The 57,671-nt window shown below is 68.7% G+C and carries 45 protein-coding genes, 1 tRNA gene and 6 pseudogenes (2 of these 52 only partly in view); 26 read left to right on the forward strand and 26 right to left on the reverse strand.

What is annotated here, in order from left to right:
* The 4 genes from QFZ82_RS06795 to QFZ82_RS06810 all read right to left on the reverse strand — a co-directional run.
* Nucleotides 1-67, reverse strand: partial view of a bifunctional transcriptional activator/DNA repair enzyme AdaA gene (locus QFZ82_RS06795; RefSeq protein WP_307717645.1) — the beginning only. 1,307 nt of this gene lie to the left of the window's left edge; only the first 67 of its 1,374 coding nucleotides appear in the window; its start codon is at nt 65-67; its stop codon lies off the left edge, out of view.
* Nucleotides 68-138: 71 nt separating this feature from the next.
* A complete protein-coding gene (locus QFZ82_RS06800) occupies nt 139-1,443 on the reverse strand; it encodes an NAD(P)/FAD-dependent oxidoreductase (protein WP_307712268.1) in 1,305 nt (434 codons plus the stop codon).
* 31 nt (nt 1,444-1,474) lie between these two features.
* On the reverse strand, nt 1,475-2,899 hold the full coding sequence (locus QFZ82_RS06805; protein ID WP_307712269.1) for an FAD-dependent oxidoreductase: 1,425 nt from the start codon (nt 2,897-2,899) through the stop codon (nt 1,475-1,477).
* On the reverse strand, nt 2,896-4,350 hold the full coding sequence (locus QFZ82_RS06810; RefSeq protein WP_307712270.1) for an FGGY family carbohydrate kinase: 1,455 nt from the start codon (nt 4,348-4,350) through the stop codon (nt 2,896-2,898). Before QFZ82_RS06810 ends, QFZ82_RS06805 begins: the two co-directional genes overlap by 4 nt.
* Before the next feature lie 503 nt (nt 4,351-4,853).
* On the opposite strand from QFZ82_RS06810, the gene QFZ82_RS06815 reads away from it, so the two are divergent.
* The 3 genes from QFZ82_RS06815 (at nt 4,854) to QFZ82_RS06825 (ending at nt 8,133) form a co-directional block, all read left to right on the forward strand.
* Nucleotides 4,854-5,855 carry a hypothetical protein gene (locus tag QFZ82_RS06815; RefSeq protein WP_307712271.1) on the forward strand — a complete coding sequence of 334 codons (1,002 nt, stop codon included), beginning with the start codon at nt 4,854-4,856 and terminating at the stop codon, nt 5,853-5,855.
* A gap of 263 nt (nt 5,856-6,118) precedes the next feature.
* Nucleotides 6,119-7,582, forward strand: coding sequence for an amino acid permease (locus tag QFZ82_RS06820; RefSeq protein WP_307717646.1), 1,464 nt, complete (start codon nt 6,119-6,121; stop codon nt 7,580-7,582).
* A 119-nt stretch (nt 7,583-7,701) separates the two neighbouring features.
* Complete coding sequence (locus QFZ82_RS06825) at nt 7,702-8,133, forward strand: pyridoxamine 5'-phosphate oxidase family protein (RefSeq protein WP_307712272.1); 432 nt, start codon at nt 7,702-7,704, stop codon at nt 8,131-8,133.
* 360 nt (nt 8,134-8,493) lie between these two features.
* On the opposite strand, the gene QFZ82_RS06830 is transcribed toward QFZ82_RS06825, so the two are convergent.
* On the reverse strand, nt 8,494-8,769 hold the full coding sequence (locus QFZ82_RS06830) for a hypothetical protein (protein ID WP_307712273.1): 276 nt from the start codon (nt 8,767-8,769) through the stop codon (nt 8,494-8,496).
* On the opposite strand from QFZ82_RS06830, the gene QFZ82_RS06835 reads away from it, so the two are divergent.
* On the forward strand, nt 8,732-10,426 hold the full coding sequence (locus QFZ82_RS06835) for a S8 family serine peptidase (protein WP_307712274.1): 1,695 nt from the start codon (nt 8,732-8,734) through the stop codon (nt 10,424-10,426). The two genes, QFZ82_RS06830 and QFZ82_RS06835, sit on opposite strands and share 38 nt — an antisense overlap.
* Before the next feature lie 190 nt (nt 10,427-10,616).
* A complete protein-coding gene (locus QFZ82_RS06840; protein ID WP_307712275.1) occupies nt 10,617-13,454 on the forward strand; it encodes a LuxR family transcriptional regulator in 2,838 nt (945 codons plus the stop codon).
* Between the two features lie 113 nt (nt 13,455-13,567).
* Here the strand turns inward: QFZ82_RS06840 and QFZ82_RS06845 are convergent.
* The 4 genes and pseudogenes from QFZ82_RS06845 to QFZ82_RS39695 all read right to left on the reverse strand — a co-directional run.
* Nucleotides 13,568-13,810: pseudogene (locus QFZ82_RS06845) on the reverse strand (cell wall anchor protein); the annotation flags it as partial.
* 15 nt (nt 13,811-13,825) lie between these two features.
* Nucleotides 13,826-14,304: pseudogene (locus QFZ82_RS06850) on the reverse strand (IS5 family transposase); the annotation flags it as partial.
* Nucleotides 14,305-14,440: 136 nt separating this feature from the next.
* A complete protein-coding gene (locus QFZ82_RS06855; protein ID WP_373429246.1) occupies nt 14,441-15,394 on the reverse strand; it encodes an IS701 family transposase in 954 nt (317 codons plus the stop codon).
* A gap of 3 nt (nt 15,395-15,397) precedes the next feature.
* On the reverse strand, nt 15,398-15,679 hold the full coding sequence (locus QFZ82_RS39695) for a transposase (protein ID WP_373429247.1): 282 nt from the start codon (nt 15,677-15,679) through the stop codon (nt 15,398-15,400).
* A 147-nt stretch (nt 15,680-15,826) separates the two neighbouring features.
* On the opposite strand from QFZ82_RS39695, the pseudogene QFZ82_RS06860 reads away from it, so the two are divergent.
* The 3 genes and pseudogenes from QFZ82_RS06860 to QFZ82_RS06870 form a co-directional block, all read left to right on the forward strand.
* A pseudogene (locus QFZ82_RS06860) lies at nt 15,827-16,162 on the forward strand (carbohydrate ABC transporter permease); the annotation flags it as partial.
* 96 nt (nt 16,163-16,258) lie between these two features.
* Nucleotides 16,259-16,804 (forward strand): annotated as a pseudogene (locus QFZ82_RS06865) (family 43 glycosylhydrolase); the annotation flags it as partial.
* Entirely contained in the window at nt 16,714-17,247 is a 534-nt protein-coding gene (locus QFZ82_RS06870) for a hypothetical protein (RefSeq protein WP_307712276.1), read from the forward strand. The pseudogene QFZ82_RS06865 and the gene QFZ82_RS06870, both read left to right, overlap by 91 nt.
* 1,011 nt (nt 17,248-18,258) lie before the next feature.
* Here QFZ82_RS06870 and QFZ82_RS06875 read toward each other — a convergent pair.
* Nucleotides 18,259-19,098, reverse strand: a complete 840-nt coding sequence (locus QFZ82_RS06875) for a glutaminyl-peptide cyclotransferase (protein ID WP_307712277.1) — start codon at nt 19,096-19,098, stop codon at nt 18,259-18,261.
* Between the two features lie 661 nt (nt 19,099-19,759).
* Here QFZ82_RS06875 and QFZ82_RS06880 point away from each other — a divergent pair.
* The gene (locus QFZ82_RS06880) at nt 19,760-20,524 is read left to right on the forward strand and encodes an IS5 family transposase (protein ID WP_307712278.1); all 765 of its coding nucleotides are present in this window, start codon (nt 19,760-19,762) and stop codon (nt 20,522-20,524) included.
* Between the two features lie 13 nt (nt 20,525-20,537).
* On the opposite strand, the gene QFZ82_RS06885 is transcribed toward QFZ82_RS06880, so the two are convergent.
* Entirely contained in the window at nt 20,538-20,984 is a 447-nt protein-coding gene (locus tag QFZ82_RS06885) for an IS30 family transposase (protein ID WP_307717647.1), read from the reverse strand.
* Between the two features lie 250 nt (nt 20,985-21,234).
* Here QFZ82_RS06885 and QFZ82_RS06890 point away from each other — a divergent pair.
* Together QFZ82_RS06890 and QFZ82_RS06895 are read left to right on the forward strand one after the other, a co-directional pair.
* Nucleotides 21,235-21,384 (forward strand): annotated as a pseudogene (locus QFZ82_RS06890) (IS6 family transposase); the annotation flags it as partial.
* An 11-nt stretch (nt 21,385-21,395) separates the two neighbouring features.
* A complete protein-coding gene (locus QFZ82_RS06895; RefSeq protein WP_307712279.1) occupies nt 21,396-22,091 on the forward strand; it encodes a S8 family serine peptidase in 696 nt (231 codons plus the stop codon).
* Here QFZ82_RS06895 and QFZ82_RS06900 read toward each other — a convergent pair.
* Nucleotides 22,045-23,496 carry a polysaccharide biosynthesis tyrosine autokinase gene (locus QFZ82_RS06900; protein ID WP_307712280.1) on the reverse strand — a complete coding sequence of 484 codons (1,452 nt, stop codon included), beginning with the start codon at nt 23,494-23,496 and terminating at the stop codon, nt 22,045-22,047. The two genes, QFZ82_RS06895 and QFZ82_RS06900, sit on opposite strands and share 47 nt — an antisense overlap.
* A gap of 286 nt (nt 23,497-23,782) precedes the next feature.
* On the opposite strand from QFZ82_RS06900, the gene QFZ82_RS06905 reads away from it, so the two are divergent.
* The 4 genes and pseudogenes from QFZ82_RS06905 to QFZ82_RS06920 all read left to right on the forward strand — a co-directional run bounded on the left by QFZ82_RS06905 (nt 23,783) and on the right by QFZ82_RS06920 (nt 29,502).
* The gene (locus tag QFZ82_RS06905) at nt 23,783-25,699 is read left to right on the forward strand and encodes a DUF4012 domain-containing protein (RefSeq protein ID WP_307712281.1); all 1,917 of its coding nucleotides are present in this window, start codon (nt 23,783-23,785) and stop codon (nt 25,697-25,699) included.
* Nucleotides 25,700-25,757: 58 nt separating this feature from the next.
* A pseudogene (locus QFZ82_RS06910) lies at nt 25,758-26,452 on the forward strand (glutaminyl-peptide cyclotransferase); the annotation flags it as partial.
* 255 nt (nt 26,453-26,707) lie between these two features.
* Nucleotides 26,708-28,195: a sugar transferase gene (locus tag QFZ82_RS06915; RefSeq protein ID WP_373429403.1), complete on the forward strand. Its 1,488-nt coding sequence runs from the start codon at nt 26,708-26,710 to the stop codon at nt 28,193-28,195.
* A 143-nt stretch (nt 28,196-28,338) separates the two neighbouring features.
* Nucleotides 28,339-29,502, forward strand: coding sequence for a hypothetical protein (locus QFZ82_RS06920; protein WP_307712282.1), 1,164 nt, complete (start codon nt 28,339-28,341; stop codon nt 29,500-29,502).
* Here QFZ82_RS06920 and asnB read toward each other — a convergent pair.
* Nucleotides 29,478-31,463 carry an asparagine synthase (glutamine-hydrolyzing) gene (asnB, locus tag QFZ82_RS06925; RefSeq protein ID WP_307712283.1) on the reverse strand — a complete coding sequence of 662 codons (1,986 nt, stop codon included), beginning with the start codon at nt 31,461-31,463 and terminating at the stop codon, nt 29,478-29,480. The two genes, QFZ82_RS06920 and asnB, sit on opposite strands and share 25 nt — an antisense overlap.
* Complete coding sequence (locus QFZ82_RS06930; protein WP_307712284.1) at nt 31,385-33,616, reverse strand: bi-domain-containing oxidoreductase; 2,232 nt, start codon at nt 33,614-33,616, stop codon at nt 31,385-31,387. Before QFZ82_RS06930 ends, asnB begins: the two co-directional genes overlap by 79 nt.
* A 259-nt stretch (nt 33,617-33,875) precedes the next feature.
* Between QFZ82_RS06930 and wecB the strand changes: the two genes are divergently transcribed.
* Nucleotides 33,876-35,111 (forward strand): non-hydrolyzing UDP-N-acetylglucosamine 2-epimerase, encoded by a 1,236-nt coding sequence (wecB, locus tag QFZ82_RS06935; protein WP_307712285.1) that lies wholly within the window; start codon nt 33,876-33,878, stop codon nt 35,109-35,111.
* Here wecB and wecC read toward each other — a convergent pair.
* Nucleotides 35,022-36,263 (reverse strand): UDP-N-acetyl-D-mannosamine dehydrogenase, encoded by a 1,242-nt coding sequence (gene wecC / locus QFZ82_RS06940; protein WP_307712286.1) that lies wholly within the window; start codon nt 36,261-36,263, stop codon nt 35,022-35,024. The two genes, wecB and wecC, sit on opposite strands and share 90 nt — an antisense overlap.
* A 382-nt stretch (nt 36,264-36,645) precedes the next feature.
* Between wecC and QFZ82_RS06945 the strand changes: the two genes are divergently transcribed.
* The 3 genes from QFZ82_RS06945 (at nt 36,646) to QFZ82_RS06955 (ending at nt 39,598) form a co-directional block, all read left to right on the forward strand.
* Complete coding sequence (locus tag QFZ82_RS06945; RefSeq protein WP_307712287.1) at nt 36,646-37,377, forward strand: hypothetical protein; 732 nt, start codon at nt 36,646-36,648, stop codon at nt 37,375-37,377.
* Between the two features lie 3 nt (nt 37,378-37,380).
* The gene (locus tag QFZ82_RS06950; protein ID WP_307712288.1) at nt 37,381-38,916 is read left to right on the forward strand and encodes an oligosaccharide flippase family protein; all 1,536 of its coding nucleotides are present in this window, start codon (nt 37,381-37,383) and stop codon (nt 38,914-38,916) included.
* 154 nt (nt 38,917-39,070) lie between these two features.
* Nucleotides 39,071-39,598: a winged helix-turn-helix domain-containing protein gene (locus QFZ82_RS06955; RefSeq protein WP_307712289.1), complete on the forward strand. Its 528-nt coding sequence runs from the start codon at nt 39,071-39,073 to the stop codon at nt 39,596-39,598.
* A gap of 18 nt (nt 39,599-39,616) precedes the next feature.
* Here QFZ82_RS06955 and QFZ82_RS06960 read toward each other — a convergent pair whose 3' ends face one another.
* The 5 genes from QFZ82_RS06960 to QFZ82_RS06980 all read right to left on the reverse strand — a co-directional run bounded on the left by QFZ82_RS06960 (nt 39,617) and on the right by QFZ82_RS06980 (nt 45,551).
* Complete coding sequence (locus QFZ82_RS06960; protein ID WP_307712290.1) at nt 39,617-40,969, reverse strand: glycoside hydrolase family 27 protein; 1,353 nt, start codon at nt 40,967-40,969, stop codon at nt 39,617-39,619.
* 122 nt (nt 40,970-41,091) lie between these two features.
* Nucleotides 41,092-42,270: a glycosyltransferase family 4 protein gene (locus tag QFZ82_RS06965; RefSeq protein ID WP_307712291.1), complete on the reverse strand. Its 1,179-nt coding sequence runs from the start codon at nt 42,268-42,270 to the stop codon at nt 41,092-41,094.
* A 63-nt stretch (nt 42,271-42,333) separates the two neighbouring features.
* Nucleotides 42,334-43,200, reverse strand: coding sequence for a class I SAM-dependent methyltransferase (locus QFZ82_RS06970; protein WP_307712292.1), 867 nt, complete (start codon nt 43,198-43,200; stop codon nt 42,334-42,336).
* 179 nt (nt 43,201-43,379) lie between these two features.
* Complete coding sequence (locus QFZ82_RS06975) at nt 43,380-44,192, reverse strand: bifunctional 2-polyprenyl-6-hydroxyphenol methylase/3-demethylubiquinol 3-O-methyltransferase UbiG (RefSeq protein WP_307712293.1); 813 nt, start codon at nt 44,190-44,192, stop codon at nt 43,380-43,382.
* 39 nt (nt 44,193-44,231) lie between these two features.
* Nucleotides 44,232-45,551, reverse strand: a complete 1,320-nt coding sequence (locus QFZ82_RS06980; RefSeq protein ID WP_307712294.1) for an O-antigen ligase — start codon at nt 45,549-45,551, stop codon at nt 44,232-44,234.
* A 205-nt stretch (nt 45,552-45,756) separates the two neighbouring features.
* Between QFZ82_RS06980 and QFZ82_RS06985 the strand changes: the two genes are divergently transcribed.
* From QFZ82_RS06985 to QFZ82_RS07000, 4 genes are all read left to right on the forward strand, one after another.
* Nucleotides 45,757-46,547 (forward strand): IS5 family transposase gene (locus QFZ82_RS06985; protein WP_373429404.1). Its coding sequence is split into 2 segments (ribosomal slippage): nt 45,757-46,056 and nt 46,059-46,547, totalling 789 coding nucleotides; the frame shifts between segments, so codons are not numbered across the junction.
* 215 nt (nt 46,548-46,762) lie between these two features.
* Entirely contained in the window at nt 46,763-47,863 is a 1,101-nt protein-coding gene (locus QFZ82_RS06990) for a glycosyltransferase family 4 protein (protein WP_307712296.1), read from the forward strand.
* Nucleotides 47,864-47,914: 51 nt separating this feature from the next.
* Complete coding sequence (locus QFZ82_RS06995) at nt 47,915-48,670, forward strand: WecB/TagA/CpsF family glycosyltransferase (protein ID WP_307712297.1); 756 nt, start codon at nt 47,915-47,917, stop codon at nt 48,668-48,670.
* Nucleotides 48,671-49,173: 503 nt separating this feature from the next.
* Nucleotides 49,174-49,305: a hypothetical protein gene (locus QFZ82_RS07000; RefSeq protein ID WP_307712298.1), complete on the forward strand. Its 132-nt coding sequence runs from the start codon at nt 49,174-49,176 to the stop codon at nt 49,303-49,305.
* A 111-nt stretch (nt 49,306-49,416) separates the two neighbouring features.
* On the opposite strand, the gene QFZ82_RS07005 is transcribed toward QFZ82_RS07000, so the two are convergent.
* The 4 genes from QFZ82_RS07005 to QFZ82_RS07015 all read right to left on the reverse strand — a co-directional run bounded on the left by QFZ82_RS07005 (nt 49,417) and on the right by QFZ82_RS07015 (nt 52,719).
* On the reverse strand, nt 49,417-50,028 hold the full coding sequence (locus QFZ82_RS07005; protein ID WP_307712299.1) for a low molecular weight phosphatase family protein: 612 nt from the start codon (nt 50,026-50,028) through the stop codon (nt 49,417-49,419).
* Between the two features lie 11 nt (nt 50,029-50,039).
* A complete protein-coding gene (locus QFZ82_RS39700; protein ID WP_373429248.1) occupies nt 50,040-50,651 on the reverse strand; it encodes a glycosyltransferase family 4 protein in 612 nt (203 codons plus the stop codon).
* Between the two features lie 550 nt (nt 50,652-51,201).
* The gene (locus tag QFZ82_RS07010) at nt 51,202-52,065 is read right to left on the reverse strand and encodes an LAETG motif-containing sortase-dependent surface protein (protein ID WP_307712300.1); all 864 of its coding nucleotides are present in this window, start codon (nt 52,063-52,065) and stop codon (nt 51,202-51,204) included.
* Between the two features lie 580 nt (nt 52,066-52,645).
* A tRNA-Pro gene (locus QFZ82_RS07015) sits at nt 52,646-52,719 on the reverse strand.
* A 483-nt stretch (nt 52,720-53,202) separates the two neighbouring features.
* On the opposite strand from QFZ82_RS07015, the gene QFZ82_RS07020 reads away from it, so the two are divergent.
* Genes QFZ82_RS07020 through QFZ82_RS07030 form a run of 3 tightly spaced genes read left to right on the forward strand, consistent with a single transcriptional unit; the run spans nt 53,203 to nt 55,949 of the window.
* Nucleotides 53,203-54,072 carry an ABC transporter permease gene (locus tag QFZ82_RS07020; RefSeq protein ID WP_373429249.1) on the forward strand — a complete coding sequence of 290 codons (870 nt, stop codon included), beginning with the start codon at nt 53,203-53,205 and terminating at the stop codon, nt 54,070-54,072.
* 24 nt (nt 54,073-54,096) lie between these two features.
* Nucleotides 54,097-55,119 (forward strand): ABC transporter substrate-binding protein, encoded by a 1,023-nt coding sequence (locus QFZ82_RS07025; protein WP_307712302.1) that lies wholly within the window; start codon nt 54,097-54,099, stop codon nt 55,117-55,119.
* Complete coding sequence (locus QFZ82_RS07030) at nt 55,116-55,949, forward strand: ABC transporter ATP-binding protein (RefSeq protein ID WP_307712303.1); 834 nt, start codon at nt 55,116-55,118, stop codon at nt 55,947-55,949. Before QFZ82_RS07025 ends, QFZ82_RS07030 begins: the two co-directional genes overlap by 4 nt.
* 86 nt (nt 55,950-56,035) lie before the next feature.
* Here the strand turns inward: QFZ82_RS07030 and QFZ82_RS07035 are convergent, their stop codons facing one another.
* Both QFZ82_RS07035 and QFZ82_RS07040 read right to left on the reverse strand, forming a co-directional pair.
* Nucleotides 56,036-56,923 carry a sugar phosphate isomerase/epimerase gene (locus QFZ82_RS07035; protein WP_307712304.1) on the reverse strand — a complete coding sequence of 296 codons (888 nt, stop codon included), beginning with the start codon at nt 56,921-56,923 and terminating at the stop codon, nt 56,036-56,038.
* A gap of 14 nt (nt 56,924-56,937) precedes the next feature.
* Nucleotides 56,938-57,671 carry the 3' end of a ThuA domain-containing protein gene (locus tag QFZ82_RS07040; protein WP_307712305.1) on the reverse strand. The gene runs 2,722 nt beyond the window's last position, so only the last 734 of its 3,456 coding nucleotides appear in the window; its start codon lies beyond the right edge, outside the window — the gene reads right to left on this strand; it ends in the stop codon at nt 56,938-56,940.

A 57,671-nucleotide genomic window follows, 5' to 3' on the forward strand; every position in this document is an offset into this window, starting at 1 on the left:
AGAAGAAGACGCCGTCGAAGCGGGCGTCGCGGCTGGTCACCGCCTGGTACCTGCTGTCCTCGGTCAGAGCCCCGGTGAGGACGTCCTCGGACCGGGTCCGCGCGGGGCGCCCGTCGGCCGTCCGGCTGCCGTCGATGGTCATAGGGCCAGTATCGGAGGCTCCACGGTCCCCGGCTGGCGGAAATCGGACATGATGCTGATGCGGACCGCGCCGCCGTCCCGGTCCACTCCGCCGAGCCAGCCCGGCCACAGGTGGACCGCCCGGTCGGGCACGGCGGTGCCGGGCAGCGGCTGCCGGTGCAGAAGCCGGCCGTCCTGTTCCACGACGAGGACCGCGTGCGGCAGCCGTTCCGCCGTGCGCAGCAGGAAGCGGCCGCGCGGAGGCGGAGGGCCGGCGGGGGTGACGACGTTCGGAGTGATCCGCAGCAGCGGCGGCTCGCACCGGACGGGCAGGCCCTCACCGGGCCAGGGTGAGCCGCCGAGATGGCGCAGGACGGCCGCTGCGGCGTGCCGTCCCTCGTCGGCGGCCGTGGCGGCGGGCTCGGTCCCGCGCAGCAGGCTGCCCGCGGCGAAGACCCCGGCCCGTGCCGTTCGCAGGGCGGTGTCGACGGCCGGGCCACGGGTGACGGGATCGAGCGGTACGCCGCCGTGCCTGGCCAGTTCGTGGTCGGGGATCCAGTCGCCGGTGAAGACCACCGTGTCACAGGCGATCAGGCGCAGGGCGCCGTCCGGGCCGAGCAGCCGTACGCCGGTGAGCCGGCCGCGTCCGGTCAGCTCGGCGACCGTGGTGCCGGTCAGCACCGGGACGCGATGGCGCGGCGACTGCAGCGGGCCGTGCGCCCGTTCGGTGACGAGCGCGACGACCTGGGTGCCGGTCCCGCGCAGGGTGCGGACGGCCGTGAGCGCGACGGGCTCGGAGCCGACGACGACGGCGCGGCCGCCGGCGCGGCGCCCGAACCGGTGCGCGGACCGCAGGAGTTCACCGGTGGTGAGCACGCCGTCCGGCCGGGTGCCGGGGACGAGGCGGGCGCTGCGGGGACGTTCGCGGGCGCCGGTGGCGAGGACGACGGCCCGCGCGGTGACCCGTTCCAGTCCCGCGGGGGTGGTGAGGTCGACGGTGAGCGGCCCGGCCCAGTCGGTGACGGTGGCCGAGGTTCGCAGGACGGCTCCGGCCGCTGTGGCGGCGTCGACGAGCCCGCGGGCGTAGGAGGGGCCGTCGAGGGGGCGGTGGCGGGGGCCGAAGCCCCGGTGGGGCGAGTGGCGGGGACTGCCGCCGGGCTCCTGTTCGCGTTCGACGGCTTCGACCCTGCCCGCGCCGTGGGCGGCGAGCCGGGCGGCCGCGGCGAGGCCCGCCGGACCGGTGCCGACGACGAGCACGTCGACGGCGCGTTCCCGGCGCGTCTGCGGGCCGGCCGCATCACCGGAGAGGTCACGGCGGCTCATCGGGCGCCCCCGCCCCGGGGGTCACGTCGGCTCATCGTGCGTCTCCGCCCGTCGGCTCCCCGGCGCGGTGGGCGTCGAAGAGGTCGCGGACGGCGGCGCCGCAGAAGAACCCCTGGCAGCGGCCGCCGCGGGCACGCGTGCGGCGCCGCAGGCCGTCGAGTGATGCCGGAGGAAGCGTGCCGGTGAGGGCGTCGCGGATCTCGCCGCGGGTGACGCGCTCGCAGTGGCAGACGATCGTGCCGTACTCGGGGTCGGCGGCGATCAGGTCGGCCCGCTGGTACGGGCGCGGGAACGCCTCTCCGATGTTGGGCATGCGCACGGGCTCCAGGGGCCCGGCGGGCCCGGGATCGAGTCCCGCGTCGCGGAGCAGCCCCACGACGTACGCGGCGATGGCCATCGAGGCGGTCAGCCCGGTGGAGCGGATGCCGCCGACGGTGACGTACCGCTGCGCGGGACGGGAGCGGATGCGGTAGTCCTCGTGCCCGGTGGCGGCGCGCAGTCCGGCGTAGACGGCGGTGACCTCCTCGTCGATCAGGTCGGGCAGGATGCGCCGGCCCTTCTCGCGGAGGAGTTCGATTCCCTGCGCCGTGGAACCGGTCGCCCGCTTGTCGTCGAGGTCTTCGGCGGTGGGGCCGAGCAGCACGTTGCCGTACACCGTCGGCGCGACGAGCACGCCCTTGCCGAGCGCCGTCGGCACGGGCAGCAGGATGTGGCGGACGAGGGGGCGGGCGAGCTTGTCGTAGACGATCAGCTGGCCGCGGCGCGGGGTGACGGTGAAGTCGTCGTGGCCGAGCAGGCGGTCGACCTCGTCCGCGTGGAGCCCGGCCGTGTTGACGAGGTAGCGGGTACGCAACGGGCCGCGGTCCGTGGACAGTTCGTGGACCGCTCCCCCGGTGACGGACTCGACCCGGCAGTTGAGGTGGAGAGCGACTCCGGCGCGTACGGCCTGCGTGGCGTAGGCGAGCGTCGTGGTCCAGGGGCAGATCACCGACTCTCCGGGGACCTCCAGGGCGCCGAGCGCGCCGGGACCGAGGCGCGGTTCACGGCGGTAGGTCTCGGCCGCGTCCAGCAGGCGGGTGTCGTGGCAGCCGTTGCGTACGGCCTTGTCGGCGAGCCGGGGCAGGGCGGTGAGCTGCTCCTCGTCCCAGGCCACGAGGAGCGCGCCGACGGGTTCGACGGGGATGCCGCTCTCGGCGGCGTAGGCGGCCAGGCGGCGCTGTCCCTCGCGTACGAGCCGGGCCTCCAGGGAGCCGGGGACGGCGTCGAAACCGGTGTGGAGGATGGCGGTGTTGGCCTTGGACGTGCCGTTGCCCACGTCGTCGCTCGCGTCGACGAGCGCGGTGCGCAGCCGGTACCGGGCCAGTTCACGGGCGATGGCGGCGCCGACGACACCGGCGCCCACGACGACGACGTCGTGCAGGCCGCCGGGCACCTCGCCGCTGGTCGTGACGGTCATACGGCGGGTGCCGTCGCGGGCGAGCGCTCCAACAGGGCGTCCACCTCGGCGCGGAAGCGCGCGAGCCGCTCGGCGGCCTGGTCGGCGCCGATCCGCGGCTCGTAGACGGCGGACGGCGCCCACTGCGGGACGGCCTGCTCCGGTGACAGTGCCGGGTCCGTGCCGAGCCGGGCCACGGCGCCGACGCCGAGCGCGGTCGCGTCGGGCAACGCCGACACCTCCACGGGCAGTTGGAGCAGGTCGGCCTGGGTCTGCATGAGCAGCGCGGAGCGGGTGAGCCCGCCGTCCACGCGCAGCGAGGTGAGAGGGGTGCCGAGGTCGGCGGCCACGGCGTCGGTGAGCCCCGCCACCTGGGCGGCGATGCCCTCGCACAGGGCGCGGACGAGGTGCCCGGGTCCGGTGTCCAGGCCCAGTCCGGTGACCGAGCCGCGCACATCGCCGCGCCACCAGGGGGCCGCGAGCCCGGCGAGCGCGGGGACGAAGGTGACGCCGCCGCTGTCGGGGACGGCGGAGCCGACGGGGTCGAGGTCGGCCGCTCCCGAGATGACGCCGAGGTCGGTGAGCCAGCGCACGGCGGACGCGGCCGTGTACACCTGGCCGTCGAGGCAGTAGCTGGTGTTCCCGCCGAGCCGCCAGGCGACGCAGCTGACGAGGCCGGTCGTGGCACGGCGGGGTGTCGGTCCGGTCTGCGCCAGCAGGAACGCGCCCGTGCCGTAGGTGCACTTGGCGGTGCCCGCCTCGGTGACGCTCTGGGCGAGCAGCGCGGCCTGCTGGTCGACGAGCAGGCCGGTGAGGGCGATGCCGGGGCCGAACGCGGTCGTGACGCCGACCGGCCCGTCGGCGTCGACGACGTCGGGGAGGCGCTCGCCCGTGAGACCGAAGAGGTCCAGGGCTCGCGGCGACCAGTCGGTGGTGTCGAGGTCGAGGAGCTGGGTCCGGCCCGCGGTGGCCGCGTCGGTGACGAACGCTCCGGTGAGCCGGTGCACGAGCCATGAGTCGCTGGTCGTGACGACACCGTCGCGGGTGAGCTCCCGGCGGATCCACGCCATTTTCGGGGCGGCGAAGTACGGGTCGAGCGGCAGTCCGGTCAGCTGTCTCAACTCGCCTGCGTGCGGCGCGAGTTCGTCGCACAGGGGTGCGGCGCGGCGGTCCTGCCAGACGATGGCGTCGGTGAGCGGCTCGCCGCTGGCGGGGTCCCAGGCAAGGACGGTCTCGCCCTGGTTCGCGAGGCCGACGGCCATGACCGGTTCGCCCGCGCGGGCGAGCGCCTGGCGCCCGGCGTCGACGACGGAGGAGAGCAGCGCGCGGGGGTCCACCTCGACACGGCCGCCGGGCCCGTAGCGAGGCGCGACGGGCGCGAAGCCGCTGCCGATGACGCCCCGCTCGGGGCAGACGACCAGCGCCTTCGTCCCGGACGTGCCCTGGTCGACGGCAAGTACAGGGCCTGTCACGGCCACCCCGTTCTCCGCTCGAAGAAACCTTGATCGAAGTCTTGATCGCTGCCGACGAGCGTGGTGCAGACCGCCGTCCGCGTCAAGGCCCGACCGGCCTTCCTTCCCACGGATACATCAAGCAACTCCTTGATCTGTTCGAGTGGTTGAGTAAGATCGGCGCGTCACGGCAAGCGGAAGGGGGGCCGGCGCAGCTCCCCGTCGGTGTGACATCGCCTGTCGGCGTCCGGCCGACCACCGGACGTCTGCCCCCGCACGACGGACGGCCGGTGCGCTGCCGGGCGTCCGGCTCCTCGCCCACGGCGGTCGGCCACCCCGGACGTCCCTGGTCCGGTGGACGCCGACGCCCGCCGGACAGACTCGCACGCCTCATCCTCCCCATCTCCCAAGAGGCCCCATGAGCTTAAGTTCACCGCCCGAGCGCTGCCACGGACCGAGGGGATCGGAGGGGTCCGGGCCGTGACCGCCGAGCCCCGCACGGCCCGGCACGGGAGGGCCTGCTGATGGCGCAGGAAGACTTCAGGCCGGTGTACCACCCGGCCGGTCACGACGGCGGACTCCGGGCCGCCCTCCAGGACCTGCGCACCGGCCGCTGGCTGGCGATGCGGAATCTGCTGGCGGACACGACGGACTGGGCGGTGTGGACGCAGCGGACCCAGGTGCTGGCCGCGGTCGCCGCCGGATCGGACACGGTCCAGGCATGGCGCGCGGAGGAGCCGGCGAGTCCCGCGGCGGCCGTCATGCACTGCCGTGTGGTCGTGGAGCGCGCTCTGCGGGCGCACCGCGAGGGGCATCACCGCACCGGCGAACTGTGGCAGGAGGGCTGGGAGGCGTGCCGTGCGGCGGCGCACGCGGCTCCCGAGGACCCGGTGCCCTGGGTGTGCCTGCTGGCCCTGGCGCAGCTCGACGAGGGGCAGCGGCTGGAGGAGCACCGCGCGGCCCCGCCGGGTCCGATGCTCTTCCCTGGGCCGTGGGGCCTGCTGGCCCAGGCGGACAAGCGCGATCCGTACAACCGCGAGGCCTACCACCGGATGCTGCAGTTCGTGTACGGCCGCCGGGCCGGCGGGCATCTGTCGGACGCGTTCAACTTCGTCCAGTGGGCGTCGTCCTCGGCTCCGCCCGGGTCGGCGGTGAAGGTGCTCCCGCTGTACGTGCGGGTGGAGCGCTACCGCCGTGAGCGCGGCCACGAGAAGGCGCTCGACCTGCACTGGGTGACCGACGACGCGGCGCGTGAGGCGCGGAGCGCGCTGGCCGGATGGTTCGACGCGGCGGATCCGGCCCGCCGTTCACTGCTGGACCTCGGCCATCTGGCGCACGCGCTGTGGGGTGCGCAGCAGTTCGCCGAGGCGGGCCGGGTGTTCGAGGCGCTCGGCCCGTACTACACGCCGCCGCCGTGGTCGTACCGCACTCGTGATCCCCAGGACGCCTCGCTGGCGAAGGAGGTGTTCCTGCGCGCCCGGTCCCGGTGTCTCACCGCGGCCCGGGAGGCGCGCTCCGGTCCCTAGCGCCGCGTCCGCAAGGCGTCGCCCGTCCCTGGCGAGGCCGTCCCCCGCTCCGGCCCCGTCCGCTTCCTGTCCCCGTCCGCTTCCGCCCGCTCGGTCCCGCCTCGTCCGCTCCCTGCATCGCCTTTTCTCCGGAGGTGTTTCCGTTGTCCCCGTCCCCGCCGTCCCCGCCGTCCCCGCCGTCCCCGCCGTCCCCGCCGTCGCCTCCGCCCGCGACGGACCAGCCCGGCTCCGGCCAGGTCCCGCCCAGGGACGAGGAGGAGCGGCTGCGAGAACTCGGCTACCAGCCGGTCCTCGCCCGCCGCATGGGCGGCTTCGGCAACTTCGCCATCAGCTTCTCGGTGATCTCCATCCTGTCGGGCTGCATGACGCTCTACGGCTTCGGCCTGGGCACCGGCGGCCCCGCGGTGATGCTCTGGGGCTGGGCCGGCGTCGGTCTCTTCGTGCTGTGCGTCGGCATGGCGCTGGCCGAGGTGACGAGCGCGTACCCGACCTCGGGCGCGCTGTACTACATGGCGGACCGGCTCGGCGGCCGCAAGTGGGGCTGGTACACGGGCTGGCTGAACCTGCTCGGCCTGCTGGGCGCGATAGCCGGCATCGACTACGGCTGCGCCCTGTTCACGGGCGCCTTCCTCAATCTGCAGTGGGGCTTCGAGCCGACACCCGGCTCCACGATGCTCATCTTCATGTGCATCCTGCTGCTGCACGCGACGCTGAACCTGTTCGGCGTGCGGCTGGTGAGCCTGCTCAACTCCATCAGCGTGTGGTGGCACCTGGCCGGTGTCGCCCTGATCGTCGGCGCACTGGCGATCGTCCCGTCCGACCACCAGTCGCCCGAGTTCGTCTTCGGCGAGTTCGTGAACGACACCGGCTGGGACAACCCGCTCTACGTGGCCGCGATCGGTCTGCTGCTGGCGCAGTACACGTTCTCCGGCTACGACGCCTCCGCGCATCTGTCGGAGGAGACGTCGAACGCCTCGGTCAGCGCGGCCAAGGGCATCGTCCGTTCCATCTGGGTGTCGTGGATCGCGGGTTTCGCGCTGCTGGCGGGCCTGACCTTCGCCATCCAGGACTACGCGGGCACGCAGGAGACCGCGACCGGCGTGCCGCCGGCGCAGATCCTGATCGACGCGCTCGGCAGCGGCGCCGCGTCCGCCCTGCTGCTCGTGGTGATCGTCGCGCAGCTGTTCTGCGGCAACGCGGAGGTGGCGGCGGCGAGCCGCATGGTGTTCGCGTTCAGCAGGGACAACGCCCTGCCGGGTTCCGCACTGTGGCGCAAGGTCAGCAGCCGTACGCAGACGCCGGTGCCAGCGGTGTGGCTGTCCGTGGGCTTCGCCTGCGTGCTGGCGCTGCCGTCGCTGTACTCGGCGACGGCGTACGGCGCCGTCACGGCGATCAACGTCATCGGCATCACCCCGGCGTACGCGATCCCGGTCTACCTGCGGCTGCGGGCGGGTGACCGCTTCCGTCCGGGGCCGTGGAGCCTGGGCCGCTGGAGCAGGCCGATCGGCTGGGTCGCCGTCGTGTGGGTGGCGTGTGTGACGGTCCTGTTCTGCCTGCCGCAGTCGAGCCCGGTGACGGTCGACTCGATGAACTACGCCTCGATCGCACTGGTGGCCGTGCTGGTCCTGGCCACCGTGTGGTGGTTCGTCGCGCGGCGCACGTACAGCACGCCCGCCGCGTACGGGAACGCCCGCGAGCAGGCGGAGATCGCGGAGAACATCGTCTGACGCTCAGCTGACCACGTGCGCCGGAATGACCGGCGTGGCAACGGTGTTGGGGCTCGAGGCGCTCCGTTGCCGGAGTCCGACGTCTTGCGTGTTGTGCCTACCGAAGGAGTGAGTGTGTCGTGGCCCTCTCCCGTGACGAGCGTGAGCAGTTCCTCGCCGAGCCTCATATCGCCGCGCTCGCGGTCGAGTCGGGCGACAACGGCGGGCGGGCGCCGCTCACGGTGCCCATCTGGTACCAGTACGCCCCGGGCGGCGACATATGGATCATGACGGGCCGCGACTCCCGCAAGGGGCAGCTGATCGCGGAGGCGGGGCGGTTCAGCCTCATGGTCGACCGTGTGGAGCCCACGATCCGGTACGTATCGGTCGAAGGCCCTGTCATCGACACCGTGCCGGCCACGCGGGAGCAGCTGGTGGAGATCTCCGCCCGCTACCTTCCGGCCGAGAAGGTCGAGGCTTACGTCGACTTCGCCTGGAAGAACCACGGTGATCAGGTGGTCGTCCACATGCGGCCGCAGCGCTGGCTGAGCTCGGACCTCGGCGAGGTCTGAGCCGGCCTCCCGACCGACGACGTCGCCGGGGTGGAGGTGAGGAGCCGACGCTCCTCGGCTCGGGCAGGGCAGGAAAGGGCGAGCCGCCCGTCGGCCACAGGCCGCGGGCGGCTCGCTGTTTCCCTGGGAGTTTCCCGCCCTTGACGCCGTGTCCCCCTCCCTCCCTCCCGTGAGCGGCGAGGGGGACAAGGGTTTTCCCCGTATCGCGTTCACCTCAGCTTTTCCTACTGTCTGCCGCACCGGCAGATCCCGCCCCCCTGACTCGCGAGCTCCACGTCTCGCCTGTCAGGTGCATGCAGATCGGGCTCTGCCGGTGCGGCCCCGAAGAGGGGGGCCGTCGTGCCGGCGGCGGCGCGCGGGCTACCCGGCCCGGGGAACCGCGGGGAGCAACCCCCACACTGCGACCGCGGTTCCCTGCGCCGCCTGCTCGGCGAAGAAACCGTCATTCGAGAGGAACACCTTGAACGGTTCCAGGCGGAGACTCATAGCCGTCGCGGCAGCGAGCGCCACGCTCGCCGGCGTTGCCGCGACGACTTCCGTGGCGTTTGCCGCAACGCCAGCGAATCCCGCGCCGAAGCCCGCCCCGGCGTCGCAGGCGATGTCCACCCCTCCGGCCGCGCCGGTGGAGAAGGTCATCGTCACCTACAAGTCCAAGGCCGCCGAGGCCACGTCCAACACGGCGGCCAGGAGCGACGCGGCCGAGAAGGCCGGGAAGACCGGCGAGAGCCTGTCCTTCGAGCGCCGGCTCGCCGGCGGCTCGGCCCTCGTCGACCTCGGGGGCGAGGCGTCCACGAAGGACCTGGCCGAGGTCATGGACGCCTTCCGCGCCGACCCGCAGGTCGCCTCCGTGGAGGCGGACATCCGCGCCTACGCGATGGCCGTCACCCCCGACGACACCGAGTACGCCAAGCAGTGGGACCTCTTCGAGGCCACCGGCGGCATGAACGTGCCCGGCGCCTGGGACAAGACCACCGGCAGCGGCGTGACCGTCGCCGTCATCGACACCGGGTACGCGGCGCACACCGACCTCGCCGCGAACACCGTCGCCGGCTACGACTTCATCTCCAGCTCCACCGACGCCCGTGACGGCGGCGGCCGTGACAGCAACCCGAAGGACGAGGGCGACTGGAACGCCACCGACGGCGAGTGCGGCGTCGGTTCGCGGGCCGGCAACTCCTCCTGGCACGGCACGCACGTCGCGGGCACCATCGCGGCCACGACGAACAACGCCAAGGGCGTCGCGGGTATCGCGTACGGCTCGAAGGTCCAGCACGTCCGCGTCCTCGGCAAGTGCGGCGGTTCCTCCTCGGACATCGCCGACGCCATCACCTGGGCCTCCGGCGGCTCCGTGCCGGGCATCCCGGCCAACGCGACCCCGGCGAAGGTCATCAACCTGAGCCTGGGCGGCGCCAGCAGCACCTGCCCGAGCGTCTACCAGAACGCCATCAACGGCGCCGTCTCCCGCGGCACCACCGTGGTTGTCGCGGCGGGCAACAGCAACACCAACGCCTCCGGTTTCACGCCCGCCAACTGCGCGAACATCATCAACGTGGCGTCCACCAGCCGCGAGGGCAACCGGTCGTACTACTCGAACTACGGCACCATCGTCGACGTCTCGGCACCCGGCGGCGAGACCCGCCGCGCCACGGACACCCCCGGCACGGTGACCACTCCGGAGAACGGCATCCTCTCGACGCTCAACTCGGGTACCACCACCCAGTCGACCGAGAACTACAAGCCCTACCAGGGCACGTCGATGGCCGCTCCGCACATCGCCGGCCTCGCCGCGCTGCTGGAGTCCGCCAAGCCCACGCTGACCCCGGCCGACATCGAGTCCGCCATCAAGGCGAACGCCAGGCCGCTGCCCGGCACTTGCACGGGCGGCTGCGGCGCCGGCATCGCGGACGCGACCAAGACGGTGAACGCCGTCTCCGGCGCCACCCCCGGCGGTTCGGTCTACAGCAACACGAACAACGTGACGATCTCGGACAATTCGACCGTCACCTCGTCGATCGCGGTCACGGACCGCACCGGCAACGCCCCCGCCGCCCTCAAGGTCGACGTGGACATCAAGCACACCTGGCGCGGCGACCTGGTGATCGACCTGGTCGCCCCGGACGGCACGGTGCGCAACCTCAAGGCGTCCTCCGGCTCGGACAGCGCCGACAACGTCCTCGCGACGTACACCGTCGACGCCTCCACCGAGGTCGCAGGCGGCACCTGGAAGCTTCAGGTCCGCGATGTGGCCTCGGGTGACACCGGCTACATCGACTCCTGGAGCCTCACCTTCTGATCCACCCGATCGGATGTATCACCGCAGGTCACGGCGCGTTCCCGGCTTCTGCCGGGGGTGCGCCGTCCGGCTGTATAAGTCCAGACCTGTCCGTATGCCGGACGACGGGCCTGGACTGAGGGGACAGGGTTCGTATCCTCTGCTCGAACGGGCAGGGGGCCCGCACACGCCGGAGGGTGGTGGTGGGCTCATGACATCGGCCGCATACCGCGCCGAGCCGGTCGGCCGCGCGGAACTGCTCGCCCGCCTGGACCGTGTGCTGAGCACCGGCGGCCGTGCGCTGCTCACCGGTCCCCCGGGAGTCGGCAAGACCGAGGTCGCGCTGTCCGCCGCCGCGCGCGCCGAGGCGCGGGGCGAGACCGTGCTCTGGCTGGCCGCGCTGCCCGCCGACCGCGCCATCCCGGGTGCGGCCGCGGCCGCGCTCATCGCCTCCGTCGCCGCGGCCGCCCAGCCCGCGCGGGGTCCGGGCGGCGAGGGGGACGTCCTCGCGGACCTGCCCGGCCCGCAACGCGCCGCCGTCGCCATGCTGTGCCGTGAGGCGCCGATGCCGGACGGCGGCTGGGACCCGGTCGCCCTGCGTCTGGCCCTCGCCCGCATCCTGCGCGCCCTGGCCGCGCGCGGGCCCGCACTCCTGGTGCTCGACGGCGTCCAGTGCATCGACCCGGCGAGCGCCGATCTGCTCCGGTTCGCGCTCCGGCTGGCGCCCTCCGAACTGCGGGCCGTCGCCGTCGACACCCCGGCCGCGTACGGCACGGGCGGCGACCCGTCCGACGGGCTGACCGCACCACGAGCGACGGCGGAGCCGCTCTGGGAGCCGTCCGAGGCCGACGTGCTGAACGTGCCGCCCCTGCAGGCCGACGAGATCGCCGAACTCCTCATCCACCACCGGCTGCCCGCCCGCATGGCGGGCCGCATCCACAAGGCCAGCGGCGGCAACCCGCGGCTCGCGCTGGCCGTCGGCCGCTCCCTCGCGGACGCACGCACGCCGGTGCACCACGCCGAGTCCCTGTCACTGTCGGGCCGCGCCCGGGATCTCGCCCGCACGCTGCTCGGCGCCGTCCCTCCGGACGTCCGCGCGACCCTCCTGCTCGCGGCGCTCGCCCTGCGGCCGTCGGCCTCGCTGATCCGCCGGGCCGGGCGGCCGACCGCCGAGGCGGATCTGGCCGCGGCGGAACGCGCGTCGCTGATCCGGCTCACGGAGGACGGCACGGTCGCCTTCTCGGCCGGCGTCCTGCCCTCGACCCTGGTGCACGACGCCTGCTGGACCGAGCGCAGCTCGGGCCACGCGGCGCTCGCCGGGGTCGTCGACGACCCGGTCGAGGCCGTACGGCACCGGGCGCTGGCCACCGACGTCCCCGACGAGGAGCTGGCCGCGGAGGTGTCGGCCGCCGCGGAGACGGCCCGGCGGCGCGGCAACAGCACGCTCGCCGCGGAACTCGCTCTGCTCGCCGCCGAGTCCACTCCGGGCCTGAACGGCCCGCAGCGCATCGCGCGGCTCGTCGACGCGGCGGAGGAGGCGGCCCGCGCGGCCCGCGCCGATCTGGCGATGCGCGCGGCGACGGACCTTCTGGCACGGGACGCGTCCCCGGCCGACCGGGTGCGGGCCCGGCTCGCGGTGCTGGACACCGCGGGTCAAGGGCTGACGGACCTCGACGAGATCTACGTCCACGCCATGGAGGACTCGGAGGGCGACACGGCGCTGCGGGCCGCCGTACAGCTGCGGCTGGCGGTCAAGTACGTGCTGGCGGACGGCGATCCGGTGCGTTCGCGCGCGGCGGCCGTGGAGTCGGCCGCGCTCGCGGCGTCGGTGGGCGACCGCGGCACGGCGGCCAAGGCACTGACGGTGCAGGCACGCATGGACCGGGTGCTCGGATCGCCGGACGCGGAGCGCGTGCTCGCCGAGGCGCGCGCCCTCGAAAGGGTGGAGCGCCCGCTCGGCATCCGCAACGCCGCCCAGATCCTCACGATCCGCCATGCGATGTTCGACGACCGCCTCACCGAGGCCCGCGACCAGTTGGGGGCGCTGCTGCCGCTCGTCGAACGCCGCGGTTCGGTGGAGGACGCCATCGAACTGTTCCGCACGCTCGCGGAGGTCGAGGCGCGGCAGGGCCAGTGCGCCGCCGCGCTCGCGCACGCCGGCCGGTCGCTCGCCCTGACGCTGGAGGCCGGGCTCTCGCCGGGACCCGCCTGGTACGCGCTGGCCCTCGCCGAGACGGCCGGCGGAAGTTTCGCGCGTGCCGCCAGTTACGCGCGGCGCAGCGCGCAGGCGTCGGAGGAGGAGGGCGACCACGTCTTCCTGTCCCGCAGCCTCTACGCGCTCGGCCGGGTCCAGTTGCTCTGCGGTGACGTCGCCACCGCCCTGGAGACCCTCCGTCGGGTGCAGGCCGGCGAGCGTGCCCAGGCGACCGTCGATCCATCGATGCTGCGCTGGCACGAGGAACTCGCCGAGGCCCTGGTCGCGGTCGACGCCCTGGAGGAGGCGGAGGCGCTGCTCGCGGACGTCCGCCCGGTGGCCGACCGGCTCGGCCGCACGACGGTGCTGCTCGGCTGTGACCGGGCGCGTGCCGTCCACCTCGCCGCGAGCGGCTGCCCGGACGAGGCGGCGTCGCTGCTGACGGAGGTCGCCGAACGGTACGGCGCGGCGGGCCTGCCGCTGGAGCGCGGCCGGGCGCTGATCACACTGGCCCGTGTCGAACGCCGCCGCCGCAGGCGGTCGGCGGCCGCGAGCGCGTTGCAGGCGGCGGCCGCGGTCTTCGAACGGGCGGGCGCCACACCGTGGCTGGCACTCGCGACGGAGAGCCCCACTCCCCCGGCGGAGCCGGTGCCCACCACGCGGGGCGGCGCCCTGTCTGCCCTCACGGACGCGGAGCTGCGACTGGCGCGGCTGGTGGGCCAGGGAGCGAGCAACCAGGAGGCGGCGGCGAAGCTGTACCTGAGCGTGAAGACGGTCGAGGCGAGGCTGACCCGCATCTACCAGAAACTGGACGTCCGCTCACGGGCCCAACTGGCGACGGCGCTGAACAGCTGACCACCGCCCGGGCGTCGTGCGGAGATGCCTCGCGTGGCCGGGGCGGGACGCGGACGGCGTCCGCGACTTCGCGTCACGGGGCAAAAGAGAGGACCAATCCGTTCGGATCGGCAGTTCTCACCGGTGCCGCCGCGGATCACAGTGGTCTGCGGGCGGGCGGTCCAGGTGGCGGCGGAGTGGGAGTTGCCGGTCAGTCGGTTCCAGCCGGACAGCCAGGGATCGTTGCCGGCGGCGACGCGCACCTTGGCGCGATTGAGTTCGCCGTAGGCGTGCAGCATGCCCGGGTCGCTGAAGGTGACCGGCGCTCCCTCGGCCTCGTTGCCGGTGAGGGCTGCGGCCGAGGCGCCGACGGCTAGGCGGTTTCGTTTGGATCAGCGGGCTGACCACAGGAGGATTCCTGCGATGTGGAGTCCGGCCAGGTAGATCGTGGCGGTCTTCTCGTAGCGGGTGGCGATGCCGCGCCACTGCTTCAGGCGGTTGATGCACCGTTCGACGGTGTTCCGCTGCTTGGAGGTCTCGCGGTCGAAGGCGGGTGGCCTGCCGCCCTGGCTGCCCCTGCGGAGGCGGTGGCCCCGCTGGTCGGCCGGCACGGGGATGACCGTGGGGATGCCGCGTGTGCGCAGGTGCTCGCGGATGGCGCGGGAGGAGTACGCCTTGTCGGCCAGGACGAGGTCCGGCCGTGTGCGGGGTCGTCCACGTCGGCGGGGCACCCGCAAGCGGGCCATCACCTGCGGGAAGGCAGGTGCATCTCCAGCCTGTCCAGCGGTGAGGAAGAAGGCCAGGGCCGGCAGTTGCCGTCAGAGGCGAGGTGAATCTTTGTCGTCAGTCCTCCGCGGGACCGTCCGATGGCATGATCGTGCGGCTCGCCGTGCTTCGTTAGGTTCTCAGTCTGGTTCTGTTGCGGGGCAGGCGTCAGCCGCAGGTGGTGCAGGTGCCGGTCCAGCACTGCAGCAGGTCCTGGAGGGCGTCGAGGACCTGGTAGAGGGTCAGGCCGGCGTGTGGGCTTTTGGGTCGAGCCGCCTGAGGGTGAGGAAGGCCTGGGCGGCGGTGACGAGGGTGACGTGGTGGTGCCAGCCGCGCCAGGTGCGGCCTTCGAAGTGGTCCAGGCCGAGGCCGTGTTTGAGTTCGCGGTAGTCGTGTTCGATGCGCCAGCGCATCTTCGCCCACCCAACCACGTCCTCGATGGGTGTGTCCGGCGGCAGGTTGGAGATCCAGTAGCCGGCCGGGGCAGTCTCCTCGGCGGGCCACTCGACCAGCGCTGTCCGCACCGGCAGCACTCCGTCCCACTGGTAGTGCCCTCCACCGGCGTCCTGGGCGTCCCGCAGGGCCTGCTTGCCCGCCGGCCGCACCCGCAGCATCGCGAACCGTGACGTCATCAGACCCTTGCTGCCTTCACGCCAGGTCACCTCACAGAAGTCGGAGGCTGGCGCGTCAGCAGCCAGCTTGGGCAAGGCTTGCGGCGGGGTGCGGTAACGCGGCAGCGTTGGTGGTCCGAGCCCGCCATAGGCCGGCCGGTCCGGCTTCGCAGCCTCGTGGTGGGCGACCTCCTTGCCTGTCAGCGCGACCACATAGGACAGACCCCGGTCCTCCAGGGCCAGCCGGAAGGGCGTGCTCGCTCCGTATCCCGCGTCTGCCACGACCACGGGAGGGACGAGCTTCCAGTCGGCGAGGGCGTCGAGCAGGTCCAGGGCCAAGCGCCACTTCTCCCGGTGGCCGATCTCGGCGGGGACCCCGGCCGCCCGGCAGCGGGTCGCATCGTCGGTCCACTCCTTAGGCAGGTAAAACTGCCAGTTCAACGGGCATGAGGCGGTGTCAGTTGCCGCATGGACGCTGACCGCGACCTGGCAGTTCGCCCGCTTGCCCAATGCTCCCAGTACTGCCGGGCCACCCCTACCGACGCAGTGCCGCACTTGGGGAACGACACATCGTCGATCACCCACACCTCAGGCGCGATCGCTTCGCTCAATCGCTCGGCGATCCGCCGCCGTACCGGCCGGCAGCGGATCCCACGGCAACTGGTTCACGAACTGCTGCAGGGCATGCATGTTCCCGTCCGGCAACCGCTCGGCCATCGGCTGAATCGACTTCCGCCGGCCGTCCAGCATCAGACCCCGGAGATAACACCCGCCCCACCGCTGCTGATCCCGCCGCGGAAGCGACCCGAAAACATCGGCAACGAACTCCGATAACTCACCCCGGAGCCCTTCCACCTCCCCAAGCCTCATAGCCGAAAGATGCCCACCACCAGGCGAGATCACTCGACGTAACGAAGCACTACTAGGGCGGCGGTGAGACCACCGGCGGTTTTCAGCAGGCCGCGGCGGCTCAACTCCGACTGTCGGCGGCGCCTGTCGGGGAAGTGCGGCTCATCGACGGCGCTCCAGGGCGTGTCCCGAGAGCTGTTCGACGCCGCGCGGCTGAACGGCGCCTCCGAGCGGCGGATCGTACTGAGCATCAAGATCCCGCACGTGCAGGGCGGGCTGGTGCTGACCGGCATGCTCTCGGTCATCCAGATGCTGCAGATCTTCAACGAGCCCGCGCTGTTCCGTAACATCACACCGCAGACGGTCAGCGACACCTTCACCCCGATCATGATCATCTACAACCAGGGGTTCAACGCCAGCAACTACCAATACGCCGCGCCCCTGTCGGTGTTGCTCGCGCTGATCCTCGGCGTCGCCTCCTTCCTCTTCTACAGGCTCGCTTCGTGGCATCTGGGCGCCGGCGCTGAGCTGGGACGGCGACGGTTCTGGATGATCTACTCCGTGGTGCGCTCGGTCGGTACGCTGTACTTCGACCTGGACACGTACATCTCCACGGCCACGGATGTGAGCGGAGCATGGACGGCCCCGCGCCGGGTCGCCGGCCACAGTTTCGACCCCGCCCTGTTCCATGACGACGGCCGGCTCTGGCTGCTCAACCTGCAGACGGACCACCGCCCCGGCGGGCAGCGCTTCGCTGGGATCGTCCTGACCGAGCTGGACCGGAGGACGCTGGCTCCGATCGGCGACACCCGCCTGCTGCTCCAGCATGAACGGCTCATCGAGGGGCCGAAGCTGCTGCGCCGCAACGGTTGATTCCACCTGGTGCTCGCGGAGGGCGGCACGAGGGTCGAACACGGGGTACTGGTGGCGCGCAGCCGCACGCTGACCGGCCCGTACGAGCTCGACAGCAGGCCGCTGCTGACCGCGCGGGACGATCCGTCATGGCCATTACAGAAGGCCGGTCACGCGGAGCTGGTGGAGCCGCAGGGTGGCGAATGGATCCTGAGCCATCCGACGGCCCGCCCGTTGCGGACGCCGCAGGTCCACGCTGTCCGCTCGGCCGTGAGACGGCAATCCAGGCGCTGACCTGGGACGAGGACGGCTGGCTCAGGCTGCGGCACGGCGGTTGGCACCCGGCGGTCGAGGTCGAGGTCGACGTACCGAAGCATCCCGATGCGCCCGTGCCTCGACCCGCCTGTCGCCGAGAGCCGTTGGGCTGGCCCTGGAACTCACCGCGTGCCGCACCGGACCAGTCCTGGGCCGACACGGACTCCCGGCCGGGGTGGATCCGCCTGAGCGGCCGGCACGGTCCCGAGTCGCTGTGGGCGCACAGTCTCCAGCGGATCACCGAGCACCGCGCCGAGGCCGAGGTCACCGTCGAGGCACGGCCGCACACCTTCACGCAGGCCGCCGCTCTGGTGCTCTGGCACAGCCGCGATGCCTACCTCAGCCTCGACCTACCTGGGCAGAACCTGCGGGCGAGAGCAGCACGGCCAGCAGTGGCGGGGCGAGGGCCGTACGGGGGCTGAGCCTCGTGGAACGCGACGAGGGCGACGCCCGGCAAACCGACGTCGTGGACGTCGACGGGACGCACCGGTCACGCTGGGCGTGACCGTCGACGGCGCCGAGGCACGGTTCTGGTACGTCCACCACGGCGTGCGCACGCCTGTCGGACCCCGGGGAACTTCAGCAGGCTCTCCGACGACCACGGATCAGGACTGCGCTTCACCGGGGCAATGCTCGGCATCCACGCGTGCGACCTGGTCGACGCGGCGTTCACGGCCGACTTCGGGGGTTCCGGCTCACCTGCGGGCGACCGTGTGCCGTGCGGCGATTGCGGCGAGTGGGCGCGTGCTCCGTCCACGGCGTCGAGCGGGCCGACCGACGTCCTGGCGGTACGGCCCTCTCCTCGGTGCGGCCACATCCCGGAAGGCGCCAAGTCGCAGTGCCGGATCTGGGTCATGGCTGTCGGAGCCGATGCCGGCGCGCCTGCGCCCACACCGCGACCACCGCGCTCCCGGATGCCACGAGAAGCCGCCCTCCCATCTCTGAGAAGACGGCCTTCGACCGGCGTTTCCGCAGAGTCGGGACGACAGGATGTGAACTTGCGACCCATGACCCACCTGGGTTTCCTTCTGGCCGAATGCGCATGAGTGCACGGCCGGTGGTCACGACCCGTATTGCGCCACAGGCGCCCGCACGACGCACGCCGGGGACCGATCCGTACGGACAACGGGGGACGTGGCAGTGGTCGCTGCACCTGGCCTCCCGGACCGCCGGGGGACACCACGGCCAAGGCGATCCAGCCAGCCATCGAATACGACCCGCAGCCCCCGTTCAGCTCTGGAAACGCCGCGGACGCCGACCTCCAGCTCAAAGAACTGGCACTGCTCCTGCTGGCCAAATCACAGATGCGACGGGCTCGGGGAGGCAGGGCCGATCGGCGCTCGTGTGGTGCGGGCCCGCTGAGAGAGGATGCGCCCCTCCAGGAGAAAGCGCGGACTCGCACGGTGTCGACTTTGGACGTCGGAGCACCGTGACTACCTGTCACCATCCGCCGCGGGGACGAATACCACCCGGAACATCCTGGGCCACCACTTGCCCGTCAGCAGGAACTGATCGGTCCCCGGAACCGCGGCAATGCCGTTCAGGACGTCCGCATGCCGTCTCTCGGCTTCGCTCATCAGTGACGGAACGGCGATGTCACCCGTCACCTCACCGGAGTGGGAGTCGATGCGCACGATCCGATCGGTGGGCCAGACGTTCGCGTACACGAGGTCGCCGACGCATTCCAGCTCGTTGAGCCGTCCCACCGGCTTTCCCTGGGCGGTGACGGCGACCTCGCCCCGTTTCTCAAGAGTTCGGGTGTCCCGGAAGAGAAGCCGGGAGGTGCCGTCGGTCGTCACGAGCCGATCGCGGTGCCGCTGGTGGCATACCCCCCAGCCTTCCTCCGCGTACGGCACCCGGCGCAGTTCGGCCAGCGTTCCGGCGTCCCTCTCGATGGCGATGCCGTTCTGCCAGGTGAGCTGCCAGAGCGTCCGTCCCATGACGGTGATTCCCTCGCCGAACAACGGCGGGGGCAGCTTGGCGCGCCGCGCCGGAGGGGCGCCAGGGCGACCTGCGCTGATCGTCGAGCGGCCGGGCACGCCCGTGCTCTCGTAGAGCATGCCGTGAGCGATCTCCAGGCCCTGGGTGAACGCCGTCGGATCATGAGGCAGGGTCTCGACGACCCGGACCGTCAACCGCTTGACCCGTGCCACTGTCCGCCCGGGCATGCTCCGTTCGTGATCCACGGCTCCGTCGCTCGTGTCGCACGAGCCGACGAGCATCCCGCCGACCAGAGCGACGACCGCCACGGGAACCACGCATGCAAGCCGCATGGCTGCACACTGGCACACGAGCCCGGTCGGATCGGGTGTGCCCGCCGGACCGGCTCGCGACCGTCGTCCCCATGGCGCAGCCGCCCGGGCCACCGAGGCGCGCAGCGCCCTGCCGGGCCGGCCCGGAGGAGCAGGTGGGCCCCCGGCCCCCCGCGCCCCCGGAACGGCCAGGTCCGGCGACGCCCTGTGGGGGCGTTTTCGATCCGTGGTTGCGAATCAGCTGGTCAATGTTCCTGTGAGCCATCCTTTCAAGGACGTTCGCGTTCTCGTTCGTGCCGCGCTGCCAGGGCGAGTGCGGGTCCCAGAAGTAGATCCGGTAACTGGTGAGGGCCTCGATGCCCTCGTGCAGGGTCAGCTCGCGGCCCTGGTCCCAGGTGAGTGTCTTCCGCATCTGCGGGGATGTGGGCGGTCTGCTTGATGAGAGCGTTGCGGACTTGGGGAGCCTTCCAGCTATCGGGCAGGTGGATGAGCTGGACCTAGCGGGTGGTCCGCTCCACAAGCGTGCCGATCGCTGATGCCTGGCCGCGGCCGATGATGAGGTCGCCTCCCAGTGAGCCTTTTCCAACCTCGTTCTTGAGTACGTCAGTTGGGCTGGCAACGTGGTGAAGCCCCTGGTAGACGGGTTTTCGACCAAGAGAACCGTCTCCACCAGAGGCTTCACGTGCTTGTCTACCCGTCGGGCGCTGACGTGTCCAGCTCCGCCCTTCGCTTCCTCACACAGCAGTTGCGGCGGCACCGCCGCGCGATCGGTTCCCGGTGGCGGCGTCTGAGCGCTGGCCGCCAGGCCCTGCTCACACTCGCGCACCTGCGAGTGGGAAACACCTACGCCCAGCTCGCGGCCGGATTCGGCGTCGGCACCACAACGGCCTACCGCTACATCACCGAGGCGGTCGAGCTTCTCGCCACGCTCGCCCCGAGCCTCGCCGACGTGGTGCGGACCGCGTCGGCGAAGGCATATCTGATCCTGGACGGCACGCTCCTGCCGATCGACCGCATCGCCGCCGACCGCCCGTTCTACTCCGGCAAACACAAGAAGCACGGGATGAACGTGCAGGTCCTCGCCGATCCCTTCGGCCGACTGCTGTGGGCCTCACCGGCCCTGCCCGGCGCCGTCCACGACATCCGCGCGGCCCGCGAACACGGCATTGTCGACGCCCTCACGCAGGCCGGCATCCGATGCTGGGCCGACAAGGGCTACCGAGGTGCCGGAGGCACGGTCCGCGTCCCGTGCCGGGGCCGGTGGGAGAACCTCTCCGAAGGCCAGAAAGCGGTGAACCGGTCCCACGCAAAGATCCGGGCCCTCGTCGAGCCCGCCGTCGCAGCCCTCAAATCTTGGCGGATCCTGCGCAAACTGCGGTGCTCGACCACCCGGATCACCAGCATCGTCCAAGCCGTCCTCACTCTTCATCTGACCAGCTCAGAGTGAGGTTGGAAAAGGCTCAGTGCCTGAGTGTTTTTCGATCGTTGACCTCAGCGGGCCTCTGATGGATCAGCGTCATGTTCTTGATCTTGTTCGGGGACGGGACACCGCGTCGCTGCTTCTTGCGTCGTGTCCGGCCGGTGCCGAGTGCGCCATTCCTGCGGCCGATCAGGCCCGCGAATAGGCCACGGTAGATCGTCTCCGGGCAGGCCCGCATCGACGGATCACCCGGGTGGGTGCGAGTGAGGAGGCGCGCGATTAGCTGTGGTGACCACTTTTCGGTCAGCTTCTCGCGGACGACCATGCGTAGGGATTCACTGGCCCGGATCTTCTCCGTATTGGGGCGTCGGCGCCGAAGCAGGGCCTGGTTGTGGGCCCACCAGGGCTGGTAGCGGCCGTCTGGCTTGCTGCCTCGCTTGATCTCCCGATAGACGGTCTGGAAGCTCTTGCCGATCGAGGCGGCGATCTCCTTGACCGGTTACTTCGCCTGGAGGCCATCGGTGATGGCGATGCGGTCGTCCTGCGTGAGGAAACGCGGAGATATCGGACCCGGGTCTGGACCGATCATGCTGCACCAGCATCGATGAACCACAGCGGGCGCTGTCACGTTGGCTGATGACGTGGGATGATCTTCGGGTTGATCCTGCTGGAGGGGTGCCCGTGGAGAGCAGGTCGCCGTCGTACAAGGGGCACCGCTCCCGGACGAGGTCATCTCCCACTGTGTGTGGCTGTACCACCGCTTCCCGCTCAGCTTCCGCGAGGTCGAGGAGCTGATGCTCGAGCGCGGTGTCGTCGCCTCCTACGAGACAGTCCGCCGCTGCTGTATGAAGTTCGGCCCGGCCTACGCCCGCGAGTTGCGTCGCCGCACCTCATTTCCTTGACAGAAGAATCCTATTGGGTCGCTGTCCGGAAACTTCGGGGGCCCTTCACGGGCACCATCGGCGCCCTGGACAACACCACCGGGGTCGTCGGAGTGGCCCCCGGGGCGCGGCTGTGGCCGGTCCAGGTTCTCGGCCCCACCGGCGCCGGAACCACCTCGACCGTCCTGTGCGGCATCGACCACGTCACCCAGAACGCCGACCGGATCGACGTGGTCAACATGAGCCTGGGCGGTTCTGGCGCCGACGACGGCAACTGCGGCAGGACCAACGGCAACGTCATGCACCAGGCGACCTGCAACTCGGTCGCCAAGGGCCTCACTTACGCCTTGGCGGCTGGCAACAGCCACGCCGACGCCCGTAACTCCGTGCCGGCCGCATACGACGAAGTGATCAACGTCAGCGCCCTGGCGGACTTGGACGGGAAGCCCGGCGGCCCGGCCCGGCCGACGTGCCGCGCGGGCCAGGCCGACACCTTCGCCGATTTCTCCAACTACGGCCCCGACATCGACCTGATCGCCCCAACTCGACCTGGCCTTCACAGGACGGGGACGCCGTCACAGAGCGTCTCCTCAGGGTCTCCCCGTTCTGACGAGCCGCCACCCCGATGGCGCAACACCTCGGCATTGGCCGAGGTGCGCTGCCGGGTCATTTCTTACCCGCGAGATCCATCGGCGTGGCTTCCCTGTCGCTGACCGAAATGCGGAGCGAGGGCAGTTCGCCGTACTCCCCGTAGGCGCCGTAGCGGTCACGCTTGGGGGCTGCGGCCATGTTGAAGACGGTGCCGAGGATGCGGCCACCCACGCGGTCCAGCGCCTCCGCGGCGGTGCGGACCTGGTCTCGGTTGGTCTTCGAAGCGCGGACGACGAGCAGCGTGCCCTGAGCCAGCCGGGCGAGTCCGATGGTGTCGGCGACCGGCAGCAGCGGCGCGGTGTCGACGATCACCACCTCGTACGTGTTCGCGAGGTCATGCAGGACCTCGTTCATGCGAGCCGAGGCGAGCAACTCGGTGGGGTTCGGCGGCACGGCACCACCGGCGAGCACCGAGAGCCCGTTGCCAACCTGTTGCATCACTTCCTCGACGCGGGCCTGCCCGATGAGCACGGTGGTCAGTCCGGCGTCCTGGACGAGGCCGAAGGTCCTGGCCACGCACGGGCGGCGTAGGTCGGCGTCCACGAGGCAGGTGGAGACACCCGCCTCGGCCAGGGAGAGGGCCAGGTTCACCGAGGTGCTGGTCTTGCCCTCGCCGGGCAGCGAACTGGTCACCATGATGATCCGAGGACGGTCGTCGACCTGGGCGAACTGCAGATTGGTGCGCAGCTTGCGGAAGGCCTCGGCGCGCTGGGAGTGACCGTCGGCAGTGATGAGTGGTTGTGCGGGGGCGCTCTTGTCCCACGGAATGGCTCCGAGGCCCGGCAGACCGGTGATCTCGCCGAGCGCCTGACTGGTCTTGAAGGTGGTGTCGAGGGTCTCACGCAGGACGACGAGTCCGGCGGCGAGCAGCAGTCCGGCGAGCGCTCCGCCGGCCAGGTTGAGCAACGCTCTCGGCGAGACGGGATCGGCGGGCGGGACCGCGTCCTGGGTGACGCCCAGCGAGACCGGTGAGACGGGCTCGGGAGGTGTGTCGCCCGACTCGCGTCCAGGAGCCTGGTTCGTCGGCCTAGGTGTCTCCAGTCGCTCGACGACAGCTCTGAAACGCGCCGCGACGGCATTGGCGATGTTCGCGGCCCGCTTGGGGTTGGTATCCCGCACGCTGATGTTGATGAGCACGGTGTTGAGCGGGGCCTCGGCGGTGATCCGGGACGCCAGTTCCTCCGGTGTGGTGCGCAGCTTCAGCTCACGCACCACGGGCCCGGTCACCTGTCGGGTCGGCACGATGGCGGCATACGACTGCACGCGCGCCTGCGAGAAGGTCTGTCCTTGGCTCAGTTGAGCGGCGTCCTCACCGGAGCGAGTGGCGACGAAGAGCTGAGTTCTGGCCGCGTAGATGGGGGTGCTCAGGTTCGTGACAGCGAGCGCCGCCCCGACCGCGAGAACCAGACAGGTCGCAACGGTCAGCCAGCGTCTGGCAAGAGACTTCAGGAATCCGTGGAGATCCAAGCTGCACCCCTCATAAGACCGAGGAAACCGCCCCGAAGTAGGCGTTTTGTTCCCAAATTTCATCGCTGAAGATAGGGGCTCTGACGCCCCAAACCGGGAAGCCACCCCCATGTCGGCCCGACATAGAGCGAGCACTACACCATCCGGTGACTTCTGAGCAGCGCCACGCCCGTCCTGCGGCTTCATGCCCCATTTGTCCGTGTATCCAGGTCTTGTTGACGGCTGACGCCGCATCGACGGGCCGAACTCGACCGAGGAGAGTGGAGAAGATGACGACATCGCCGAAATGGCGGCGGTACCCGCCCGCTTCCCGAAGCTCGGCCGCCGACTCGACCAAGGCGCTGATGCCGGGCGCACGCCGGCTCCGCAGTTCATGACGGAGCTGCAGGGGCACAGCTCACACCCACCTCGTCTCGGTCTCACCCGGCATCTGACGGTCAGAAAGGCGCTGCTGGCCGCCGCCGCGCTCCCACTGGCCGGCGCCGCCTGGATCGGGATCACCGGGCTGCTCGCCCGCTCCGAGCTGCTCGCGGCGCGGCAGGACCTGGACGGGCTGCGGCAGTCGGTCGCACTCGCGTCGGCGCCAGGCCCGGCCTCCGGTGCGCCGCGTGAGTCCGACCGGGAGCAGGCGATGCGTTCCGCGGCGGCGCACGCCGCCCGGGCACATGACCTCACCACCGGTCCGGCCTGGTACGCAGCCGCGCAACTTCCCTTCCTCGGCGGCCCATTGCAGAGCATGCGCGGCACGGCGTATGCGGCGGACCGCCTGGCCGATGACATTCTCTCGCCGCTGACGCGTGTTCTCCCGGCCTCCACTGCGGGTGCGCCCGGCACGGTCAACCAGGCCCTCACGGCGCTGGAGGGACACGCCCCGGAGCTGGCCCGCGCCGCACGTACCGCGGCAGAGGTACGTGCCGACACCCGTCGGCTGCCGCGTTCCACCTGGCTGCCGGCGGTCGACCGGGCCCGTGAGCAGCTCTCGCAGCAGCTCGCCCGGGTCGCGCCGGTCATGAGCGACGCCGCAGTCGCGGCCCGTGTCCTGCCGCCGATGCTCGGGATGCACGGCGAGCGGCGCTACTTCCTGGCGTTCCAGAACATCGCCGAGGCACGCGGCACCGGCGGCGTTCCGGGCGCCTTCGCCGTGTTGCAGGTCGACGACGGCCGCCTGTCCTTCGAGCGTTTCGGCAACAACACCGAGATGGCCACAACCGTCGCGCCGGTGGACCTCGGAGCCGAGTTCACGGCTCGGTACAATGGCAGCGCCCCGACCCGTGTCTGGGCCAACTCCAACATTAGCCCGCACTTCCCCTACGCGGCCCGTATCTGGGCCGCGGCATGGCGCGAACACACCGGCGAGCGCGTGGACGGCGTCATCGCCGTCGACCCCAGCACACTGAGCCGACTCCTGCGCGTCACCGGCCCGGCCCGCATGGCCGACGGCACCGCACTCACCGCCGACAACGTCGTGGACCTCACGGAGCGGGCCAGCTACGCCATCTACAGTGACGTCGCCGAGCGCAAGGCATTCTTCGTCGAGACGGCACGCGCCGCCGCCGCACGGCTGACGGACGCCTCCGACGACCCGCACCTGCTGCCAGGCCTGCTTGGCGCTGTGCACGATGCCCAACGAGACGGACACCTCAAGGTATGGAGCGCCCGCGGGGCCGAGCAACGACTCCTCGAATCGCGCCCCTTCTCCGGCGTGCTCCCGGACACCCCTGGTCCCTTCGCGGGACTCGTCGTGAACAACGCCGCCGGCTCCAAGCTGGACTACTACCTCGACCGGAGCCTCGTCTGGGCGCCGGACGGCTGCTCCGACGACCACCGGTCGGTCACGGCGACCGTGACCCTCACCAACCGGGCTCCGACCTCCGGCCTGCCCTCCTACGTCACGCTGCGGGCGGACTCCCCCGCGCATCGCACACGCCCGGGCGATAATCGCCTCCTGGTGTCCTACTACGCCAGCGTCGGCGCCGACCTCACCGGGGCCACCCTGGACGGCCGCCCGGTGCTGCTGGCCTCCCAGGTCGAACGTGGCCATCCCGTGTACACCGTCGACTTGGAGCTGCCCGCCCAGTCCAGCCGCACGCTGGTGCTCCACCTGCGGGAGCCGCACGCGGACCGTGCTCCCACCGTTCTGCGGCAGCCCTTGGTGACGCCGCTCAAGGCCACTGTGAAGCAGGGCCCGGTCTGCCCTGCGTGAACGCGTACGCGTCCCTGTGGTGGCCCTGCTCAACTGGGCGCTGCTCACCTCCTGCACGATGGTGAGTGCGGCGGGCCACCGAACGGCCGACGCGCCGGCCGGAAGCCGGGCTACGGCGGGCGAGTCGGCTTCCCCGGAGCGATTGCGGGTCAAGGTGCTCGAGGTGCTTCCGCACGACCCGCAGGCGCTCACCCAGGGACTGGAGATCGCCGGCGACACCCTGTACGAGGGCACCGGTCTGGCTGGGCGGTCGTCGGTACGGGCGGGTCCGCCCGGCAGGCGCCCAACGGTCCGCGTGGCGTTGCCCGCGCCCTTGTTCTGCGAAGGGCTCACCGTGCTCGGCCGGACGCTCTGGCAATTCACCTGGTGGGACGGGATCGCCATCGAGCACGACGCGAGGACGCTGTCGGAACTGCGCCGCGTCCGCTACCCCGCCGAGGGCTGGGGAGTGTGCCACCAGCGGTCCAGGAACCGGCTGGTGACGAGCGACGGATCGTCCCTGCTGACGTTCCGGAACCCGAAGACGCTCGCGAGGACGGGCGATATCGCCGTCCCCCAGGCCGATCGACCGGTGTCGCGGCTGAACGAACTGGAGTGCGTCGGCGACACCGTGTACGCCAACGTCCTGTTCACCGAACGGATCGTGCGCATCAACCCGTCCACCGGACGGTGACGGCGAACATCGACGCCGCAGGCCTGCTGCGCGAGGACGAACGCGTGAACGGGTCCGTCCTGAACTGCGTCGCGGCCGCCGCAGGCACCGACCAGTTCCTGATCACCGGCAAGTTCTGGCCGGAGATGTTCCGCGTGGTGTTCCTCCCGGCGGGTGTGCGGCCACCTCCGACGGCTGAGATACCCCGCCCGAACCAGCTCGCATATGCATCCGGCATGGCTGATCCAGGTGCTGCTGATCGGGTGAGAGTTCTCCACGGCCCAGCGTCGCACCCCCGCTCCGCCGTCAACAGGCGTACATACTCGACTTCGTCTCGTAGGATTATTGGAGGGCGAATGTGGTTGTTCGGGGAGACCGTGCCCCAGGTGGCAGAGCCTGCGCGGACACGGCTCGCCTGGGAACAGCAACGGGTGGGGCGGCGCTCCGCCAGACCCGTCTGGTACGCGCCGCTCGCGATCGTCGGCGACACCGCCGGCGCGGCGGTACCGGTGTATCTGGCCTTCGCCTTGGCCGGCGGGACGAACGCGGTGTGGTACGCGGCGGTGGCCACTGCCTCATGGCTGCTCGTACGCGCCGCACGGGCGCGCTACGCCGGGCAGCATCTCGGTGAGGGCGGCAGCGTCGGCACCGCGCTGTACGACTGGCTGGTGCTGGTCGGCTTGCTCGCGGTGGTACGGGCGGCGACGGGTGAGGAATCCCCGTTCCTCGTCGCGCTAACCGGTCTGCTGCCCTGTGCCCCGCTGAGCGCGGCTGGACATGCCCTGATCAGCCGTCACCTGCTCGCCCGACGTCGTGACGGACGCTCCGTCCGCCGGGCCCTGGTGATTGGCGAGGCGGCCGCCGTCGACGGCCTCGTGGGTCACCTCGCGAGGCGCACCGACCACGAGTTCGTCGTGGTCGGGCTGTGCCCGATCGGTGACGAGAACCCCCACTCGCTTGCCCCGGTCGCGGCCCGTCTCGACAAGGAGACGCCGCCGCAACTGTCGGCCGACTCCGCCTCGGTGCTGGAGGCGACCCGGCGGCTCAACGCGGACGTGGTCCTCGTCGTACCGGGGCCCCACATGACCGGTACGCGCCTGCGTCAGCTGTCATGGGCCGTGCACGGTGATGAGTGCCCGTTGATGGTCGTGCCGGGCCTTACCGAAGTGGCACGTCACCGCGTGTGCGTCTCCTCGGTCGCCGGACTCACTATGCTGGACGTGGCCGCGCCCCCGCGCCGGGGCGCCGCGCCGCTGCTGAAGTCGATGACGGACCGGCTCGGGGCGGTGCTGCTGATCCTGCTGCTCGCCCCGGTGTTCGCTGCCGTAGCCTTCGTCGTACGGCTGGACTCGCCCGGGCCGTTGCTGCACCGTCAGACGCGCGTCGGGCAGGGCGGCCGGCCCTTCACCATGGCCAAGTTCCGAACCATGGTGGCCGATGCGGAGCGGCTGAAGCAACAGATCGCCGGGCTCAACGAGAACGACGGACGGATGTTCAAGATCCGCCGCGACCCGCGGGTCACTCGCGTCGGCCGGGTGCTGCGCCGCTGCTCCCTGGACGAGCTCCCGCAACTGTTCAACGTGGTCCAGGGCCACATGTCCCTCGTGGGTCCGAGGCCGCCGCTTCCCGACGAGGTCGCCGGTTACGACGACGTGGAGCGGCGCCGACTGGCCGTCAAGCCGGGGCTCACCGGCCTGTGGCAGGTTAGCGGCCGCTCCGACCTGTCGTGGGACGAGACCGTGGCCCTAGACCTGCGGTACGTGGACAACTGGTCCCCTGCCGTGGACCTCAGGGTGCTCTGCCGGACGGTGTGGGCCGTTGTCTCCGGCACCGGCGCCTACTGACCTGCCCCGCGGGGCTGCCCGGACACCACCCGAAGACACGACAGAAAAAACGAGGAGAGCCCATGCCACCACGCCCGCCAACGCCACAAACCGCCGCGGACATCCGCTTCAGCGGACCCTCGGGCGCTGACACCGTACTGGCCATGGCGGACGATCTGTTCCGATGGGCGGACGCCCGTACCTGGACCGGTCCGGATCCCTACGACGGGCTGACCGGCCCGCTGGGACGACTGGCCGTGTACCGCGTGCTCCGACAGGCGCTTCTGCAGACCGTCAAGCGCAGCACGATCGACCTGCGGCCGTTCCTGGGCATCCGTCCGCTGCGCACCGCGACGGCGACCGGAATGGCGGCTGGCGCCTGTGCCCGGCTCGCCGCCTCGCCGGAGTGGCGGGATCGCGCCCTGCGTCTGGGTCGGCGGACCGCCGCCGAGCAGATGTCCGGGCGCTACGCCGGGCTCTGGCGCTACGAGTTCGACGTACAGACCCGCTGGTCGTACTACCCCGCCTCCGTCCCGAACCTCGTGGCCACCACCTTCTGCGCGGACGGCTGCCTGGACACCGGGACGCTCGGCGACGAGGCCGTGTGCTCACTGGCTCGCGGACTGCTCACCCACCTGCACAACGGTGTGTTCTTCACCTACACGCCGACCAGCGATGTACTGGTCCACAACGCCAACCTTATGGGTGCCGCACTGGCCTCCCGTCTGGCCCGCACCGGGACGCTGCCCGGCGATCTGGCGCACCGCCTCCTGGACGCCGCCCGGCGGGCGGTCGAGGTCAGCGTGGATGGCCAGCGCCCCGACGGCTCTTGGCCCTACGCCCGCGGTCCGCGACTGGAATGGGTGGACGGATTTCATACGGGATACGTGCTTCTCCGCCTCGAACAGGCAGCGGCCCGATTGAACTTGGACGTGGAGGACCCTCTCGAGCGAGGTACCCGCTACTACCTGCGGAGCCTTTTCGAAGGGACCCTGCCCCGGTACTTCGCCGACGGCGGGACCCGGCGGGACCCCAACAACGACGCCACGGCAGTGCGGATGGCCGCGTGGGCGGCCGAACGCGGCTTCGTACCGACCGGCTTCGCCAGTGCCGTACTCGCGGCCGTCGCGGACCGGTACCCCAGCCTCGGCACGGACACGCCCGCAGGTAGCGCCCCGGGCAACCGGGCCCTGTGGGAGTCGCCCCGGTGGAGCACCGCGCCCCTGCTGGACGCGCTGACCGCCCTGTACGCGGTCGTGTCGACTCGGGGCACGGCGCCGGAGCCGCGCCGCGCCCCGGAGGGTCAGCCGAGAGCGGGAGCGGTGTAGCAGGTCAGGACGTCGGAGGCCCGGCCCGGGCCTCCGACCGCGTTGAGCTCCCACCAGACGGCCGCGCAGAACAGCCCGAAGACCGCGAGACCCCGGTCACGGCCGCCCTGGACGTGTTCGGCGACGAGCCGGTCGGCGACCCGCCGGTCGAAGACGTCATCGAACACCGGCGAACGCCGTACCTCGGGCCACAGCCGGGCCCCGTGCTCGCGCAGCAGCGACCGCACCGGAGCCCCGAACCCAGTCTTGGGGCGCCGGGCGACGAACTCGGGCACCCCTGCCGCGACCGCCGCCGCGCGGAAGCGCGCCTTGCCGTTGCCGAGCCGCAGTTGCTCTTCCGCGACGGCGCCGAGGGCGCAGGCCACCACCGGTTCGCCCAGGAACGGCACCCGCAGCTCCACGCTCGCGCGCATCGAGGCACGGTCGCCGTAGAGCAGGTTCAGGCCCGGCAGGAACAGCCGCCGGTCGCACTCCGCGAGCGCCGCCAGGGGCGTACCGCCGCCGTCGAGCACCGCGCCCGCAACCGCGCGGTGCCGTTCGGTCACCGCCTCCAGCCCGACGACGGGCGAGAGGGCCGCCCACTCCCGCCCGGAGTAGTACGCCTGCGTCGCCCAGGACCAGTCGCGGGGGCCGAGCTGGAGCAGCCGACCGAACTTGTCGGCACGTCCCCGGTAGCGCCGCGGCCTGGGTACCGCGACGGTGGCACCGAGGGCGGGGCGCGCCCAGGCAGGCAGCCGCTGCAGCAACTGCACGGCCTGGTAGCGCTCGTATCCGAGGAACAGCTCCTCGACCCCGAGTCCGGACAGCAGCACGGTCGCCTCGCGGCGTGCCGCGTGGGAGAGCTGCAGGAGGGCGAACGCGGCGGGGTCACCGAAGGGCAGCTCCATGGTGGTGACCAGTTCCGGGATCCGGCGCAGCACGTCGACATCGAGGTCGACCCAGGTCAGCGGCAGACCCAGCCGGTCGGCGACCTTGGCGGCGTACGGGGCGTCGTCCTCGAACGGTTCGGCGGAGGCGGCGGCACTCGTGCCCGGCCTGGCCGCGAAGGCGGGCCCCGTGAAACCCTTCCCGGCCAGTTCGACGCCGAGCCAGGTGCTGTCCAGGCCGCCGCTGAGCAGCAGCCCAACCGTGACGTCCGCGCGCACCTGCCGGGCGACCGACTTCCGGACCGCTGCACGGATGTCCTCGGCTGGTGCCACGGGAGCGGCCCGCCACCATGGTGACGGCTCGTCGTACGACGGAGGACGGTGGGCAAGCACGATCCCGGTCGGCACCGCCCGCACGCGCTGCCAGCCTGTCCGCGGTGGCGGTGTCCACAGGAACATGGCGCCCTGCGCCACCGCGACCGGGTCCGCGTCACCCGTCAGTCCGGTCGCCCGCAGCGGTTCGATCTCGCTGGCGAGCGCCGCCAGGCGGCCCGCGGAGTCCGCCGCGGTGTACAGCGGTTTGACGCCCAGCCGGTCACGCCCGTAACGCAGCTCTCCGTCGGGCAGGACGAGGACGAAGGCGAACATCCCGTCGACCTGGTCGAGCAGCCGCGACGCGTCCGGTTGCAGCAGCAACTCGTACAGGACCTCGGTGTCACCCTCGGTCGTGAAGGTCACGTGCCGCCTGCGCAGCGTCTCCCGCAACTGCGAGGCGTTGTAGATCTCGCCGTTGTAGACCAGAACGCCACGCTCCGGGGAGCCGAAGGGCTGGTCGCTGCGCGGATCGAGGTCCACGACGGCCAGGCGCCGGAAGTACAGTTCCGCCTGCCAGTGGGGACCGCGGAGGCCCATGTGACCGCTCGCGTCGGGCCCTCGGTGCGCGATCGCCTTGCACGGGTCGGCGTACGACGACGAGGACTCTGCGCTCCCGTTGAGGAGGACGACGAAGCCGCACATCAGAATGCGGCCGCTGAGGAGGAACCGCTGGACGGCCTCGGTACGGCGGTGGCCGCGGCGCTGCCCGAAGCCGAGCAATCCAGTGCCCTGGCCAGGGCCGGTGTGGCGGGAGTCGCCTCCACGGCACCGCCGGCCGTGACGGCGCGGGCGGCGCGGCAGGCCAACAGTGAGCTCCACAGAGCGGACGCGAAGTCCGCCGCGCGGGTGGTCTCCTCGTCGAGGATCTGACCGCGGACCACGCGGACGAGTGCGCGCATCTCGCCGATGTGCCCCTTGGAGGCGCCGCGGTACTTCGTGGTGACGGGTCTGTCCCCGTTCCACACGGTGAGCGTGCGGAAATCGTCGATCCTGGCGGCCAAGCCGTCGGTGGCCACCTCGAGGAGTTCCTTGGGAGCGCCGGGCGGGGTCAGCCCTCCGTACACGATCGACGCGGTCGACCCGTCGTCGTAGGTGAGCTGCAGCGTGACGCTCTGCACGGCGACCGGGTCCCGCACGTCCACCCCGGCGGCCCGCACGTCGACCGGTCGTCCGGGTACGAGGAAGCCCACCGCGTCGATGAAGTGGCACACCTCGCCGAGCAGCCGGCCGCCCTGCCGAGGCTCGAAGTACCAGTGGCCGGACGGCAGGCGGCCGGCGAAGACCCGGTAGGTGATCTGGAGCGGCGCGCCCTCCGGCAGCGCCGCCCGCAGGTCCCGCATCGCGGGGGCGAACCGCCGGTTGAAGCCAGCCACCGCCGGGGCACCAGACTCCAGCCACGCATCCGCGAGTTCCTCCAGCTCCGCCTCCGTGAGGCCCAACGGCTTCTCGCAGTACAGGGCGGCGCCGCCGCGCAGGACCTGCGCCGCGTACCGGCCGTGGCTGTCGTGGCGGCTGAGCACCATCACACAGTCGGCGTCGCCGGACGCCAGGCCGGTCTCGGGACTCTCGGCGATGGTACGGAAACCCCAGCGCCTGCCTTGGTGCGCGGCGGACAGCCCGCGGCCGCTGGCGACCCACGAGAAGTTGACACCGGACTCCCTCTTCAGCTGGGGGAAGAGCATCTTGGTGGCGAAGTTGCCCGCGCCGATGGCCGCGATCCGCAGCGGGCCGTGCGGGGCGCTCCAGGCGCCGGAGCGGGCCGCAGGTCGCGGTGTGGGCGCGGGCGGGAGCTGGGCGGTGCCGGGATATCGCAGCAGCAGGGCCACGCTCCGGCCGCTGTCCGACGGTTTCAGGGCCTCGTACGCGTCGGCCGCCTCCTCGATCGGGAAGACGCGGGGCTTCAGCGCGGCGAAGTCCAGCGCGCCGTCCGTGGCGAGCAGCCGGAGCACCTCCGACAGGTTGCGCCGCTCCGTCCACGGTACGTATCCCTCGGGATAGGGCTGGCCGCCCTCCTCGAAACGCGGGTCGTAGCGGCCGGGGCCGTAGGACCTGGCGTAGCGGATCGTCAGTTCCTTGCCGTAGTACGACGACCGCGGCGGCGCGACATGCACGTCTCCGACGATCACGACGGTGGCGCGGTCGCGCGCGAGGAGGCCCGCGAACTCGACGGGGTCGGAGCTGGAGGTCGCCGCCGTGACCAGGACGGCGTCCGCACCTGTGCCGCCCCAGCGCCGGGACAGCACCCCGGGCAGGTCGTCCGCCGCGCGCGGGTACGCCGCCAGGCCCGCCGACTCGGCGAGTGCCAGCATGGCCGGGTCGGGGTCGATGCCGACCGCGTCGTAACCGTAGGCACGCAGCAGATGAAGCGTGATCTGGCCGACAAGGCCCAGACCTACGACGGCGATCCGCGATCCAGGCACCGCCTCGGCCTGGTGGATGCCCTGGAGCGCGATCGCACCGACCGTGGCGAAGGCTGCCCACTGGGTGTCGACACCTTCCGGCACCGGCACCACGAGGTTGCGGGGCACGGCGACGATCTCCGCGTGCGAGGCATAGCGGGCCCCCGCTGCGGCGACACGCGTTCCGGGGCGGATGTCGTCGACGCCCTCGCCCGTCTCCAGAACCGTTCCCGCGCATGAGTATCCAAGCTGCATCGGCCTGTCCAACCGGTCCTGCACCATCCGGTAGGTGTCGACGAGCCCGTTCTGCTTCAAGGTGTCGAGTACCTGCTTGACCTGCTCGGGGCGCTGCCTCGCCTTGCCCACGAGACTCTGCGCACCGGTCGAGACCGTGGCCCGCTCCGTACCTGCGCTGATGAGCGAGTAGTCGTTGCGAATCACCACCGTTCCGAAGGCCGCTGCGGGAACGGGCACTTCTCCGACCGTGACGGCACCGGTACGCGGGGACAAGAGCACTGTTTTCATTTCTTGCCTTTTCGGAAGAGAGAGACAGGCGCCCGAGGAACTGTAGGCAGGGAATTCACCCAGCAGTGCGCACCGGATGGTGAAAGGCCCAGACGGCCGAACGTCTCCACCAGCAGGAGTGAACACGGCTCGGACGTCGCGGGCACGGGCCCGAAAAACCGCTTCGCTGAAGACCGCGGTCAAAAGGCATCCGAGCAAAGGAGACCCGGTGAAGCGACGATTGATGGTTGTCTACGGCACCAGACCGGAATCCATCAAAATGGCTCCCGTCATCCAGGCACTCCACCAGTCCGCGCACTTCGAACCGATGGTGACGGTCACCGCGCAACACCGTGACCTGCTCGACCAGGTGCACGCGTTGTTCGGCATCCGCCCTGCGTACGACCTGGACATTCTGAGCGAGGGTCAGACGCTGTCCGACATCACCGTACGGGCCCTGAACGGCCTCGCTCCGGTGCTGCGGCACGAGCGTCCGGACGCGGTGCTGGTCCAGGGGGACACGACCACGGCGTTCGCCGGCGCCCTCGCCGCCTTCTACCACCGGATTCCCGTCATCCATCTGGAGGCGGGACTGCGCACCGACGATAGGTACGCGCCCTTCCCCGAAGAGATCAACCGTCGGCTGGCCACCCAGCTGGCGACCCTCCACCTGGCGCCCACGTTCCACGCCCGGGAGAACCTGGTCCGGGACGGCGTCGCCGCCGCCTCCGTCGTGGTGACCGGGAACACGGTGATCGACGCCCTGCACTGGGCGGTCGAACAGAAGGCGCAGTACGTGGACCCGCAACTGGCCGACCTGGACGACACCACCCACCGGGTCCTGCTGGTGACGGCCCACCGCCGCGAGTCCTGGGGCGACGGAATGCGGGCCATCGGCGGCGCCCTGGCCGATCTGGCCCGCGCCGAGCCCAACCTCGTCATTGTGTTCCCGCTGCACCCCAACCCGGTCGTGCGGGACGCGATCCTGCCGCAGGTGGCCCACGTCGGAAGCGTGCGCCTCACGGAACCCCTCGCGTACGGCGAGTTCGCCCGGCTGATGGACCGGTCGCACCTCATCCTCACCGACAGCGGCGGAATCCAGGAGGAGGGCCCCGGCCTGGGCAAGCCGGTGCTGGTGATGCGGGACACCACGGAGCGCCCGGAGGCGGTCCTGGCGGGCACGAGCCGCCTGGTCGGAACCGAACGCGAGAACATCGTGAAGCAGGTGCTCCGGCTCCTGCACGACCGGGAGGTCTACGCCTCGATGGCGAAGGCGATCAACCCTTACGGCGACGGCCGGGCGGCTCACAGGGCAGTACAGGCCATTGGCCACTGGATGGGGTTGTGTCAGCGCCCGGCCGACTTCACGGCGGGGTCAGCGCCAGAAGCCGCGGGTGTCGAAGACCGCCTTGCCGCGCAGCGCCGTCTGCTTGACCCCACGGAAGGCATCATGGTCCACGAGTAGGACCACGACATCCGCCTCGCGCAGGGCTGTGGTGATGTCGACGAGCTCCGCCCGCCCTGTACCGGCCAGTGAGGCTGGCAATTCGGTGATGTGCGGCTCGACCACCAGCAGTCGGCCAGCCTGCCGGTCGGCCAGTTCGTTGACGATGTGCAGGGCGGGGCTCTCCCTGAGGTCATCGACATTCGCCTTGAACGTCAGCCCCATGCACGCAATCGCGGGCTCCTTGAAGCGGCCGGATGTCTGGACCACCTCGTTGACGACATGGACCGGTTTGGCGTCGTTGACCTGGCGGGCGAGCCTGATCAGGCGCGCCTGCTGGGGCGCGGCGCTGACAATGAACCACGGATCGACGGCGATGCAATGACCGCCGACTCCAGGGCCGGGCCGGAGGATGTCGACGCGTGGATGGCGGCCTGCGAGGGCGATGACCTCCCCCACATCGATGCCGAGATGGTCGCAGACCATCGACAACTCGTTGGCGAACGCGATGTTGACGTCCCGGAAGGCGTTCTCGCTGAGCTTGGCCATCTCGGCGGTGGTGGCATCGGTGAGCAGGCACTCACCCTTGGTGAACACCTCGTACAGTCTGCGGGCCCGTTCCGCGCAAGCGGTGCTGACACCCCCGATGATGCGGTCGTTCGTCACGATCTCAAACATGATCCGGCCTGGCAGGACACGCTCGGGACAGTGCGCCACCCCTACGTCCGCGGCCTCCCCGGCGTCGTGGGGAAAGGACAGGTCTGGACGGTGCTTCGAAAGCCATCGCGACAGCTCGACGGTAGTGCCGGGTGGGGATGTCGACTCCAGAACCACCAGGTCGCCCGCCTTGAGATGTTCTGCGACCGACACCGCGGCGCTCTTCACGTGCGACAGGTCCGCGGTGTTGTCCTCGCACAACGGTGTGGGCACGGCGATGATGAAGGCATCTGCTGGTTCGGGAGCCTTGGTCGCCCGCAATCGGCCCATGGCCACGGCACCGCTGACCGCCACAGCCAAGTCCGGCTCCACGAACGGGGCACGACCCGCGTTGATGAGATCGACGGTGACGGGGTTGATGTCGACGCCGGTGACCTGGATTCCATTGGTGGCAAGGGCCGCAGCCGTGGGGAGACCGATGTAGCCGAGCCCGACTACACAGACAGTGGACACCACTTGAGTTCCTCTCAGGGACGGACGATTACACGATTAGTCGTCGAGGCCCGCATAGCAGCGCCTCCAACAGAGCTGGCCACAGCCTCTCAAATTGCGCGATCCATAGAAATTTCCCTCTCGGCATGTCCCCCACGGTCGCCCGTTCGGACATCACCCGCGCGGCGTGCATGATGACGGCCACCAGGCGCGCCGGAAAGACGGCGCACCGCGAATAGAACCAGCATTCGACGGGACAGGCCGCGCACCGTGAACCCCGACATAGCAGACGGATACTCACCCGAACAGAAATTCTATACACCTTCGAGCGGCGTGGCCCCTCAAAGACAGTCGACGACACAGGGATCATTGATCCGAGGGGCAGTAACCGGAGGAAGGAAAACCGATGACAGATAGATCAACTCTCCTTGCACGCCTCACCTGGTGGGCCAAGAAGATCTACCGCTTTCTTCGGATGATCCTTTTCAGCTGCCTGCTGCTCATCCGCAGGGATCAACGTAGGCACATCCTGAGATGGATTCCGTCCATGCTGCCGGGATATCTGCTGCGCAAGCCATCTCCGTGGATCACTTTCGACGCCATTGAATATCTGGAGAAGCAGCAGATCCAGGGCAGGAGAATCTTTGAGTACGGCAGCGGCGGATCAACCTTTTACTGGCTCAGCAAAGGCGCGGAGTGCGTGAGCATCGAGCATGATCCCCACTGGCACGGCAGGTTGAAGACGAGCCTGCTCAAAAGGGCGGACTACCGGCTGGTGCCGCCGTCGCCGCCCATGAGCTCGGAAATTTCTGGCCAAATCGATGATCCTGGAGCATATCTGTCATCCGACCCAAGTTATCCGGGATACAGCTTTCGCTCCTATGTCACCCAGATCGATGAATTCCCGGCAGAAGGTTTCGACCTTGTGTTGATCGACGGGCGTTCACGTCCCTCATGCATCCGACACGCCGTGCCAAGAATCAAGCGCGGAGGCATCCTGATCGTGGACAACACCGACCGCCAAACGTACTGGAAGGCGCTGGACGAATTGACAGGGTTCCGAAGGCTGACCTTCCGGGGAGCCGTTCCTCAGCAGGTCGGTTGGGGGCAGACCGATATTTTCATCAAGGACAGCTAGGAATTGAGCCACCGCAAGATCTATCGCGAGAGACAAGAAATCCCGGGACAAGAACTCTATGAAGAAAAGGGAAGCTCAACCTCACGTTCACTGCTTTCAAGCATCACATGGAATTATATCTGCTCGCTGGTGAGCGTTCTACTGACTCTCGCCTACACCGCGTTTACCGGCCGGACGGTGGACAGCGGGGACTACGGTTCCTACGCCATTGCACTTACGGCCACGCAATTCTTCTCCCATGTGGCGTGCGCCGGTTTGTACAGTCACTTGCTCCGAGTGGAGTGTGTGACCCAGCAATTGCTGGGAGCGGCCCGAAGAATCGCACTCGTCAGCGGGATTGTTTGTTTCCTTGTCACGTACGCCGCCGCACCACTGTGCGCCATGCTCTGGAAGATTCCCTCTGTCGAGCCTACGCTGAGGCTGCTCGCGCTTCAGTTTCTCTTCCACCCTGCCGCGACAGTCACGAATGCCACGCTCCGTCGCATTGGTCAGGCGAAGCGGGCAGCCGGAAACGAACTGCTCGGTCTGGCAGTCGGGCTCTCCGGAGGTACGCTCCTGATCTTGGATGGCTGGAATCCCTGGGGCCTCGCCGCAGTCCCGCCGATCACCAGCGCAGCAATGCTGATCTTCGGAACGACCACGCTCGCCCACTCTCGGCGCAGGCCACCGATCGGCCCTCACGTCCGAGTTCTGAACCTTCTCAGGGAATCGGGTGGCCTGAGTGTCCACAACCTTGTCGACTTCGCCACGAGCAACTCCCCCCTGTGGTGCGTTGCGCGACTGCTGGGGCCCACGGCTGCCGGTTGTTATTCACGTGCCTGGCTCTTCGCCTCGATTCCCCGGGCGCTTCTGACTCAGGGGATCAACTTCACGACGACTCCTGCGATGGCCGACGCGCAAAAAATGGGCTGCGCGCCTCCGGTTCAGGTCGTGCATGCGATCCTGTTTGGCGCCTCGGCTGTCGCATTCGTTCCCTTCGGGGCCATGGCAGGCATGGGTCCCCCCCTTCTCGAACTATTGCTGGGTCCCGGCTGGGGGTCGGCCGTCGCCCTCGTACCCGTGCTCGCAGTCGGCAGCGCACTGAGTCTCATCTGCTCGGTCGGAAGCTCAGTCGACCAGGTCAGAAGAGCCTCACGTTCCATGGCCGTGACCAAGATCGCGGTGATCGGCGGCAGCTCCGTGGCGGTGGCTGCCGCGGCTGCGACCCACAGCCTCACCGTGTTCGCCGCGGCTGCCGTGACCGGCCCTCTTCTCGGCCACATCGCACAGCTCCTCTCATGGCGGAGAGATGGGGTGGTCCACCTGCGCGCTCTGCTTCGTGCCCACATGACGCACGCGGCCATCGGCACCGCTCTGTTCGTCTCGGCCAGGCTGGTCACCGTCGGCCACCGCCCGGTGGAATCCCTGCTCTACGGTTTCACCGCGACAGTCGCGATCACCCTCGGCTGCTACCCGCTTCGTAGGCGCCTGCCGCTCTACGCGATCGTCAAGCGCTGTGGTCTGCTCGGAGACAGGACGAAGTCGGCGCTGTCCCCCTGAACTTGACACAGACAGGCGCCACCTGCCGCCCCGACGGCACGGTGTGCCGCTATTGATCCGAAACGGTAGGGTTTACCGCCCCGTTGATTCCTGCGTGAGTGACCTGCTGGGGGACGCACGGCAGTTATTGCCATCGGCGCAAGAAACTCCGCTGATGCGGGCGGTGGCCGCACTGGTGGCAGGCCGGGACCGTGAGGACGTCGCAGCGCTGTTCAAGGTCTCACTCGAGGCCGTGGACAACTGGTGGGCGAAGTGGCCGGCGGGCGGACGTGAGGCGCTCGTGGTCCAGCCGCGCGGGCGCCGGGTCGGCGGCCATCAGCTCCTCAGCGAGGCTGAGCAGCAGGTGATCCGGCAGACCGTGCCGGATCACCGGCCGTGCGACCTTGGCCTCGCGGGCCAGTTGTGGACCCGGGCCGGCGTGCGCGACTTGATCACCAAGCTGTACCAGGTGCGGCTGACCGAGCAGGGTGCGAGCAAGTCCCTGAGCCGCTGGGGCTTGTCCTTCCAGCCCCGACGAACTGGTCACCACCGACCTCAACGGAGTCTGCCCATGCACAGCAGGGCCCGCGACCCGGCCCAACCCGCCGCCGAAACCCGCAGGTTCTTCCACCGGCGACAGCGCCAGCCACACATCATCCGTGGCTACTTCGGCGGCCCGCACGTCCGCTACATCCTCGAATAGAACCGATTGAGTTTCGGATCAATAGGACAAGGCTCTGACGCGGAAGAGCTTCGTTGCGTGGGGTGCCACCCGCGCGCTGAAGGTGCCGCCCACCCGGCCGACCCGGTCTGTAACGAGGTCCTTGAGCAAGTACGACCTGGCAGCGGGCAGGCCTACCGCCCTGGCGCTCGTGGTGATGGCCCGCTCCGTCTCACCGGAATTGAAGAGCGCCACTGCCCGGTCACCGTTCGCCAGGGGCTTGGACAGCACCGCGAAGCCGGCACCCTTGTCAACGATGCGGCCCTGGATTCCAAGGCGGTCCTGGTCGACAGCAATGACCTCACGGTTGCTCAGAACGTCGAAAGCAGCCGGCGAGAGCTTCGTCAGATCTGTGCCGGAGATCAGCGGCGCCGCCATGACCGACCACAGGGCCATCTGGCTCTGGATCTCTTCTGTGGTCAGCCCCGAGTTCCCTGCAAGCAGAAAATCCGGATCGTTCCAGCGCCCAGGCTTTTGCATGTCTGCCAGCAGAGAATTATAATCGAAATTATATTTGATCGATGGCCACTTGGCGGCCGGGGCAGCACGCTCCGAGGCGATATCCCGTCCACTTCGCCACAGGTTCCCGATGTCGGAGGACCAGCCGATCACTTTGCGCCACACGGAGTCGCCGTCGTACTGGAAGTACGCGGGCGCAGACACCGAGAAGACAATGGGGCGGCCCGTGTTGAGCAGGGCCTGGCTCATCTGCCGGTAGACGTCATGGAAAGTCTCCTCCTTCGTCTCGCTCGGCGCGATGGGCACATGGCACCCATCCAGCTTGAGGTAGTCGACACCCCACCGGGCGAACAGATTGGCGTCCTGCTGAAAGTGCCCGACACTGCCCGGAAACTTCTTGGTGCAGGTGGTAGTTCCAGCATCCGCATAAATACCGAACTTCAGCCCCATCTCGTGGAGCCGGCGAGCGACAAATGGCATGCCATGAGGGAATTTCACCGGGTTCGCAACGAGATCTCCTGCACGATCACGCTTCGTGGTCATCCAACATTCATCGATGGTCACGGTGTTGTAACCTCTGGCGGCAAGTCCGCTGCGGACCAATGCCCTTGCGTTCTCGAGTACCGCCTTTTCGGTGACATCGCATCCATAGTAAAGCCAGCTATTCCACCCCATTGGGGGTGTCGGAGCGAGGTTTGGGTAGGACGGAGTCCCTGTCGTTCCCTGGGGAGATTCCGGAGTCTCGAAGGCGGAACTGTCAGACAGGACCAGCGCCGAGGAAACCAGGATGGCCGACAAACCGGCAAGAGCCCGGCACAGCCGCCTATATGCACGGCCGCAGCCGACGAACGTCGCGCGGTTGAGCCCCGACGTGGCCAAAGGTAGTGCTTTCATACCGACCGCCTATTTCCCCGACCAGATATCTCACCGAGGTGAGCATTTCTGATCCTCAATGTCCTGATCGTCCGTGTCGATGAAATGTCCCATCGGGACTGCCCGGCGAAACATGTATATGCTCACTGATGCGCTTTGCTGCGCTCAAGCATCATCGCGAGTCCTTCAGCGAATCGCCGACTCATGTCTTCCACCGTGTATTTTTCAGCGTCCGCTGCGCATCCGGCAACCAACTTGTCCATCAATGCGGGACTGGACAACGTCTTCACAACGGCCTCCGCATACTGCTTCGGTCCGCCCACTGCGATCACTGCATTCCGCCCGTGTTCCAAATACTCGAATTCTGGACCGTGATAAGGCCATTGTGTCGTTACCAGAGGCGTGCGCAGTGCGAAAGAGTCGACCGCGCAGAGCCCCACCATGCGCGGCATGAGCATCAGCCGGGCGACAGCGCCGAGCAGCGCACGTCGCTCACCGTGCACCGGCCCCACGTACACCACTCCGTCACCGGATGCGGCAGCCGATTCCACGAGGGGCCGCTGTGGCCCATCACCCGCCACCAGAAGGGTGAATCCCGGAAGCTGTGCCACGATGTCAGGAACGGCCGCCAGAAGAAACGGGATTCGCTTGGACTCGTCCAGACTGCCGAGGAACAGTACTGTCCGGTCGGGAACCAGCCCCAGTTCGGATGCATAATCAGCGATCTCCCTTCCGGTGACCGCGTCCCGCGCCGCTCGCAAACGAGCGGTGTCGGTGGCGTTACGTACTACGGTGATCCTTTCCCGCGGAAATCCCTTGGCCTCCAGATAGTCAGCACCACCGTTCGTGTAGGCGAAAAACCAATCTGCTCTACGAGTGATAATGTTTTTGGCCGCTCGTACCGGGGCGCCCACATCCCGGTTATGGTTTCGACCTTGGCCCCACATTCCGACGACCGCCTTGTTACCGAGAGGCAGACCCGCCTGGTGCAGCGCCGCTCTGACCAGCAGCGGATACGTCTCCAGATTATGCAGAGCCTGTTCGACCACCACCGCATCGGATTGCCGCGGCAGGCTGCCCAGCCGCTTGAAGTACGTCACGGATTTTCCCAGGTTCCACGATCTCTGGTGCAGCGGTACGGCGCACTCCAACTCGTCCATCGCTGCATTGCCCCGCATACTCACCGCAGTAGCCGGCGAGCCATGGGCGACAACCAAATCAGCTTTCACCATGGCATCGAGGTCGCTGGCCAACCTGGTGAAGAACGGAACCCGATAAGAAGGCACGTACGGCTGGACAATCGTGATTCTACGGCGAGTCATACTTCTTCCTCCCATGAAACAGCGAAATATGCCAGGATCCTGCTTCCCTCGCCTTTCAGCCCCTCATTTTTTCGGACGCATATAAACCCATAGATGCCAGCCCAAAGCCTTCTCGCCGGGGAGGCCATGGACGGGGAGAGGGGGAGCGTGCATGAATCGCTTCTCTGTTCTCGTCACGACGAATTCAGAAAACGCTTTCCGGACTTCGCGCTTATCATACACACGGGAATACGGATTCGCTGGCCCGTCGGTATTCCGGTGAATAAATTCTCCCATCCTCAGGTACCGCAAGAGGCCGTAGCGTCGCGCATTGTCCAGATGAGCACCCAGGAGGCCTCGGGGGTTCCCCAGCAATCCCAGCCGGGACAGTGGGTGAGCGGTCAACAACACGACACGGCGCAGTAGTCCGATGGACAGCAGGTAATTGAGGGACCAGCGCGCATAAAGCATGACCACCAACTGCCCGCCGGGCTTCAGGACCCGGTGAATTTCCCGCTGCGCATCGTGAATGTCTGGGACGTGATGCAGCACTCCGTGACTGAAAACGATGTCGAAGGAATCCGCCGGAAACGGAAGGTCGAGGGCGCTTGCCCGGTGGATTCCGTCGAAGGGCAAGTGGCGCACAGCAAGCCGGGTTCGCGTCCGCTCCACAGCGGTCTCGGTGAGATCGACCCCCGCCCATCTGGCGCCCCGCCGGATCAGCAACTCTGCCTCCGCGCCTTGCCCCAGCCCGATTTCCAGAACCCGCCGTCCTGCGAGGTCGAGACCGTTCAAGCAGAGTGGAATGTGTGGTTCGAGCCTGTATTTGGCCCGGTCATACCGGGAGAAGAACTCCTCATAGTTGTGGCGCTGGTCACCGCTTGGACTCCCGAAGAGCTGGTCACCACAAGGGTGGGCGGACCAGAAGTCCTGGATTTCTGCTTCACGCAAAGTCTTCTCCCGATCACATCCAGCCAAGTCGGCTTAAACTCATCTTTCTTGAGCATCCAGAATCCTGGAAACGACCAGGCGCGCGCAGAGACTTTCGAGTATTCGAATAAGAGATGGACACGCGCTGGTGTCGGCTTTCTGAGCGGATGGACAGAAAACCAGTCTGCTTGGCGGACTCTTCAGTGGCGGTTGAGGGCGACAATACCGAAAGTGGTCGGTGGCGCCAATCGCTCCCCGAGAGCTTGAAGCACTCTGGACTGCGTAGACCAGTAGCAGTCCAGTTTTACCTCGCCGAAGGCCGGCTCCAGCAGATTCTGCAGGGCCTTCTCATCAATGCCGTGGCGCACTACGTGGTACTCCGCCATATCAGCCGGGTTACTCTCGTCGTAGACGCCCCGAATCCGTCGAAGGCGCGTAGCAATTCCACGTCGAGCTTCTCCCTGTCCAAGTCGCCAGATCAGGTAGGCACTACGATCCAGGCTCATAGAAGAACGCGATCGACGTGGGTACCAGAGCGGATCTTGGAAACTCATGAACGCACCGCCTGGTGTGATGCGTTCGACGAGTTGCTCCACAGCGCGCAGATAGTCCGGAATGTGATGGAGGACGGAGATGAGTACAACGACATCAAGCGGCGATCCGCCGGACAGGCTCTCACCATCGGGATCGTAGGTCACGGTAACCTGCCGATTATGGCGGAATCGGTGCTTGAGCACCGCTGCACTCGGTGCGCTCATCTCCGTCACCTCAACCTCGGCGCCGGTGGCGACCAGATGGTCGGTGAAGGCGCCGTGACCTGCGCCTAGTTCCAAGACACGGCAGCTACCCTTCCGGTCCAGGACGCTGCCCACCGACCGATTGATTCCTGCGACAACGCGCTCCCGGATGCCGTGATGGAGAATGTGCGGAGATCCCTTGGCGTAATCGTATCCAACGCCATGTTCCTGCTCTTGGATGCACGCCATTGGGGTCTCGGTCTCAGCCGCATTCATACAGCAGTCCTATCTATCCGCACTTGCAGGGCTATGCAATCAACGGGCGAGTGCCACGGGTTTATCCGCTCGGTGTAGACCTGTATGACTGTCGCCCTTGAGATTGCTGGAACCACTCACTTCGACTGACTCCGGACACGCAAGACTCAGTCCGATGAGTGCGCCGAAGGGGACCATGGCATAAAAGTAAACCAATACATTGTCGGTAACAGCGAGCAGCCCAATGGCAAGGAGGGCCATGAGCGCCGCATAATGTACGCCCGCGTCACCGCTGGAGCGTGCACGGGCCCGCCGCCAACAGCGGACAGCGATTCCCATATAGCCCAAGAGCCAAAATCCGAGTCCGATGAATCCGAAGTCGTTCCAAAAGCGTAGGTAGTCGCTGTGGGGCTCCCCCGCCGTCCTCACGATTTCTCGGATGATAGCCGTGGCGCTCCCGGCGCCGTGTCCTGCCCATGGACTGGTTTGTGCGTGCGCGATCACCACTTCCCACAGAAGGTCCCTACCCGAGGTATTCACCGGCGTACCATTGATGAGGGTCACGTCTTCGGCAAGGAACCGGTTGCGCAGTTGTGGGAGATGTGTCAGAGCGAGGTAGCCGAGAGTCGCAAGAAGTCCCACCGTGACGAGGCTCCTCACGGGACGGAATCCACGTTGTCCGCGTGTGAAGGGGCTCCATACAAACAATAGAGCGGCCGCCACCATAGCAGTGCGAGACCCGCTGAGTACGATCTCGAGGAACAGGACGTACGGAAGGAGTCGGGCCATTTTTTCACCGCGTCCCGACGGGATGACGACGGCCATGATGAGTAGCGCCTGAATTGCGAATACCCTCGGACCGGACACACCGGATGCTCCGAATCCGGACAGAAGTAGATCAACACCGTACATGACGGCTCGCACCCATCCGACGATCACAACGCCCTTGATGAAACCGATGCTGCTTCCTTCCGAGGCGACGCCAGACACGATCAGCGCGGTTCCGATGAAGAGGAAATAGCAGGACAGATTCTGCAGGCCGCCAACAGTAACGCCGTTTAATAGCGTGACGAGAACCGCCCAGGACAGGAAGATCCATAGGGTCGCAGGAATGGCTTTCGATGCCCTTGTAACTCGCCGTACGCCATGGTCGCCTACATGCCCATTCCAGGTGATTCCGGATGTCTTCCGATAGGCCAGAATGCCGATCGACAGCAGCAGCCAGAGGTAGGTGAGCAGCGCCGTGATCGCTGCAGAGGCCGTTACCGACGGCATAACCTTGAAGCGGAAGGTGACGTCGCCTCCCAAGAGAATCGCAAGGGCCAGTCCAGCTACCAAAGGCAACTTGCGCCCTGCGGTGATCCCCGTTGCTCTGTTCACAGTTCTCTACTGTGACATACGTCAGCGTCACTGCGTGGGACATACGTCTCGACAGGTCGGGCGAGTCGAAGACGGTTCATTCGAGTCCGGTCCCTATCGGGCCATCCCCAAAGAGCTCGTAACACGATCTTGTTGATCGGCCCAGGTTGACCGTGACCGATGTGATGATTCGGCCGTTCGGTATGGTGTGAGTACCCGGCCGTGGATCGTGGACGATGACTTGTGGGCGCTGATCGAGCCGTTGCTGCCGCCCTGGCCCGAGAGAGCTCCCGGCCCGAGGCCGGTGTCGGATCGTCTCTGTTGCAGGGCATCCTGCTATGTGCTGCATAACGACATCGCCTGGCAACTTCTGCCTCCGGAGCTGGGGTTCGGCTCAGGTCAGACCTGCTGGCGGCGGCTGGAGCGGTGGCAGAAGGCCGGCGTCTTCAACCAGCTGCACCGCATCTTGCTTGCCGAGCTGAACGCGGCCGGCGAGCTGGACTGGTCCAGAGCGTGCGTGGACGGTTCCCACGTCCGCGCGAAAAAGGGGGAGCCGACACCGGTCCGTCGCCGGTCGACCGGCGGAAGACTGGCAGCAAGCACCATCTGATCTGCGATGGGCGCGGCACTCCGTTCAAGGTCATCACGACTGCGGCCAACGTCAACGACGTGACCCAAACGCTCGCCCTGGTCGACGGCATCCCGCCTGTCGCGGGCCGTCCCGGCCGCCCACGACGGCGTCCCAAGGCTCTGCTCGGAGACAAGGGCTACGACTCCAACCCGAACCGCGCCGAACTCCACAAGTGCCGGATCCTGCCGGTCATCTCCCGCAGGCGTGCCCCGAACATCGAGGGCCTGGGCAAGCTCCGCTACGTCGTCGAGCAGACCTTCGCTCTTCTCCACCAGTTCAAGCGCCTCGCCGTCCGCTGGGAGCGTCGCACCGAACTCCACGATGCCTTCGTCTCCCTCGCCTGCAGTCTCATCTGCTGGCGACGACTCAAGAAGCATCGATCATGATCGTGTTACGAGCTCAAAGCGTTTGCGTCATGCGAAGCCCCAACGTGTTCTGCTGGACTCGGCGGCACCCGAGTGATGTCATGGAAATCTCCTGGTCTGCGCATTCGTCCACAGTCGAGGCAGAAGACGCAAGTGCTTACTCAACCCCTCCTGCTGACAGACACCCGGCTCCCGGTGCGCATCGCACACCACACGTTTCAATACGGAGGAGGGAAATGCTCCCGATCCGCAGGAGAAATCATCCGAACGTATCACTGCCGACTCTCCTTGTTCTGAGGCACAGTTCGGAACTCGGTGGTATGGGCCGGGCCGCCGAGTTCTTCACGCCGGTGTTGCGGTCGCGCTGCCAGGTAGTGGCTGTCCTTTCTCTGTCGGCGGACCGCTCGGGGAACTGTTTCGAGGCTTCCTGGCTGGCGAAGGCCTCTGCGACCGTCATGAGCCTCGGGCGCTGCGTGTACGTCCTTGTCACGCGATCACCGGACGCCATATACCTACCGATTTCTCAGTGGGGTCTTCCGCTTTTTCGCGACCTGATCCTTGTGATGCTGGCCAGGATGCTCGGCTGCGCTCCCGTCCTGCATCTTCACGGAGCCCAGTTGCCGTTCCGGCTCACTGCGAACCGCATGTTGCGCAGGATGCTGGGGCGCAGCCATTGGATCGTGTTGAGCGAGGCAGTCGCTGCAGAGCTGGAAGCCAGTGGCTGCCATACCAGATCAGTCACCGTGGTACGCAATCCGATTCCTCAGAGCGTCGTGTCCCGGCGAACGCCGAGCCCGACGCAGGTCCTGCGGGTCGGCTGGCTAGGAACCATGTGCCGGGCCAAGGGTTTCGACGTCCTGTGCGATGCGGTTGATCAGCTGAAGAGCAGCGGAGTCGGGCTGGAGTTCTCCGTCGCAGGGCTGCGCCTCGACGTACCGGCCTCTCACATGGCATGCGTGGACGAAGATCTGGGTGTGCTCCCGCCAGCGAACGTCTCTTCGTTCTGGTCCCGGATCGACGTATTCGTTCTTCCGGCTCGCTGGGTCGAAGGACTGCCCTTTGTACTGCTCGAAGGGCTCCAGGCCGGTTGTGTGGTGGCAGCGACACATTCTCCCGGGTGCGCCGAGCTCTTCGATCAGGGATGTGTGGAGCCGGTCGACAGCTCAGTGGGCTCGGTCACCGGATTCCTCAAGGAATGTGTGGCCGACCTCGAGGGCATCCGGCGACGACAGCAAAAGCTATGGGCGGAGCTTCGACCACTCTATGAGGCGGACCGGGTCAAGGAATCGTTCGCGCGGTTTTTGCAGGACGTGTGGGTTTCTGACACACGTCCTTGAGGAACGGGAGGCAGGCCGGTGGGCCCGTACCGACCGGTGATGGTGTGCGGTTTGCCAGTCCACCCGCTGACGCTTGAGGGCTCGATGGCGGCGGCGGAAGCTCTGATCGAGGACGGCGGTCCGTACCAGCACGTGGTCCTGAACGCGGCCAAGGTGGTCCAGGCCCACGAGGATCCGGATCTGGCACGTATCATCCGCTCGTGCTCGCTCGTCAATGCCGACGGACAGTCCGTCGTGTGGGCCAGCCGCCTCCTCGGCCAGGCACTGCCCGAACGCGTGACCGGAATCGACCTTATGCTGGCCCTGTGGCGCAGAGCCGCTGAAAAGGGGTACGGCGTCTACCTGCTCGGCGCCGAGCCCTCGGTGGTCGAGGCGACGGCACGCATCGCCGCCGAACAGGGCGTCAAGATCGCCGGATACCGGGACGGCTACTGGGACGAGACGCAGGATCAGCAGGTGGTGGCCGCTGTACGCGAGGCGCGGCCGGACATCCTGTTCGTGGCCGTGCCCAGTCCGCGCAAGGAGTACTTCCTCGCGCGCTACCTGGAGCAGTTGGGGTGTGCCCTGGCGGTCGGAGTCGGCGGGTCGTTCGACGTGGTGGCGGGCGTCCGCAGCCGGGCGCCGGAGTGGATGCGCCGGGCCGGACTCGAGTGGTTTCACCGCCTGATCCAGGAACCGCGTCGCATGTTTCGGCGCTACGTGGTGGGCAATACGAGGTTCGTCCTCCTTGTGGCCGCCTACTGGGCCCGGCGGCGGAGCCGGCGCAGTGCGAACTCCGCACAGGGGCGGTCGGGTACGGGACACTGAACCCTTCCGCCCCTGCGCATGCCCCCTCCGGCCACTTCTCTGAAGGCGGGCCCGGTAACCCTCAGGACCGGGTCGCGTCCTACAGCGCACGGCATGCCCGATGTGTCACATCCCGACCGGATCGACGGTGAGTCCTCTATATCGGTTCGCGGGTGTCAACATCATCTAATAGCCAGAGTTTTCCTTATATCAGGTGAAGCATATTTGGACCGTGTCCTGTGGCTGTGGCTCGTTGAGGCTGGCATGGGGCGGGATACGTGGAGTTGGATTGTTCCGGACGGGCGCGAAGCCACCATCTCCTAGCGCGACCCGACAGCTCAGGATCAAACACCAATAACGGGATGAAACGTCGGGAGAAAACGACCTCTGAACGTGCATCTGTGCCCGCAGATGAAGACTTTCATCGACGAGCACGGCGAGTGGCTGCAGTTGTTCCAGATGCCGTCGTTTCACCCGAGTTGAACCCGGCCGAAGGTGCGTGGTCACTCCTCAAGCGGTCCATCGTGAACTTCGTCGCCACCGACCTCGGCGGTCTCGTCCGGATCGTGAAGCGCAGGCTGAAGAAGATCCAGTTCCGCCCCCACCTGATCGACAGCTGCCTCGCGGAGACCGGCCTGATCATCGAACCCTCATGATCGACCAGCCGACGTCTACGAGTTCAACCTGAGTAGTGCTGGGATCCCGTGGCGAGGCCGGCGAGAGGACACCATCCTCCCGCCGGCCTCGCCACGTTCAACGCCTTCGAATCATCCGGTCCGCACAGCCGCGGCAATGCGCTCCACCACACCCTCGATCTGTACCAGGCACTCCTGCACCTCCAGGGGAGGGGCACCGAGAGGGTCGTCGATGTCGTCATCACCCGGATGCTCCCCTGCGGCCCCACGCCGAGCGGCCGCGCCCCGGACAAGAGCCGCGAACCGGGCCGCCGGATCCACCACGCCCGAGGCGTCCTCTGCCCGCACCAGCCGGGCGAACTCACAGAGGGTGAAAGCTCGGGCCAACGCCCATACGGGAGACAGACGCACAGCGGCCTCGCGATGGTCCGTTGCGGCACCCAGCAGCAGATCCGCGCTCTCGACCAATTCCTTCGTCAGCCGGCGGGAGCTCGCCGCGGAGGGATCCGCGCCGCGCTCGAGGAGGAAGGACGCCGCCGTGGCCGCCATGGGCGTACCAGGGAGGGCCTGCGTGCCCGCACTGCCGAATCGGATCCTCTGCCGAGCATTGAGCAGCCGCTGCCTGAGCAGGCACTCGGCGAGGGGGGAGCGGTAGAGGTTGCCGGTGCACACGACGAGTACGCGAAACCCGGGTACGCACACGCCGGGCGACGAGGAAGGAGAGGGCCCGAAAATGTGGAGCATGGCGCCAGTATTCACCCGTGACCTCCGCTGGACGGGGAGATGCATGTCCGCCAGGGCGTCGGATCGCCGTTTCGGGTGGGAACGCCGCCGAGTCGCCGACATCGGCAGGGCCATTCGGGTGAGCGCTCGTGAGGCCGGGGGTTGTGAGGCTTCCCTCTGAGCGGTGGATGCGGTCGGGCCGTGGCCCACTCCGCGTTTCTCCGGTTCTGGTTGGGGCAGACCGGGTCGTGGTCGGTGGAGAGACTCGTCCACCAGCGTTCGCAGCACGCAGCGTTCATCTCGGAGCTGGCATGGAAGGTCATGCACAGCGGGATGCCGAGGCGGCGGCACAGGGGGCCAGCAACAGGGCCCTCGACATGGTCACCGTGCAGATGAAGCAGGTCCACGCCATGCGCATGTGGGCCGCCGACCAACTGCCGGATCGTCGCCGACGCCTCCGCAGCGAAGGCGGCCCTGTCGGATCTCGGCGCCAACAAGCGTGACAGAGCGGTCCTGCTGAGGGACAGGCGTGCAGCCCCGTCCGGCACCGACGTTCCGTGACGAAAAGCCAAGGTCACACGGTGCCCGCGGCTCAATTGCTCCCGCGTCAGGCATTCCACATGGCGTTCCATACCACCCGGCATCGGGGGAACTCGGTAACTCAGCCGCAGACTGCATGGCAATCCGCTCCATTCATGTGCCACTTCTGCTGCGGGCTTTGTTCAGTCGCCACCGGGTAGGGAGACTCCCGGCGTGGCGATGGAATCGAATGTCAATCCAGCATGGCGTCACGCCACGCATGATCCCATATCAGGTGCTGACCAGGAGCGACACACGGCCGGTTCTAGGTGGCTCCGCAGCAGGGCCGCAGGAAATGGAAACGTCGACTTTCCCCACCGCAATGGCAACTCACCCGGTGCGCCCGGCGACTTGGCGGCAAGGGGATGGGGGCAAACGACAGCCAGGCACACTTCCTCGAACGGCTCAAGCGGGTTTCCGACGTTTGAGACTCGCGTGCCACGCAATGCCTCACCGGGCACGCTCGTCGGCTCGGCCAACTCAACGGAGCTGCAGAAGCGGGTCGTCGGCAGCGAGCTGCCCGCGCGTCGGCTGCTCGGTACGGCTCGTCGTCTCAAACAGACAGCATCTCGGACAGCTGAGTGCTGTCCGAGATGCTGCGTGCAGGAATTGGACTTACTGCTGCTGACCTGCCGTACGCCGACGCTTCACGAGGACCAGCGATCCTCCGCCGAGCAGCACGAGTCCGGCTGCCGCGGCGGCCATGGCCACCGTTGCATCCGACGAGCCGGTCTTGGCCAGCGAGGAGCCGTCGTGATCGGACGACTTGCCGCCGCTGCCGGAGTCGTCGTGGCTGCCCTTCTCGCCATAGGAATCGTCGTGGTCGTCGTCGCCGTGGCCGGACCGGCCGTGGTCGTCGTCCTCGCCGCCCCCGTGTCCGGGTCGGCCGTGGTCGTCGTCGCCGTGGTCGTCGCCTCGGCCGTGGTCGTCGCCTCGGCCGTGGTCGTCGCCGTGGTCGTCGTCGCCTCGGCCGTGGTCGTCGCCGTGGTCGTCGCCGTGGTCGTCCCCGTCTCCTTCGATGGTCACCCGTGCGGTCAGCACGAGACCTGACTCCAGACCTTCGAGTGTGAACTCGTACTTGCCGGGCTTGGTGTCCTCGGGAATGGTGACCGAATCGACCACGCGGCCATTCGCGTCCGCGAAGTGGGTACCGAGTGGCACGATCGACCGGCAGCCGTCGTCGCCGCCGTGGTCGTCGTCGTCGCCGCCGTGGTCGTCGTCGCCGTCGTCAGACGGGGCGCGTGCGGCCACAAGGGGCGCCGGGAATGCGGCTGATCCTCTCAGTGCAGCGGTGTTCACCGATCCGGCGGCGCCGGTGGCGCATCCGTCTCCCTTAACGGGGACGAGACTTGATTCGACCTCTTCGTTCGCTTGGAAGCCGGTCGCGACGAAGTCGACCTCATCGCCGGGAGACAGTGTGGTGTCGTCGACCTGAAGACTTGGGCCTGGCGGATATGACTGAGCCAGTGCTGGCTCCATGGCGATGAGGGGAGCTGCGGCAATGAGGCTTACGGTGGAGGCGGCCAGTGCGACTCGCCATCCGGAGCGTCTGGGCATCGTTTCGGGCTCCTTCGGACGACGCTTGATCAGGGATGAATTTCTTGTTTGCCGATGTGGAGGGTCAGACCGCGTTGCAGGACAGAGCTGTCTGCCGTGTCCGTTTCCCGCCGTGGCTCTGTGTTCCGGACACCGACCCGTTCTGCGCTCGCATTGGATGGCACACATTGACGTCTGCCGTCCAAGCATCGGATCCATAGACGGGGGCGGCTCCGCCCAAACAGCCACACCACTGAGCTCGCCAGGACGGTGTAAGAGGTGCGCTCGTGTGGCCCTCATGACTGGCGATCACGGCGCGGACCTGCTTTGGTCGCGCCCTGCCGGACCTGGCCGCCGCACTCTGCGTTGCCTCAGCGTGCTTGCGGGCCCCACCATCGCTGCCGGTCAGATCGCCCCCGTCCTCTGACGCGGCCAAGGAGGCTGGTCCCAACGGGTCCCGAACATGATCAAGGGGCCGTTTCAGATTGCTCTGAAACGGCCCCTGATCTGCGACTCTTTCAAGTCGGGACGACAGGATTTGAACCTGCGACCCCTTGACCCCCAGTCAAGTGCGCTACCAAGCTGCGCCACGTCCCGGTGCCCGTATGACCTGGGGTTTCCCCCGGCCGAACGCGCATGAGAACAATACCGCACTCGACCCGGTGGTCACGAACCCGCGTTGCGCCGCTCGAGCCCATGCGACGTGCCGCGCCTCGACCACAGCACAGGTTGCGACGACCGTGTGTCCGGGTGTCCCCTGGCGCACCACACCCGATCGGCGTTCCGTAGGCCGGACACGAGGTCGGCGCGGACTGAGCGCGGAGGACTTCGCGGCGACCAGCGACGGGGAGCGCATCGCCGACCCCGACCACGTGGAGCGGAGGGTGGAGCATCCGGCCCGCCACCAGCGGCGCATGGCGCGAGGCCGACTGGGATCGACGAGCCGGCGCGCCTGGCCCCGAACAACTTTGGGGACGACCTATTGACCATGCGGACGTGTGCTCATTAGCGTGGCGACACCTTGCCAGAAAGCGCTTTCTGCACGCTTTTTCTCGGGCAACAGGCCGGAGCTCGGAGGAGTTGACCGTGAGTCAGACCGCCATCAAGGCACCGCCCACCGAGGTTGCCGGCGTGGACCGGCGGAACGCGCCGACGGCCGGCGAACGGGCCGGCCGGCTGATCGAGCAGAGCTGGCGGCCGCTGGCGCTGCTCCTGGCCTGCTTCGCCGCCTGGTGGGCCGTCGCCGCAGCCGAACTGGTCGAGCCCTATCTCGTACCCTCGCCGGGCGCCACGCTGGACGTGCTCACCTCGAAGGCCGACTACATCTGGCAGCACAGCTGGGTGACCACGTACGAGACCCTGCTCGGCTTCGTCATCGCCGTCGCCGTCGGTGTGCTCGCCGCCGTCGTCATGGTCTACTCGGCCACCGTCGAGAAGACCCTCTATCCCATCCTGCTGTTCGCACAGGTCGTGCCGAAGATCGCCATCGCGCCGCTGTTCGTCGTCTGGCTCGGCTTCGGCATCGCACCGAAGATTCTCATCGCCGTACTGATCGCCTTCTTCCCCGTCGTCATCTCCATGGTCACCGGACTCAAGGCGGTCGACCCCGAGATGCTGCAGCTCTCCTCCACCATGGGCGCGAGCCCCTGGCAGACCTTCGTGAAGATCCGCCTGCCCGCCTCCCTGCCCCACCTCTTCTCCGGACTCAAGGTCGCCGTCACGCTCGCCGTGACCGGTGCCGTCGTCGGCGAGTTCGTCGGCGCCAACGAGGGCCTCGGCTACGTGATCCTCCAGGCCAACGGAAACCTCGACACCCCGATGCTCTTCGCCGGGCTGCTCGTCATGTCCCTCATCGGCGTCGTCCTCTTCGTCCTCGTCGAGATCGCCGAGAAGCTCCTCCTCCCGTGGCACGCCAGCCGCCGCGAGACCGGCGCCACCACCACGTTCTGACCCAGCTGACGAGAAGGACCAGCCATGACTGCGCGCAGACGACTTCTGACCGGCCTCGTACCGCTGCTTCTGGTCGCCACGGCCTGCGGCGAGGACGGCTCCGGCACCTCGACCAGCTCGTCGGGCAAGGAACTGGACAAGGTGACGCTGACCCTCAACTGGTACCCGTACGGCGAACACGCGCCGTTCTACTACGGCAAGCAGCAGAAGATCTTCGAGAAGCACGGCATCGACCTCGACATCAGGGCCGGCCAGGGGTCCCAGAAGACCGTGCAGGCGACGGGCGCCGGGCAGACCGACTTCGGCTGGGCCGACACGCCCGCCGTGCTCTCCGGGGTCGACGCCGGAGTGAAGGTCAAGAGTCTCGGCGTCTTCCTGCAGACCACACCCTCCTCGGTGCAGTTCTTCGCCTCACAGGGCATCAAGTCCCCGGCCGACCTCAAGGGCAGGACCATCGCGGGGACGGCGGGCGACGCGCTCTCCAAGACGTTCCCGATCTTCCTGAAGAAGAACAACCTCCAGGAGTCGGACGTCAAGGTGCAGAACACCGACCCCGCGGGAAAGATCGCCGCCGTCATCTCCGGCAAGGCCGACGGACTGCTCGGTTACGCGAGCGACCAGGGCCCCACCATGCAGGACAAGGCGAAGAAGCCCGTCGCGTACCTGCGATTCTCCGAGAACGGGCTGAACTTCTACTCCAACGGCCTGATCGCCGGCAACAAGCCCCTCCAGACCCGGGGGGACCTCGCGCAGCGCATGGCCAAGGCCGTCAGCGAGTCGTTCACCGCCGCCGAGAAGGCACCCGAGCCGGCCGTCGCCTCGATGGCGGGCGCGAGCGAGCAACTGCCGCCGAAGACGGTCCTGTCCGAGCAGTTCGCGACGACGCTCACCCTCCTCCACACCGACGCGACCCGTGGCCAGGCCCCCGGCGTCAACACCGAGGCCGACTGGCAGCAGACGATCGACGTCTTCGCCGAGGCCGGACTGGTGAGCAGTCCGGGGCCCGTCGCGGAGTACTGGGACAGCGCCCGTGCGATGAAGGGATGACCGTGGTCAGGGACACCACCCTCCGGGAACCGGCCGTGACGGACCGGGACGGACAGGGCGGCGCGGCCGTCTCGCTCAAGGACGTGGCCGTCCGCTTCCGTACCAGGAACCGGGACGTCACCGCACTGAAGGACATCGATCTCGAGGTCCCGATGGGCCAGTTCCTCGCCATCGTCGGGCCCTCGGGATGCGGCAAGTCCACGCTCCTGAAGCTCGTCGCCGGGCTCCTCGCGCCCTCGTCGGGCGAGGTGCTGCTCGGCGGCGAGCGTGTGCGCGGCCCGCGCCACGACATCGGCTACGTCTTCCAGCGCGCCGCGCTCCTGGAATGGCGCTCGGCCCGCCGCAACATCCTGCTCCAGGCCGAGATGCGCAGGATGCCCGCGCAGGCGGGGCGCAGGCGGGCCGACGAGCTGATCGCCATGACCGGCCTGAGCGGCTTCGAGGACGCCCTGCCGCACGAGCTGTCCGGTGGCATGCAGCAGCGCGTCGCCCTGTGCCGGGCGCTGCTCCACGAGCCCCCGGTGCTGCTGATGGACGAACCGTTCGGCGCGCTCGACGCCCTGACGCGCGAGCAGATGAACACGGAGCTCAACCGCATCTGGCGGGAGACCGGCACCACCGTGCTGCTGGTCACCCACTCCATATCGGAGGCCTGCTACCTCGCCGACCGAGTCGTGGTGATGAGCCCGCGGCCGGGCACCGTCACCGAGATCATCGATGTCGGCCTGCCCGCCGAACGCGACTACACCGAGACGATGGGGCGGCCCGAGTTCCGGGAGGCCACCACCCGTATCCGCGGTCTGCTCGGCGCCGCCTCGGCCCAGGACTGACGAGCCGGGCCACCGGGCCCGTACCACGGCCGGAGCCCTGTACCACTCACCAGGGGGAGTGGTACAGGGCTCCTTCGTTCACCGGGTCAGTAGCGCAGATTCGCCAGGTACGTGTAGCTGTTGCGCGCGGTGGCGAACGGGTCGGCCGGCGAGTCGTGCTCGACCAGCCACTGTTTCACCCCGCCGCTGCGGGCGGTGTCGAACATCGCGGCGAAGTCCAGGACCCCGGAACCGACGTCCGCGAAGCCTCCGTTCGGCGCCATGTCCTTCACGTGCAGCGCCGGGAAGCGCCGCGGGTGCCGGACGAACAGGTCCTGCGGATCGCTGCCGCCGCCCTTCGCCGCCCAGTAGACGTCCAGCTCGAAGCCGACCAGTTCCGGGTCGGTCTCGTTCAGCAGGATGTCGTACAGGACCTCGCCCTCGACCGTCTGGTGGTCCAGGCCGTGGTTGTGGAAGAGCAGTGGGCCGAGGCCCGCTTCGCGGGCGGCGAGGCCCGCCTTGTTGAACTCGCGGGCCGCCTCCCGGAAACCGGCCGGCGTGTGCATGGCCCCGGGCAGGCTCGGCACCACGATCCAGCGGGCGCCCAGCGTGTGGATGTCCTCCAGGGCCCGGGGCAGGCCGCTCCCCCTGACGGTGTCGTAGCCGACGTGCTCCAGCACCGCCCTGAGCCCCGTCTCGTCCAGCATCGAACGGATGGCGGCGGCGCTGTTGCCGTGCCGGCCGCTCACTCCCACGGTCATGTAGCCGATCTCCGCCAGCCGGGCCAGGGTCCCCCGGAAATCGGCGGCCAGCGGCGTCCGCATCGTGTACAGGTGCATGCCGATGCCGGACGGCGGGATGCGACGGCAGCGGCGGGCCGTGTCCGCCGCCGGCTCCGGAGGCTCCGCCGCGTGGGCGAGCGGACCGGATGCCGCGACCGCGACCGCCGCCGCGCCGAGCGCCCTGCCGAGGAACGCGCGTCTGCTGTCGTTCATGTGGTGCTCCCTCCTCATCCGACCGTGATGCGTACGTGGCCGGTCGTCGTGTCGCCCTTGTCGTCCGTGACCGTCAGGTGAGCCGTGTAGGTGCCCGCGCGGGCGTACGTGTGGGTCGCGGTGGCGCCTTCCTCGCCCACGGGCCCGGTGTTGTCGCCGAAGTCCCAGTGGTACGAGGCGGCCGTCCGGCCCTCGGGCAGCGTTACCTCGCCCGCCACGGCCAGGGTCCGTCCGGAGCCGGGCTCGGCCGTCACCGTGACCTCGGCGCCCTGGCGCTTCTCCACACCGGCGCCGTTGAAGTGCAGCCAGTCCACCGCGAACAGATCGGGTCCGGCAGCCGACCAGGCGGGGTTGGTGAAGACGGCGTACAGCGCGACCGTGGAGCCCGGGTCCGCCAGGGCCGTCGTCGGCGAGACGACATTGCCCCAGCCTCCTGTGGGCGGTACGTCGACCGCGCCGAGCAGCGGACCGGTGGGCGACCCGGCACGGAACTCGACCGTTCCCCCGATGCCGCCCGACGCCGCGCCGACCGTCACCGAGTCGATGCCCTTGAGGTGGACCGGGTCGAAGCGGATCCAGTCGCCGTGCTCGATCTCCGTCAGCCGCTTGCCGCCGGACGCGTCCGCCCGCGTGCCCACGACCGCGCCCTGCTGCGCGCCGCCCGTCGCGGTCATGTGCTCGGCCTCGCGGAACGCGGTCCGCAGGGTCAGCGAGGCGGAACCGGTGAGCGCGGGAGCCGACGGCGCGC

Source organism: Streptomyces sp. V4I23 (assembly GCF_030817975.1).
In the GTDB taxonomy this organism is placed as follows: Bacteria; Actinomycetota; Actinomycetes; order Streptomycetales; family Streptomycetaceae; genus Streptomyces.

Excerpts from the sequence above, each read along its gene's own strand:
- QFZ82_RS06800 (WP_307712268.1), bottom strand. The coding sequence starts at position 1,443 with ATGAGCCGCCGTGACCTCTCCGGTGATGCGGCCGGCCCGCAGACGCGC.
- QFZ82_RS06805 (WP_307712269.1), bottom strand. The coding sequence starts at position 2,899 with ATGACCGTCACGACCAGCGGCGAGGTGCCCGGCGGCCTGCACGACGTC.
- QFZ82_RS06815 (WP_307712271.1), top strand. The coding sequence starts at position 4,854 with ATGGCGCAGGAAGACTTCAGGCCGGTGTACCACCCGGCCGGTCACGAC.
- QFZ82_RS06835 (WP_307712274.1), top strand. The coding sequence starts at position 8,732 with ATGTCCACCCCTCCGGCCGCGCCGGTGGAGAAGGTCATCGTCACCTAC.
- QFZ82_RS06830 (WP_307712273.1), bottom strand. The coding sequence starts at position 8,769 with ATGACCTTCTCCACCGGCGCGGCCGGAGGGGTGGACATCGCCTGCGAC.
- QFZ82_RS06840 (WP_307712275.1), top strand. The coding sequence starts at position 10,617 with ATGACATCGGCCGCATACCGCGCCGAGCCGGTCGGCCGCGCGGAACTG.
- QFZ82_RS39695 (WP_373429247.1), bottom strand. The coding sequence starts at position 15,679 with ATGAGGCTTGGGGAGGTGGAAGGGCTCCGGGGTGAGTTATCGGAGTTC.
- QFZ82_RS06870 (WP_307712276.1), top strand. The coding sequence starts at position 16,714 with ATGGATCCTGAGCCATCCGACGGCCCGCCCGTTGCGGACGCCGCAGGT.
- QFZ82_RS06875 (WP_307712277.1), bottom strand. The coding sequence starts at position 19,098 with ATGCGGCTTGCATGCGTGGTTCCCGTGGCGGTCGTCGCTCTGGTCGGC.
- QFZ82_RS06905 (WP_307712281.1), top strand. The coding sequence starts at position 23,783 with ATGGCGGCGGTACCCGCCCGCTTCCCGAAGCTCGGCCGCCGACTCGAC.
- QFZ82_RS06915 (WP_373429403.1), top strand. The coding sequence starts at position 26,708 with ATGTGGTTGTTCGGGGAGACCGTGCCCCAGGTGGCAGAGCCTGCGCGG.
- QFZ82_RS06920 (WP_307712282.1), top strand. The coding sequence starts at position 28,339 with ATGGCGGACGATCTGTTCCGATGGGCGGACGCCCGTACCTGGACCGGT.
- QFZ82_RS06945 (WP_307712287.1), top strand. The coding sequence starts at position 36,646 with ATGACAGATAGATCAACTCTCCTTGCACGCCTCACCTGGTGGGCCAAG.
- QFZ82_RS06955 (WP_307712289.1), top strand. The coding sequence starts at position 39,071 with ATGCGGGCGGTGGCCGCACTGGTGGCAGGCCGGGACCGTGAGGACGTC.
- QFZ82_RS06960 (WP_307712290.1), bottom strand. The coding sequence starts at position 40,969 with ATGAAAGCACTACCTTTGGCCACGTCGGGGCTCAACCGCGCGACGTTC.
- QFZ82_RS06965 (WP_307712291.1), bottom strand. The coding sequence starts at position 42,270 with ATGACTCGCCGTAGAATCACGATTGTCCAGCCGTACGTGCCTTCTTAT.
- QFZ82_RS06975 (WP_307712293.1), bottom strand. The coding sequence starts at position 44,192 with ATGAATGCGGCTGAGACCGAGACCCCAATGGCGTGCATCCAAGAGCAG.
- QFZ82_RS06990 (WP_307712296.1), top strand. The coding sequence starts at position 46,763 with ATGCTCCCGATCCGCAGGAGAAATCATCCGAACGTATCACTGCCGACT.
- QFZ82_RS07005 (WP_307712299.1), bottom strand. The coding sequence starts at position 50,028 with ATGCTCCACATTTTCGGGCCCTCTCCTTCCTCGTCGCCCGGCGTGTGC.
- QFZ82_RS39700 (WP_373429248.1), bottom strand. The coding sequence starts at position 50,651 with ATGCCGGGTGGTATGGAACGCCATGTGGAATGCCTGACGCGGGAGCAA.
- QFZ82_RS07010 (WP_307712300.1), bottom strand. The coding sequence starts at position 52,065 with ATGGAGCCAGCACTGGCTCAGTCATATCCGCCAGGCCCAAGTCTTCAG.
- QFZ82_RS07025 (WP_307712302.1), top strand. The coding sequence starts at position 54,097 with ATGACTGCGCGCAGACGACTTCTGACCGGCCTCGTACCGCTGCTTCTG.
- QFZ82_RS07030 (WP_307712303.1), top strand. The coding sequence starts at position 55,116 with ATGACCGTGGTCAGGGACACCACCCTCCGGGAACCGGCCGTGACGGAC.
- QFZ82_RS07035 (WP_307712304.1), bottom strand. The coding sequence starts at position 56,923 with ATGAACGACAGCAGACGCGCGTTCCTCGGCAGGGCGCTCGGCGCGGCG.